Genomic DNA, 57115 nt, shown 5'->3' with positions numbered 1-57115 from the left:
CCGGAACACCCCCACCTCGGACGTGCTGCGCCGGCTCACCACCGCGTAGGCGGCCCCGGTCGGGTCGACGTACGTGCCCAGCCCGTACGCGGTGCGCTGCTCGTTGACCTCGGCCTGGTCCTGGCTGAACGTGAACGGCACGTCGGGCGCGGTGACGTCGGTGAGCAGCCGGGTGTCGGGGTCGATCCGGTAGAACCGGAGCTGGTCGCGCCCCCGGTCGGTGACCACCGCCAGGTCGGCCGGCCGACCGCGCAGCCGGAACCCGGTCACCAGGTCCACGTTGTTGAACCGGCCGGCCTCGTCGTCGGGGCCGGGGGCCGGCGGGGTGGCGATCGCCTGCCGCTCGCGGGCCGTCAGGTCGTACACCCGCAGGCCGCCGTGCTTGGCGGTGGCGACCACCAGGCTGCCGGCCGGGTTCTTCGGGTGCACCCAGATCGCCGGGTCGTCCGCGTCCGCGTCGCCGCCGGCCCGGTCGTCGAAGAGGGAGGGGGTCTCGGCCACCGCCCGGACCGGGCGCGGCGCGTCAGTGGCGGCCGGGGCGGCGGTGGCCGGGGCGGCCAACAGCAGCGGTACGACCGCCAGGGCGGGGACTGCCATTCGTCTCATGCCTCGCAACCGTAGGGTCGGCACGATGACGGACGCTGAACGTGGAATGAACTGATGCAGGTGCGTTGGCGAGCTGCGATGGACCGGGCGCTCTACGGGCCGGGCGGCTTCTTCGTCTCCGGGCCGGGCCCGGCGGAGCACTTCCGCACCAGCGCGCACGCGTCGCCCGCGTTCGCGTCGGCGCTGTCCAGCCTCGTCTCGCGGCTCGATGCCGCCCTCGGGCATCCGTGCCCGTTCGACGTGGTCGACGTGGGGGCCGGCCGGGGCGAGTTGCTGCTCGCCCTCGCGGCGCTCGCCCGGGACGCCGCCGGCCTGCCCGCCGCCGCGCCGCTGGCCTCCCGGCTGCGCCTCACCGCCGTCGAGAAGGCCCCCCGCCCCGACGACCTGCCGGCCCGGATCGGCTGGACGGACGAGATCCCGGACGCAGTCACCGGCCTGCTGTTGGCCACGGAGTGGCTCGACAACGTCCCGCTGGACGTCGCCGCGCCCGGTCCGGACGGCTGGCGCTACCTCCTGGTGAACCCCGCGACGGGCGAGGAGGCGACCGGCGGCCCGCTAGGCGCCGGGGACGTCGACTGGCTCGCCCGCTGGTGGCCCAGCCCTGCCCCGACCGACGCGGCGGGGGAGCGGGTGGAGATCGGGCGGAGCCGGGACGAGGCGTGGGCCGACGCCGTGCGGCGGCTCGACCGGGGGGTGGCGGTGGCCGTCGACTACGGGCACCTGCGGGAGTCGCGCCCGATGGGCGGGACGCTGACCGGGTACCGGGGCGGTCGGCAGGTGCCGCCGGTGCCCGACGGGTCGTGCGACGTCACCGCGCACGTCGCCATGGACTCGGTGGCCGCCGCCGGTGAGCGGGTCGCGGGGCGCGCGTACACCCTGGTCTCGCAGCGGGAGGCGCTGCGGGCGCTCGGGGCCGACGGCGGGCGACCGCCGCTGAGCCTTGCCGCCACCGACCCGGCCGGGTACGTGCGGGCGCTCGCCGCCGCGTCGACGGTCGCCGAGCTGACCGACCCGGCCGGGCTCGGCGGGCACCGCTGGCTGCTCCAGCCGGTCGGCGTCGCCGTCGATCCGCTCATGGCACGATGACTGGTCTACAGCCACCCCAACAGCGGCAGCCGGCGCAAGGTCAGCCGGCCGCCTGGTTGTAGATGTCGAACACGACCTTCGTCACCTGAGCCAGGGTGCGCAGGTTCGCCGGGGCACCCTCCAGCAGGCCCTTCGCCCGGTCGATCAGAGACTTCACCCAGCCCTTGTTCGGCTCGGCCTTGGCTGCCTCCCGCTCCAGCGCGGTCGCGACCTCCTCGTACTCCGGCTGAGGCGGCTGCCGCGCTCACCCCCGTGGCAGGGCAAGACCGGCTGAGCAGCCCGGACCCCAGCAACACCCCGACAGAGAGGCCCTGCGGGTGGTCGCGGCAGGGCCTCTGACTTGGGCAGCGAGTGTGATCGCCACCCGCCGCTCGTGGCACGATGACGGGCATGACCACGGACACCGGTGACCTGCGCGAGCTGACCGTCGGCACCGGGGCCGGCGGGGAGCAGCTCGGCACCGACATGGTGCTCAACATCGGCCCGCAGCACCCGTCCACGCACGGGGTGCTGCGGCTGAAGCTGGTCCTCGACGGGGAACGGGTGATCGCCGCCGAGCCGATCGTCGGGTACATGCACCGGGGCGCGGAGAAGCTGTTCGAGGTGCGCGACTACCGCCAGATCATCGTGTTGGCCAACCGGCACGACTGGCTGTCGGCGTTCTCCAACGAGCTGGGCGTGGTGCTGGCCGTCGAACGGCTGATGGGCATGGAGGTGCCCGAGCGGGCCACCTGGCTGCGGATGGCGCTGGCCGAGCTGAACCGGGTGCTCAACCACCTGATGTTCCTCGGCTCGTACCCGCTGGAGATCGGCGCGATCACGCCGATGTTCTACGCGTTCCGGGAGCGGGAGACCATCCAGGCGGTGATGGAGGAGGTCTCCGGCGGCCGGATCCACTACATGTTCAACCGGGTCGGCGGGCTGAAGGAGGAGGTCCCGGCCGGCTGGACGGGTCGGGCCCGGGCGGCGATCGGCGAGGTGCGCCGCCGGATGCCGGACCTGGACAACCTGATCCGACGCAACGAGATCTTCCTGGCCCGCACGGTCGGGGTGGGGGTGCTGTCGGCCGCCGACGCCGCCGCGTTCGGCGCGTCCGGCCCGGTCGCCCGGGCCTCCGGGCTGGACCTGGACCTGCGCCGCGACGAGCCCTACCTGGCGTACGACCAGCTCGACGTGCCGGTGGTCACCAAGACCGCCGGGGACTGCCACGCCCGGTTCGAGGTGCTGCTCGACCAGGTGTACGCCTCACTCGACCTCGCCGAGCAGTGCCTGGACCGGGTGGACCTGCTCACCGGGCCGGTGAACACCCGGCTCCCGAAGGTGGTGAAGGCCCCGGAGGGGCACACCTACGCGTGGACGGAGAACCCGCTCGGCATCAACGGCTACTACCTCGTGTCGAGGGGCGAGAAGACGCCGTGGCGGTTGAAGCTGCGCACCGCGTCGTACGCGAACGTGCAGGCGCTGGCCACGCTGCTGCCCGGCTGCCTGGTGCCGGATTTGATCGCCATCCTCGGTTCGATGTTCTTCGTGGTGGGCGACATCGACAAGTAGCCGGGTGCCGTGCGCCACGCTCCGTCGGCGGCCGGTCAGCCGACGGTCAGGACCGACGGTCCGCCGAGCGGGCGCCACCGGCGCGGGGTGTGTCGTCGCGGGGCGGATGGCCGGACCACTCCCCGTCGGCGTGCTGATGCCGGCCGGTCCGGTCCGGGTCCGCTCGTCGCCCGCCCGGATCCTCGTCCCACCGCCGCTCGCCCTCCCGCCCGGGGCTGGGCTCGCTCCGCCGCACCGACGCCCAGCGGTCCTCGACCCGGTACCCGCTGCCGTCGGCGTCGGCGTGCGCCGTGGCTCGCCGCTCACCGACCCGGACCTCCCGGCCCCGCTCGTCGTCGTGCACCTCCGCCCAGCGGTCCCCGGCCCGCAGCTCCGACCACTGGCCGGGTCCGGCGGGTGCCGGCTCGGGCTGGTACGGGCGGGCACGCCCGGCAGCGGCGGACCAACCCGGCGCGTCCCACGAGCCCCGGTCGGCGGGCCGGGGCCCGTCGGGCACACCCGCCCGCATTCCCCCGGACTCGTCGACCCTGCCACCCCGACCGGACTCGTCGGCGTGGCCTGCCCAGCCCGGCTCGTCGACGTCGCCTCCCCAGCTCGGCTCGTCGGCGGGGCCGCGTCCGTCGCGGTGACCGGACCGGTCGGCGTGGTCGTACCGGCCCACCCCGCCGGCATCGCCGTACTGACCCACCCCGCCGGCGTCGTCGGGCCGGCCGGCCCACGCGGCCCCGTCGCGCGGGGCCTCCCCGCGCGGGGCCGCCCGGCCCGGTTCGTCCCGTGACACGGGCCAGGCAGGTTCCTCGCCCGGGACGGGCCAGGCGGGTACCGCACGGGCGGCGGAGCGGCCGGGCGCGTGCCGTTCGGTCGGCTGTGGCGGCCGGGAACGGTCGTCTGGCGGTTCGGGACGGGCACGGGCGGACGAGTCGGCGTGCCCGGCCCAGTGATCCTCCGGCTCGGGAACGACCGCGCTGGCCCACGGCCGCGCCTGCGGCGTGGACGGCCACCGGCCGGCGGGACCGGCGTCGTACCGGCCCATCCCCGGTTCCGGCCCGTCGACGACGGTGTGCCGGGTGGTGACGTGCACGGTCTCGGTGTGCCGAACCATGCCGACCGACCGGGCGGCCGGCTCGGGGGCGACCGGGCGGGGAGCGGGCTCAGGGGCGCCCGGCCCGGACGATCGGGCGTCGGGCTCGGCCGGCCCGGGGCCGCCGGGCTGGGCGGGCCGGTCGGGCCCGTAACGAGCGGTCGGCCGGGGCCAGCGGACGGGCGGCTCGTCGTCGGGGGCCGTCCCGGGCACCCGGACCCGCCCGGAATGAGCTTCGTCGATGTCCTGGGGGCGGTGCGCGTCGTCGTACGCCTCGGCGAGCGGAACCCGGGCGCGGCCGGTGCCGGCCGACCTTTCGGCGGACGGCTCGGGGGCGGCGGCGGTCGCCACGGCATCGAGCCGGCGACGCAGCGCCGCAACCTGGTCCTGGGCCCGCTGGGACGCGTCGAGTGCCTGGTTGCCGCGCTGCGCGGCGGCGACGATCTCGCCACGCAGCGCGCGGCGCAGCTCCTCGATGTCGTCGTGGAGGGCCCCGATGTCGTCATGGAGGGCCCCGATGTCGGCCTGGCTGCCGCCGTCATCCGTGCGCAGGGAGATCGAGAGACCGATCAGCACCACGGCCGTGATGGCGAGCACCGCGGCGAACCGCAGCGGCCCGTTGCCGTCGGCGACCAACAGGATCAGCGCCGCGACCGGCGCGAACGCCACTCCGGTCCAGAAGAGCACGGGCAGCAGACGGGATTCACGCCTGTCGGCGACGGCAACCGGGTCGGGCATGGGTGTGCAGCCTACCGAGAGTTCCAGCGGCTGGGAACGGGGCGGACGCCCTGACGGGCACCGGTCGCCGACGGGCGGGCCGCCGACGACCGGTGGTGGGTCAGCCGACCGCGAGGGCCCCGTCGGAGGAGAGGACCAGACCGACGCTGGCGTTCCCCGTCGTCAAGGCGTTCTTGGTCTGCGGACCGGCCGCGTCCAGCGAGCTGAAGGAGCCGGCCTTGAAGTCGTAGACCTTGACCAGGCCGGCCTGGCACATCGGCCGCTGCGGGCACTCCGGCGGGCCGGCCAGCACGGTGGCGCTGCCGGAGCACTTGGCGGCCAGGTCGGAGAGGGTGGTGACCCCGTACTTGTCGGCGAAGGCCTTGGTGACGGCGAAGGCGTTCTGGTCCTGGGCGGCGGACGGCGCGCCGAAGGCGAGACCGGCCTTCTCGCCGCCGGCCTTGAGGGCGGCCACGGTCTTCTCCAGCTCGGGCGAGGAGACCGCCGGGGCGTCCTTGCCGTTGGCCTTGGTGTTCAGGAACTCGGCCATGGTCGCCGCGTACTCCGGGACGACCTGGATCTCGCCCTTCTCCAGGGCCGGCTCGTAGAGCTCCCGGTTGCCGATCTGCTGCACCTTGACCTGGTAGCCGGCGGCGGTGAGGGTGATCCGGTACAGCTCGGCGAGGGTCTCGCTCTCGCTGAAGTTGCCGGCGCCCACCACGATCGTGCCGCCCGGCCCCTTCTCCAGCCCTTGGGTGAGGTTGTTCGCCGCGGCGAACTCCTCCGCCGCGACCTTGGAGGTCTTGCGGTCGACGACGACGGCCTTGTTGAGGCCGATCAGCTTCGGGGTGTCCAGCGCCGCGGAGACCTTGTCGAGCGCCGCGACCAGCTGCGGCTTGGCCACCTTCGCGTTGATCGCCGGAAGGATGTTGTCGCTGTTCTGCAGCTTCTTGTCGTCGGTCAGGACGACCAACTGCTCACCAGCCACCGGGGCGCATCCGGCCCCCGACGCGCCCTGCTCGGGTGCCTCGGTCCCGGAGGACCCGGCGTCGCCGCAGCCGGTGAGAAACCCGACCGCGAGGACGCCGATCGCGCCGATTGCCAGGCGTGTACGTGCGCGCATCAAGCCCGCCTTCCGTGTCCCGGCGCGGCCCGTTCGGGCCGGCCGCGTGTCCGACGGGCGACCCCTCTTGTCATCGCCCGCGATCTCTCACCCAACATCCTGACGGCCGACCCCGCCAACCCGAGGCGCGCTTTGTCACCGGATCGTCACACCGGAGGCGTACGAGGGCGGGCGGACGGCCCTCAGGTGCCGGCGACGGCGTCCGCGGCGCGGCGGTTCGCCCGACGCCGGGCCGGGCGCAGCGGGCGCGGGGTGACCACCCGCTCGACCAGCGCCAGCACCAGTTCGGCCAGCACCGCCAGCCCGGCCACCAGCAGGCCCCCGGCGATGATCTGCCCACCCCCGGCGGCGATGTCCAGGCCGAAGCCGGCCCGGATGATCTGGCCGAGCCCGCCGCCGTTGACGAACGACGCCAGCGCGGCCGTCGCCACCACCTGCACCGTCGCGGTCCGGAAGCCGGCCGCCAGGTACGGCACCGCAAGCGGCAGTTCCACCCGGCGCAGCACCTGCCCGCCGGACAGCCCCATTCCGCGCGCCGCGTCCCGGGCCTCCGGGTCGGCCTGACGCACCCCGGTGTACGCGTTGGCCAGCAACGGCGGCACCGCGAAGACTGCCAGCGCGACCACCACCGACGGTCGGCCGAAGCCGAGGAAGGTCAGCGGCAGGATGGTCAGCAGGGCCAGGGTCGGCACGGCGAGGGTGACGTTGGAGACGAGCACGACCAGCCCGCCGCCCCGCCCGGTGTGCCCGAGCCAGAGCCCGACGGGCCAGGCCACCAGGCAGCCGAGCAGCACGGCCGCCGCCGAGATGCTCAGGTGCTCGCCGAGCCGGTCCAGGACGCCGCCCGGGTTGGTCCAGTTCAGCGGGTCGTTGAGCCAGAGCACAGCCTGGCCGACCGGGTTGCTCACCGGGCCACCCTCCTGCGGTCGTTCGTGGGCCCCGCCCCCAGGTCGCCCGCCGGGGGCGTGTCATGGCAGCTCGCCGGGCCCGTCCAGTGGCCGCTCATCGCGTTCCGCGCAGCCAGGGGGTGGCCGCCCGGCCGATCCCGGCGAGGATCAGGTCCAGCACCAGCGCCAGCAGGACGCAGAGCAGCGTGCCGGTCATGATCTGGGCCTTGTAGAAGTTGTTCTGGAAGCCGGCGAAGATGAGCTGTCCCAGCCCGCCCCGGCCGACCACCACCCCGACGGTCACCAGCGCCACGGTCGACACGGTGGCCAGCCGCAGACCGGTGAGGATGCCGGGCAGGGCCAACGGCAGCTCGATCCTCAGCAGCCGGCCCCACCGGCCGTACCCCATGCCCTCGGCGGCCTCGCGGACCTCGGGCGGGACCTGGCTCAGCCCGGCGACGGTGTTGCGGACGATGACCAGCAGCGCGTACAGCACCACCACGCTGAGCACGGTCACCGCCCCGATCCCCAGATACGGCGCGAGGAAGGCGAACAGCGCCAGGGACGGGATCGTGTAGAGCACGCCGGTGAATGCGAGAATCGGGCCGGCGAGCGGGCGGAACCGGTGGGCGACCAGTGCGAGCGGCAGGGCCACCAGCGCGGCGATCAGCACCGCCCGCGCGGTCAGCGAGGCGTGGTCGCGCAGCGCGGCGAGGATCGTGTCAGAGTTGTCCCGCACGAACTGCCAGGAGAACCACGGGTTACCCGGGTCGGCCCGGTAGCTCAGGCGGAAGGACATGCGTGGACGTTACCCCGGGAACCACCGGTGACGCCGGCCAGAGTGCCGCGTCGATCGCCCTGGAGGGCATCCGTAAGCGCTACCCGGACGGCACCGAGGCGGTCCGCGAGCTGAGCCTGGAGGTCAGGGCCGGGGAGCTGGTGGTGCTGATCGGCCCGTCCGGCTGCGGCAAGTCGACCGTGCTCAGGATGATCAACCGGCTGATCGAGCCCACCGGCGGCCGGATCCTGCTCGGCGACGAGGACGTGACCCGGGTCGACCCGGTCGAGCTGCGCCGCCGGATCGGTTACGTGATCCAGAACGTCGGCCTCTTCCCGCACCAGACGGTTCTGACGAACGTCGGCACCGTCCCCCGGTTGCTCGGCTGGGCCCGGGACCGGGTGCGCCGCCGGTCCGAGGAACTGCTGGAGCTGGTCGGGCTGGACCCGGGGCAGTTCGGTCGCCGCTACCCGCACGAACTGTCGGGCGGCCAGCGGCAGCGGGTCGGGGTGGCCAGGGCGCTGGCCGCCGACCCGGTGGTGCTGCTGATGGACGAACCGTTCTCGGCCGTCGACCCGATCGTGCGGACCCGGTTGCAGGAGGAGTTCCTCCGGCTCCAGGCGGAGGTTCGTAAGACCATCGTGCTGGTCACCCACGACCTGGACGAGGCGGTCCGGCTCGGCGACCGGATCGCGGTGCTCTCCGAGGGCGGCCGGCTGGAGCAGTACGACACCCCGGCGGCCCTGCTCGGGGCACCCGCCTCCCCGTTCGTCCGGGAGTTCGTCGGCGAGGACCGGGGCATCCGGGCGCTCGCCGTGACCCCGGTCACCCGGGACGCGCTGGACCCGGCACCGGCAGACCCCGCCGGGCTGCCCGAGGTGGCGCTGGGCTCGTCGGCGTACGACGCGCTGGCCGTGATGCTCACCGCCGGGGCGGACCGGGCGCTGGTGACCGCCGACGGCCGCCCGGCCGGGGTGCTCACCCGGGAACGCGCGCTGGGGGCGGGACGCTGACCCCGCCGGGCGGCTGGCTCCCCCGCCCGCAGCCCGGCCCCGGCCGCCGGGTCAGGCCCGGCCGCCCAGACTGGCGGTGCCGATGATCCAACCGGAGAGGAAGCCGTAGGTGGCACCGGTGCCGGCGGCCTGGAGCGCGGCGAGCAGCGACGGGTCAGGCCCTAGCAGGGTGCTGACCAGCGCGGCCAGGCCGGCGGCCAGCACGTACGCCCCCCAGCCGGAGAAGAACTGGCTGAACGACCCCTGCACCCGGGCCACCTGCGAGGCCGGGAGCAGGTAGAGCAGGGCACCCGCCAGGATCACCAGCAGGATGGCCCGCAGGTCGGTGGCGAGCACGCCCTGCCCCGGGCCGTCGGAACTGAGGCGCCAGGCCGGCCAGGCGAGCAGCCGCAGGAACCAACCGCCGGCCCCGTTCGGGTCGGTGCTGTCCTCCGCCCACCCGACGTACAACGGGCTGCCGCAGACCCCGACGAGCACCAGCACCGCGAGGATGCCGGTGCCGGCCGCGGTCCCGTACCTGCTGACCGTGGCGGAGCGGTTGGTGGTAGGCATGGCGCGACCAGTTCCCGGTACGCCCCGACGGGCAAACCTGCGGGCCACCACGGTCGGGCCGGCTAACGCTTCATCAGGTAGTCGATGAACTTGGCCCGCAGCAGCGGAGCCGACTCCTCGTAGCCGTGCCCGGTCAGCTCCCGCCACAGCGCGGCCGCCTCGTCGATGGTCGGGCCGACCGAGTTCGGCGCACCGTCCAACACGGCGGCCTCGTCGGCGTTGGGCAGGTGGCGCAGCACCGACCAGTAGAACCCGACGTCACGACGTTCCCGGGCCAGCGCGAACGCCCGCTCCCGCAGTTCCTCGGTGGAGAGCGCGTCCAGCTCCTCGAACGTGTTCCCGCCGGTACCGGTGGAAGGTGTCTCGGTCATGCCGCCGAGCCTAACCGCCGAGATCACCGGGGGCGCGGCGGACGCGGCGCGGGCCGGGCGTGGGCGGCCACGCGGCGTACGCCGACGCCGTGCGCGCCGGGTGTCCGTCGGCGGTGTACGGGCGGGGCGTCAGCGGTCGCCGCCGTCCCAGCGCGGAGGGTGGGTGTCCCAACGGGACGCGTCCCAGGGGTCCGCGGGTGTGTCGTCGGACCGGGTCGGCAGGGCGGGCGGCCAGTCCTCGACCGGCGCCGGCCGGGGCACCGACCAGCCGGAGCTGATGGCGCCGTCGCCGCCCGAACGGGCCTCCACGTCGGCACCCGCCGACCGGGGTCGCCCGTACGCCTCGACGAGCCGGGTCACCACCAGGCCGACGCCGAGCGCGGCCCCGCCCACCGTCCACCGGCTCACCTGCCAGCCCCGGGCCCTGGACCAGGCGAGCAGGACGGTGACCAGGCTCACCGCGAGCAGGGTCCCGAAGATCCCGCCGCGCCGGCCGTACGCGCTGGTGCCGGCGAGCAGCGCGGTGCCCACGGCGAGCACCGTCCAGCCCAGTCCCTCGGTCGGCACGACCGTCCCGGAGCCGTTGCCGGCGATCAGGATGCCGGCCAGCATGGCGAGGACGGTGGACAGGACGAACGAGACCACGACGACGGCACCGGCCGCCCCGCCCCGGCGGCGGGCCGGGTCGGCCACCGCCCGGAACCTCCCGACCAGCCGGCGCACCGGTCGGATCGCCCCGAACAAGCCGCCGAGCACCGCCACCGCGGCGAAGCCGACGAAGAGGTAGAACGCGCTGTCGCGGGGGTCGTACCCACCCTGCACGAGGACCGGCGTGGCCCGCCGCTCGATGTAGACCACCACGCCGGCCGCGCCGGCCAGGCTCGCCGCCCAGCCCGGCACGTGCAGCACGACCACGGCCAGCCCCACCAGCAGACCGCCGACAGCGGCCACCGCCGCGGCGTGGCCCACCGCGACCTCGACCCCCCGGTCGCCCTGCTCGGCGAAGTGCAGTGCGGCGGCGACCGCGACCGGGCCCACCGCCAGGTTCACCGCCGCCGTCCGCAGGCTCAGGCCGGCGGCCAGGACGAGCAGCCCCACCGCCACCACGTCGACCAGCAGGACCCGCAGGCCGTCGTCGCGCAGCGCGGCCGGGTCGTCCCGCCACAGCAGCCAGGTCAGCACGGCCAGGCCGGCGGCGAGCACCAGCTCCCAGGTGACGTGCACGGCGACTCGATCCCGCCCCGGCTCGCCGTGCGTCGGGTCGTCGAAGACGTTCTCCAGCACCGCCGCGGGCACGCCCGACGAGGGCTGCACCGGATCGTCGTACCCCATGACGCGTGCCCTCCCCAGGTCACGGCCGCAGGGTCCGACGCGGGCGGACCGGGGCGGCCGTTGCTCACCGGTCGCCAGGCACGGTACCTGCGCGCCGGGCCGGGCGTAACCCCCGCGCTCAGCGTCGACCCGGGCGGCTCTCCCGATCGCCGGTGTCACGCTCGTCCTCCGGCTGGTCCGGCACCCGGCAGGCCCGCTCCAGCCAGAGCGCGGCGGCCACCAGCGCGAGCGAGGCGAGCAGCCCCGCCCCGGCGGCCGGGCGGTCCTCGGTGGCCGCCTGGGTACGCTCAACGAAGAGCCACCCGGTCAGCCCGGCGCACCAGCCGGCAAAGATCGCCCCGGCCAGCGCGGACGCCTTGGCCAGCACCACGAACCGGGCCACCAGCAGCGGGTTGACCGGGTCACGGCCCGGCTTGCGATTGAGCCGGCCCCGGGTGTTGACCGCCGCGTACGCCTCCAGCACCGCCAGCGCGGCCAGCGTGACGACGGGCAGCCACGGCAGGCGGGGGAAGCCCTCGTAGTAGAAGCCGCTGATCGCCAGCCAGGCCACCGCTGCGGCGGCCAGGCCGGCGACGACCAGGGTGGAGATCCGGGTGGGGCCCATCCTGGACCGTTCGGGGTCCGTCCCGCGCGGCGGTGGGGGCTGTGCCTGGGTCATGCCGGCCGGCTCCACTGGCTCATGTCGACGACTCTAACGCCAGATCCGGCCGGGGACTCAGTTCCAGGGCGTCACCGGCCACCGGTTCGGCGTTCAGCAGATCGGTCAGCCAACCGTGCCCGGGCAGCCGCCCGTACGGCTGGATGTCGATCCACGGCCGCAGCACGAACGCCCGCAGGTGGGCCCTGGGGTGCGGCAGCGTCAGCTCGGGGTCGTCGCTGCGCACCGGCTCACCCGCGTCGTCCCACACCGCGACCACGTCGACGTCGAGCGTGCGCGGGCCGAACCGGCGCTGCGGGTCGCGCTCGCGGCCGGCCCGCCGCTCGGCGGCCCGGGCCCGTGTCAGCCAGTCCCGTGGGGCCGCCGCCGGGTCCTCGGCCAGCACCACCGCGTTGAGGTACGCCGGCTGGTCCGCGTCGCCCCACGGCGGGGTCTCGTAGACGCCGGAGACCAGCAGGACCGACTCTCCGAGGGTGTCCACGGCCGAGCGGAGGTGGGCCAGCCGGTCGCCGAGGTTGCTGCCGAGGGAGAGCAGGGCGCGGGTCACGCCGCACCCCCGTTCCCCGCGGACGGGGGTGGCGGCTCCGGTTGCGGCTGCGTCGGCGCCGGGCCTCCGGTGGTCGACGCCGGGCCGCCGCCGGGCGGGTGGGCCGGCGGGCCGGAACGGGTCCGGGTCATGGTCACCGCGACATCGGTGAAGGCGTGCGGGACCGGGGCCTCGGGCTTGTGCACGGTCACCGTCGCCCGGACCACCCGGGGGTCGGCCAGACAGATCGCGAGGAGCCGGTCGGCGAGCGTCTCGATCAGGTTGACCGGCTCCCCCGTGAGAACCTCGACCAGTCGGTCGGCAAGCTCGCCGTAGTGCACCGTGTCGGTCACGTCGTCGGAGCGGGCGGCCGGCGCGAGGTCCAGTTCGAGGACGGCGTCGACGACGAAGTCCTGCCCCCGCTCGCGCTCGAAGTCGTAGACGCCGTGCCGCCCGTGCGCCCGCAGGCCGGTCAGCGTGATCCGGTCGGTCACCGGTCCCCCTCCGTCTGGATTCCGTCGATCCGCTTACCGCCGGCCCGGTCGGACACGAGGCGGGGACGGCCGCCGGCCCGCCAGACGGCCAGCGCGTCGACCGTGCCGAGCACGTCGTGCACGCGTACCCCCCAGGCGCCCGCCGCCACCGCGAGCAGGCTGGTGGCGACGGTGGCCGCCTCCCGCCCGGCGGTCGGCCGGGGGACGCCGTCGGCGTCGGCGAGCAGCCGGCCCAGGTACGACTTGCGGCTGGCCCCGAACAGCAGCGGGAAACCGAGCTCCAGCAGCTCGGGCAGGCGGGCGGTGAGCTGCCAGTTGTGCTCGGCGGTCTTGGCGAAGCCGAGGCCCGGGTCGACGACGATCCGGTCGGCCGGCACACCGGCGGCCAGCGCGGCGTCGATCCGCTGGGCCAGCTCGGCCCGGACATCGATCACCACGTCGGTGTAGTGGGCCAGCTCGCGCATCCCCCGGGAGTGCCCCCGCCAGTGCATCAGCACCCAGGGGCAGCCGGCGTCGCGGACCACCCGGGCCATGTCCGGGTCCGCCTGACCTCCAGACACGTCGTTGACCACGGCGGCCCCGGCCGCGAGGGCGGCCTCGGCGACCCGGGCACGGCTGGTGTCGATGCTGACCGCGACGCCGGCGGCGGCGAGCTCCCGGATCACCGGCAGCACCCTGGCCTCCTCCGTCTCCGCGTCCACCCGGTCCGCACCGGGGCGGGTCGACTCGCCCCCGACGTCCACCAGGTGCGCGCCGTCCACCGCGAGTCGCACCCCGTGTGCGACGGCGGCGGTGAAGTCGGCGTACCGGCCGCCGTCGGAGAACGAGTCGGGCGTGACGTTGAGGACACCCATCACCACCGGGGCCTGCGCCCGCACCAGATCGGTCACGACTGCACGGTACCGGTCGTTCCGGCGGCTCCCGGCGGCCCGGTCCGTCGCAGCACGAACGGCCCTGACATGCGCATTGGAACAGGTGTACGATCGGACGTCCGGGTCGTTCCGGGCCGAGTCTTCGCGGCTTGTCGCAAAGGGGGGCGGCCCGTACCCTTTGGAATTGCCCAGCAGTGAGACGGCGAAGCCTGGAGGGAGGGTAAAAGCGGGAAAAATCCCCCCAAAGCTCACCACCCTCCGTGGTGGGCAACGGACGCAGGGTCGCCGACGCTGCGCCTAGTGAGCACCATCCCGCCAGGCTTGCCTACTGCACCGCCGCGGCTTCGCCGGCCGCGACATGGGGAGGTTCCAGTGATCGCCATCGAGCTCATGGAGACGACGACGTCCGCCGTCAGCCACGCGCTTCACACCCTGGCGTCGACTCCACTCGCCGAGCCGGCGCCCAAGGGCATCGACACCAACAACATCGTCACCTTCTTCGCCAGCAAGATCGCTCCGATCCTGCTGGCCGTGCTCGGCGTCATCTTCATCGGCCGGGCCAGCCGCGGTGAGATCTCCAAGGTGCTGACCAGCTCCGCCATCGCGATCGTCGGGCTGGCCTTCATCGCCGGGGCGGCGACACTCTTCTTCATCGGTGACTACCTGATCGACCTGATCTTCGAATAGGCGCGGGCAAATGCGGCTGCGCACCGACGACGACATCTACCGGGCCCGCCTGGTCTACCTCGGGCCGCCCGGCTACACCCTGCCCGTGCACCTGCCGTACGCCCAGTACGGCCTGTTCATGCTGCTCGTACCCCTCTACATGTTCATCCACTGGCTGTTCACACTGCGGGTCGAACTCTTCCCGGCCTGGGAGATCGCCCTCGCCATCGTGAGCACCTCGTTCATCTTCCGGTACGTCGACCCGGACCGGCCCGCGCGCATGGTGATCCGTACCGCGCTGACCGACTGGCGACGCACCCGGGAGTCGGCCGTCGAGCAGCGCGACCCGCGCATGGTGGCGAGCCGGATCAGGATCCGGGAGGAACTGGCATGACCGGGCGTACACCGATCGGGCGGTCGCGGCACTCGGGCGAGGCGGTGGCATGAGCCGCTCTTCCACGCCGGGTTCCCCGGCAGGACGCCACACCGCACCGCATGGTAACCGTGCGCGCTCATTCGACTACCCTGCGGGCGAGGAGCTGGACGAGGTCGCCCTCGACCCGGCGCTCGCCACCACGCCCGGTCACGGCCGGGTCGGGGTCTTCCAGGCGCCACGCCCCGCACCGGGACGCCCGGCCGCATCGGAGCCGCCCGCGCCGATGGTCGCCGAGAACGCGGACATCGACTCCCCGTTCCTCGACCTGTTCGGCGGCGCACACCCTGGGGCGTCCCGGCCCGCGCTGCCGGCCCCGGCGCGGCCGGCCGGCCGGGACCTTCCCGCGATCCCCCACCAGCAGACGGCCGCCGTGCCCCCGCCCACCCGCGCGGAGGTGCCGCCGACCCCCGTCGAGCGGTCCCCCTCGCCGGTCGAGCGCACCCCGGCACCCACCCCGCAGAGCCGGGCCCGGGTCCCCCAACAGCCGGCGGACCGGCTCCCGGCGGTCCGTCCCGCCGCGGGGCCCGAACTGCCCCCGCCCCCGGTCACCCAGATCACCGACCCCGACGACGAGACGTACGGCTGGCGCGACGTCGCGCCGCCCGCCGTCCGGGAGCCGGAGCGGCCCCCGCACCGGGTCCCCGAACCGCACCGGGCCGAACCGCACCGGGAACCGGAGCGGGCGACCGGCCACGCGCCCGAACCGGCACCGGCGCCGGTCAGCCGGGAGGCCCCGACGCCGGCCAGCCGGGAGACCACGCCGCCCCGCCAGCGCACGGTCGACCGGCCAGGCAAGCCGGCCCGGCCCGCCAAGGCCGGGAAGGCCGCGAAACCGGCCAGGCAGGCCAAGCCGGTCCGGGCACCGAAGATCAAGTTCGGGGACCGGGACCCGTCGGTCGAGCTGGCCATCACAGAGATCGCCGGCCACCTGACGTTCACCCCCAACACCGTCACCGCCTGGTACTGGCTGCCCGAGGTGCGCTGGGCGTTCCGACCGGACGCAGAACGGGAGGCGCTGCTCGCCGCCATCTCCGAGCAGTACGCCGGGCTCGCCGGATTCCGGCTGCACCTACGCCGCACCACCCGGCCCTTCCCGGCCGACGAGTGGGCCCGCACCATCGACGCGCACACCACGGCCCCGCTGCCCGACGTGCCGGGCACCGCCGGCTGGGGTGACCACCTGGTGGCGGCCCAGCGGCACCTGCTCTCTGTCAACCACGCCGAGGGGCAGACGTACCTCGGCGTCACCTTCGCCCGGCGCTCCCTCGGCGACTCGTTCACCGAGCGACTGCTGCGCACCTTCGGCCGGGGCGTCGCCGAAGGCGAGCGCCGCAAGCTCGGCCGAACCGTCGAACAGTTCGACGAGGTGCTGGGCGCGTTCGGCATGCGCGGGCGGCGGGTGACCGCGCAGGAACTCGAGTGGCTGCTCTACCGCTCGGTCGCGCTGTGCATGGCCCCACCCGGTACCCTCTCCCCGATCACCAACGGCCGGTGGGAGCGCGGAGACCTGCTCGCCCTCACCGAACAGGTCGAGCGTTACCGCACCCCGTACGGGTCGACGGTGAAGCTGGTCAACCGGATGACCGGCGAGGAGCGGCACGTGGTCGTACTCGCGGTCGGCCGGATGGAGCCGCTGGAGATCCCCGAGCGGCACGAGCCCTGGCTGCACTTCCACGAGCGGCTGCCCTGGCCGATGGAGATCTCCACCCGGGTCGACATCCTCGGCTCCGGTGACTCGTTCCGCAACCTTGAGCACCGGCTGCGGATGATCCGCTCCCAGCAGCTCGACTACGCCGAACACGGCATCGACGCCCCGCCCGAGCTGGAGCGACTGGCCAAGCGGGCGCTGGTGATCGGCGACGAGATGACCACCGGCCTGCCGGTGGACTCCGCCCGGGCGCACGGCTGGCACCGGATCGCGGTCGGCGGCCGGACCCGGGAGGAGTGCCTGGAACGCGCCCGCCGGCTGATCCAGCTCTACTCCCGGGAACTGCGCGTCTCGCTGCAACACCCGAAGAACCAGGACTGGCTGGCCCGGGAGTTCATCCCCGGCGAGCCGATCGCCAACACCGGGTACGTCCGCCGGATGCCGGTCAACCTGCTCGCCGCCGCGCTACCACAGGCCGCGTCGACGGTGGGCGACCGGCGCGGCGACCTCATCGGGCGGACCGCCGGCACCTGCCGCCGGCCGGTCTTCCTCGACATGCACTTCCCGATGGAGGTGCGGGAACGCTCCGGGCTCGCGGTCTTCGTCGCCGAGCCTGGCGGCGGCAAGTCGACGCTGCTCGGCGCGCTGGGCTACCTCGCCGCCCGGCGCGGGGTGCAGGTGACCCTGCTCGACCCGTCCGGGCCGCTGGCCCGGCTGTGCAACATGCCGGAGCTGCGGCCGTACTCGCGGGTGCTCAACCTGACCGGCTCGGAACAGGGGACGCTGGCACCGTACGCGCTCATCCCGACGCCGCTGCGCAGCGAGTTCAGCGCCGGCGCGACCGGCGACCGGGAGTTCGAGATCGCGATCTCCAACGCCCGCGCCGAGCGCCGCATGCTGGTACAGGACATCTGCATGATGCTGGTGCCGCCGCAGGTGGCCCGGGAGGCGTCCACCGCCACCCTGTTCAGGCACGCCGTGCGGCAGGTGCCCGCAGAGGAGACGTCCACCCTGGACGACGTGGTCGCCTGTCTGGGGCAGCTCGACGCCGACGCCGGCAAGGAACTGGCCAACCTGCTGCTGGACACGGCCGAGATGCCGCTGGCCATGCTCTTCTTCGGTCGCCCGCCGGAGGGGCTACTCGGCGCCGACGCGGCGCTCACCGTGATCACCATGGCCGGGCTGCGGCTGCCCGACCTCAAGATCGAACGGGAGTACTGGTCGGCCGAGGAGGCCCTCGCGCTGCCCATGCTGCACACCGCCCACCGGCTGGCGGTACGCCGCTGCTACGGCGGTTCGATGTCATCCCGGAAACTGGTAGGCCTGGACGAGGCGCACTTCATGGAGGGTTGGCGCTCCGGCCGATCCTTCCTGGTCCGACTCGCCCGAGACTCCCGCAAGTGGAACCTCGCCGCCCTGGTCGCTTCGCAGAACCCGCGGGACATCCTCGGCCTCGACGTCCAGAACCTCGTCTCCACAGTCTTCGTCGGCCGGATCGCCGAGGACGCCGAGATCGCCTCCGAGGCGCTGCGGCTGCTCCGCGTCCCGGTCAACGACGGGTACGAGGCCACCCTGGCCTCGCTGTCGACCGCGGACGCCACCTCGGCCGTCCGGCTCGGCTTCCGCGAGTTCGTCATGCGCGACGTCGACGGGCGGGTGCAGAAGGTCCGGGTGGACGTGTCGTACGTCGACGGGCTGCTGGATCACCTGGACACCACCCCCGCCGCGGTCGCCGCGACGGCTGGGCCACTGCCGACCAATCTCCCGGACCTGGAGGCGTGACATGGCGAGGGTGCGGGCCCGGTTAGCGGCGTTCCTGCTCGCGCTCGGCGTACTCGCCGGGGCCACCGTCGCCTGGCCGGTGGTGGGCGGCGACCCGGCGCACGCCGCCCCGCCGACGGCCCAGGCCCGCGCAGATCTGTGCACCACCCAGGAGTGGCAGGCCGACTTCCGCACCTGCGTCGGCAAGCTGAACGATGTCGCGGCCGACCGCGCGCAGTGTCTGGAAGCGCCGACGCCCAGCGCACCAGACTCCGGTCTGGCTGGCTGGTTTGCCAGCGCCCCCCCCAAGGAGTCGCCGGGTGGGGTCACCGGCCAATACAGCCTCTATGGATACGGCGGCTACAGCTATACCACCTACGACATACCAGGCGGTTGTGTCTCCACCGTTCTTCACCCGGACTACAAATTCACCACTACCGTCGCCAACGGCGAGTTCATGATCGCTACTGCGATCATCGGCGCATCGAACGCCTTGCGAGAGAGGGCTTGGGACCCTCGGTCTATGTGGGGGTGGGCTGATCCGCTCGTAGATCAAGCCACGAAAGCCGTTTACCAGAAGGTGTTCAGCGTATTCGGCATCATCACACTCTGCGTGGTGGGTCTCTACCTTCTCTGGAGATCCCGCCAATCAGACATGAGTAACGCGATGACGACAGCGGGCTGGGCTCTGCTGGTGATGGTTGCGGTCACCGCATTGGCCGCCTGGCCAGTTAAGTCCGCCAACTTGGCGGACGGAACGCTGATTACCACTCTTGGCGTGGTGCATGATGCTGTCGGCCCTCAGGCAAAGGAACCGACGCCAGGGCGTTGCATCGATTCACCTGAGCGGTGCAAAGACCTTCGGTCCCCCGCCATTCGTGCCAGCGACACGGCCAATGAAACGATGCTGTACCGCAATTGGCTCCGCGGCGTCCTGGGATCTGCTGACAGCGAGACGGCCAAGAAGTACGGACCAGCACTTTACGATGCAAGATCGCTGACATGGGGGGAATCCCAGTCCATCCGCGCCAACCCTGCCACCAGACCCGCCGTGATCGAGGCCAAAAAGCAACAGTGGATGAAGGTTGCCGAGCAGATCAGGAACGAAGATCCTGAAGCGTACGAGTATCTTCAGGGCATCCGGGACATGGACCGGGTCGGCTCCGGTTTCATCGCGGTGCTCGCCGCACTGCTCTTCGCGATGTTCGACCTCACCGCCTCGCTGCTAGTCCTGCTGGGCTTCCTCATCTTCCGGTGGGCGGTGATCGCGGCCCCGATCCTGGGCACCGTGGGCCTGATGCGTCCGGCGAGCGCCGGACTTCGGCGGCTAGCCAACGCCGTCGTCGCCGCGGTGTTCAACATCGCCATCTTCGGCACCGGGGCCGCCATCTACCTCTTCGCCGTGGATCTGATCATGAGCACGGCGACCCTGCCTGGCTGGCTCCAAGTAGTGCTGGTGTGGCTCTGCGGGGTGGTCGGCTGGCTGCTGCTGCGGCCCTACCGGCGGATCACCCAACTGGGCGGCAAGGACAGCAGCGAGGCGGTCGGCTCGGCCGGCTCGTGGCATCGTCGGTTCTTCCGGGACATGCGCACCGCCGCACGGCTGGACGTGGCCGAGCCGGGCGGCACCGCCGAGCCGGCCCTGGCCCGGCGACGAGGCGTAGGGCTAGAGCAGCGCAGCCTCCGACCGGAGGCCCGACACGAGGATCCGAGCCAGGCCAAGGTCCCCACCACCGTCAGCAGCACCCCGAACGAGCGGGCACGGCCCGACGGCCGTACGCATCCGGACGAGGCCACAGTGCCGGAGCAGCGGAGCGAAGTACGCCCCGCTGCGGCCCGGCCTGGGCGTCGCCAGCCCGCGACTTGGACCGAGCCGGACGTGCCCGAGGACAACCCGTCCTTCGTAATCTACCGCCCCGGATCTGCCGAGCCTTCCACGCCGCGGCCCGCAGTGCCGCGGATCCGCACCGAGGCGCGGTGAGCATGATGCGACGGGCGGCCGAGTTTTTGTTCACGCGGGTGCTGCGGTCCCGGCTGGGCATCGCGTTAGTCATCGGCATCCTCGTGGTCGGCGTGCTCGGAGCAGCCAGGCTGGTCTCTGGTTTAGGGGATCCACAGACGGGTCTGAGTCAACCGAGTGAGCCGATCACCACTGTCGACCCGACTGCCGGTGACGACGGCGTGGTCGGGAGCACCACGCCCCCGTCACCGGTGAGCCTGCCGGGCTCACCGCCACCCGAGCAGATCGCGGACAGGTTCACCGCCGCCTGGCTCGGCGGTCGCGACGGCGGGACCGACGAATGGCATGCCGCCCTGCGCCCGCTTTCCACGCCGGAACTGACCGAGGAACTCGCCGGTGCCGATCCGGCTGGGGTGCCGGCGGAGCGGACGACCGGAGAACCGAGCCTCCGACCCCGGACGGAGCGCTTCGTGGAGGTGTTGGTGCCGCTCGACTCGGGGCGTCTACGGCTGGAGCTCGTGGCCCCGGACGGGCAGTGGCTGGTCGACGCTGTGGACTGGGAGCGGACATGAGCGATCACCTCGAAGGCGGAACCCCACGCCGTCGACAACTGCGCGTCGGTGCCCTGGCCGCCGCGCTGACCGCGGCCCTCACGCTGCTCTGCTGCACCGGCGGCACGGCGGCGTTCTTCCTCACCGAACTGAGCGGCGGTGGGGACGACCTCTCCCCCGAGGCCCGGTCCGGCTGCGGACGGACGCATCAGGTCAACGTTTCAGGAAAGATGCCGCGCTTTGCCCAGTACGGCGACAGCCAGATCCGCAACGCCGCGGTCATCATCAAGGTCGGCTCCGACATGAAGGTTCCGCCCCGGGGATGGGTCGTCGCGATCGCCACCGCCATGCAGGAGTCCGGTCTGCGCAACCTCCCCCACCTCGGCAGCCGCAACGACCACGACTCGGTGGGCCTCTTCCAACAACGCCCAAGCCAGGGCTGGGGCTCACCGGAACAGTTGCAGGACCCGGCCTACACGTCCCGGAAGTTCTACGAGAAGCTGGTGAAGATCCCCAACTGGGAGCAGATGCCGCTGACCCGGGCCGCCCAGCGGGTGCAGGTCAGTGCCTTCCCGGATGCCTACGCCAAGCACGAGGAACTGGCCAGCAAGATCGTGGACGCGCTCGCCGGGGGCGCAGCCCGCACGGTACAGGTGGCGAAGCAGAACATCTGCAACGCGGCCACCCGGGGTCAGATCGCCGCCTCGGGCTGGACCGCGCCGATCCCGGGTGGCGTCGGGTCCGGGTTCCGGACCGCGAGTCGGCCCAGCCACAACGGCGTGGACATCGGCGCGCCGAAGCACACCCTGATCCGCGCCGCCGCCACCGGCCGGGTGCTGGTAGCCCGCTGCGACCCCGACCACCGCGGCGGCCGAAGCTGCGACGTGGACGGTTGGCCGGGCAAGGGCGGGTGCGGCTGGTTCGTCGATATGCTGCACGCCGGCGGATACGTCACCCGGTACTGCCACATGATCGTCAAGCCCCGGGTCGTTCCCGGTCAACTCGTGAAGGCCGGCGAGGTAATCGGGGAGGTCGGCACCAGCGGCAACTCCTCCGGGCCACACCTGCACTTCGAGGTACACCTCGACGGGGATCGGTCCAGCCGGGGTGCCGTCAACCCGGTGTCGTTCATGCGGGACCGGGGCGCGCCGCTGAACGGCAAGGCGTGAGGCCCCGGGGCGCATGACCGGGCCGTTCCCCGACCCCTTCGCCGGCCAACCCGACTGGGCCCCTCTGCCACCCCGGCCGATCGAGATCGTGCCCGCGACCGTCCGGGTCGACCTGCGCGGCCAGCGGGTCCTGATCGGGCTACCGGGTCTCGGTTGGCGCGGTGACCTGCGTGCTGACGAGCGGGTGGTTCAGAACAGCCGCACCTACGTACCGGTCATTCCGGAGCAGGAGTGGTATCGCGCCGAGTCCGAGCAGGTCGAGGTGTTCGCCCCACTCGTGCCGGTCGAGCGGGTCTGGGTGGAGGCCGTCGGAACCCGGCCGGGCGGCAGAGCACCCCAGGAATCCAGTGTCCACCTGGTGTCCCTGGACGCGCCGACCCACCGCGCGCCGACCCCGGTGTTCGATGCCGGCGTCGTCACCGGGCGGCGAGTCGTGCACGTCACGGACACCGGCGAGCAACGGGACCTGCGTGCGGTGACCGAGACCTACTCGGGCACGGACGGAGACATCTGCGTGCGGGTCACTCCGGAGTTGGAGTGGTACCGCTGGGCCTGGCGAGGACAGCCCCCGATGACCCTAGAGGTCCCGGTCCACCTGCTGTGGATCGAATAGCCATCAGCTGGGTTGCGCGGCACAGATGCGCCATCCTTCATGCTCGGACAATTCGAAACGCCAGTTGTCGGTGAGGCTTTGCTGCACCCCGTCCACCTGGGCGCTTCTCCTAATCACCGCGTCCACGATCGCGTCCGACGGGCCACTTTCGGAGACTACAAGATTCTCGATATTAACGGATATCGAGACGCCTAGCTCCTTCTCCTTAACGAGGATCTGATTTTGAAATGCCTCGATCGCAGGCATTTGGTCACCGCAGGTGAAGAACATCGCTCGATTTTGGTCACGCTTGACCAGCAGAGCCTGGAGGTAACTGACGACCACCACATCGGGGGCGCTGCGGTCCGGGGTGGTGGCGCGTTCGTACAGGACGAAGGCGGTCGCCACGCCTCCGAGCATAAGCAGGCCGACCACCCCGGCGACCACGGTGAGGACGGTGCGCAACCGACGCGGCGGACGGACCGGTGCCGGGGCTGGGGCCCCGGACGGGGGCACCAGTTGCTCCGGCGGGGTCCGTTGCGCCGGTACGCGGGAGACCTGGGAACCGGCGGAGGGCTGCACTGATTCCACCCCTTGAGGCTATCGGCTGGACGCCTCGTACCCAATGCCCCAGACGCCACCGATCGTGACCGAGGCACGACTGGCCCGGCCCGCCGCGCGCCCGACCTCCGAGGGCAGGGGCGTGGCCGCGCCGTGATCAGGGGACCGGCGCCCACGACGCGAGGAACCGTCCCGCGCTACCACCACCGGGAGGCCCGCGTGCCGGTAATCACCCGGCACATGGGCGCAGCGCCGTGGCGAATCCCGGAGGGGGCGCGGACCTGGGATACGGTCACTGCGCGGGGAGGGGTTGCCAACCTCGGGAAGAGGGGTGGACGCGGTGGCCGGTCCAAGGACACGCACAAACCGCGCCGCTGCCCTGCACCGGAGGGCGGAGGCGACGGCCACCGCTGCGGCCGGCATCCTGGACGAGACCCGGCCCGCGCCGGCCGACCAGCGCCGGCAGTACGAGCTTGCGGACCGGCTCCGTAGCGCGGCGGCCCTGCTGGCGCCCGGCTGGGCCGGGGAACCACTGGAGACGGTCGCCGCGGAGGCTCCCTCGGGCGAGGGCCCACCGGCCTTCGTCCGGGTCGGCACCGCCGCCCCGCTGGAGGACGCGCGTTTCCCCGCGCTGGTGCCGCTGCTCGGAACCGGGCACTTGGCGATCGACACCGACGTTCGTGACCCGCGGGTGACTGGGCTGCTCCGGGCGATCCTGCTTCGACTGCTCGCGGCGACGCCCGCCGGCTGCCTGCTGGTCCGCGCCATCGACGCGGCCCGCAGCAGCGACACGGTCCGTGCCGTCGACACAATTCGCACCAGCGACCCCGTCCGTACCAGCGACGCGATGCGCACCAATGCGGGTGCCGGGCCGGCCGCAGCGCTGCCCGACACCTTCGCGCCGTTCGCGGCGCTCGCGGACGCCGGGCTCCTGCCCCCGCCTGCGGTGGACGTCGCCGGGCTGCGGGCGGTACTCACCGAGGCGGAACAGTGGGTGGCCCCGGGCACCGGCCGGCCGCGCCGCCACGACCGCACCCTGCTGCTGGTCGTCGCCGCGCTGCCCGAGCTGACCGGTCCGACCGACCTGGGGCGGATCGAGGCGCTGGCCGAACAGGGACGCGCCGCCGGGCTGCACCTCGTCGTGGCGGGTTGGCCCCCGGCCGGTCCGTACGCGACCCGCGCCCCCCTGCCGCAGGCCACCCCGTTGTCCGTACGCAACGCGTACTCGCTGTTGGGCGACCCTCCCGGCACCTCGTTCGCCGGCCCGGGCGCGGAGCCGCCCGGAGGGCTCAACTCGCCCGTCTTCCTCGACGAGGATCCGCCCCCGGCACTGGTCGGCGAGGTCTGCCGGCGGCTCGCCGAGGAGGTGGAGGCCGGCTCCCGGCTCAGCCTGGCCGATCTGCTCCCCGACCCGGACGAGCCACTGTGCACGGCCAGTTCGGCGGAGGGAATCGCCACCACTGTCGGGGACGCCGGCGGCCGACCGGTGACCGTCGGCTTCACCGAGCTGACCCCGCACTGGCTGGTCAGCGGCCGGTCCGCCGCAGGCCGCGCCGCCTTCCTCACCAACGTGCTGCTCGGTCTCTCCGCCCGGTACGGCCCGGACGAGCTGGTCCTGCACCTGGCCGACCTCGGCGAGGGTGAGTCGTTCGCGGAGTTTCTCCAGACCGAACGGGACCGGTCCTGGGTGCCCCAGGTCCGTACGGCGGGGATGGCCGCCGACCGGGAGTACGTGCTGGACCTCCTCGGTGAGTTGGCCGCAGAGGTCCAGCGTCGGGAGGAGGCCGGGCAGCGCGCTGGCGGGCAGCGGTTCACCGCCCTGCGGGAGCACCAGTCCCTGCCCCGGGTGGTGTGCGTGATCGACAACCTCCCGCTACTCCTCGCGGACCGGGACCGGCTGGCCGCCGAGGCGACAGTCCGGTTGGACACCCTGGCGCGCTCGGGCCGGGCGTACGGGGTCCATCTGGTCCTGGCCGGGGAGGGGGACCTCGGGATCGCCGGTGGGCAGACGACCCGAGACTCGATGCTCGGGCAGTTTCCGGTGCGGGTTGCGCTGGCCGGCGGCGGCCCGGTGCTGGAGCCGAGCAACGACGCCGCCGCCGGCCTGCCGGTGGGCAGCGCGGTGGTGAACACGGCGGGCGGGCTCGGCGGGCCCCGGGGCGCGACCCGGGGGCACGAGCGGATGGTCCGGTTCCCCGACCCGCACGAGGTCCCGGAGAGCATCGCGGAGCTGCGGCACCGGCTCTGGGAGGCCCGGGCGGAGCGGTCCGCGCCCCCGGTCGTCTTCGCGGGCTGGGCACGTCCGCTCTTGCGCAACGACCCCCGCTACCGGGCAGCCTTCGCGGGCCGGGCCCGTGGGCCGGCCGCCCTGCTCGGCCGTGCGGTGGACCTGTCCCGGTCGACGGTGGCGGTGCCGATCGGCCCGGCCGCCGGCCGCAACATCGCTGTCCTGGGCCCAGGGGCGGAGGCCGCCGCGCTGCTCGCGACCGCAGCCCGCAGCGTCGCCGCGCACCATCGGCCCGGCACGGGACGTTTCGTCGTGGCCGCGCTCGGCGCCGATGCGGTGCCGGTGGCCGACGCGCTCGCCGCCGACCTCGCCGGCCAGCACCGGGTGGACCGGGTCGGCCTGCCGGGCCTGCTCGCCGCGCTGGACGCCGACGAGCCGGGCTACCTGGTCGTCTTCGGTCTCGACGGACCCGCCCCGCAGGAGCTGCCGCCGGACCGGCTGCGGGCCCTGCTGCGGGAGGGCCCTCCGGCCGGCCGGCACCTGCTCGGCTGGTGGCGCGCGGTGCCGCCGTTCACGGCGGTCGTCCAGGCCGAGGACGAGGTCGACAAACTCGCTGCCGTCGTGGCGGTGGGCGTGCCAGGGACGCAGCTCACGGCGGTGTTCGGCCACCCGGTGCAGTGGCGTCCCCGTAAGAACCGGGCCGTGCTCTGGGACGGCCCGGACGAGCGGGGCATCCTCCTGGTGCCGTTCGCCGAATCCCCGGTGGCGTCCGTCAGCGGCGACGGAACCGACGCCGTGGTTGGAACCGAATCCGTGAACAACGCCGCGAACGACGCCGGGGCCGACGCCGCGAACAACGCCGGGGCCGACGCCGCGAACGACACCGGGGCCGACGCCGCGACCAACGCCGGAGACGGAGACGGGGGCGCGGCCGAGGCCGCAGGCAGGGCCGACGCCGCAGGAACTGGGGAGAGCGCATGAGCCGGGAGCCGACCAGCATCGCCGATGCGGCGACGGCTGTCGCCCCGGTCAGGCAGCGTTCCGGTGCCGATCCCGCACCGCCCCGTCCCGCCGACGGCGCGACCGCCTGGACGGAGTACGTCGCCGCGGCCCGGCAGCTCGACGGGGTGCGCCGGGGCGCGGCGACCGCAGCGACGGAGCAGGCCCACGCGGTCCGGGCCGCCCGGGAGGAACTGACCGCGGTACGCGAGCGACTCGCCCCGCAGCGGTCCCGGCTGCGAGAGCTTGGCGTACCCCCGATGGTGCTGGTGCCGTCGCCGCCCGAGCTGACGGAGACTGCCCGGAGCATGGTGGGTGGGCCGACGGCGGTGCTGGGCGCGCTGCGGGCGGCCCGGGGCTGGGCGGACGCGGCGGACGGCGTGCTGGCCGCGCGCAGCCCGCTGCGCCCGGCGGCCTGGCCGCCGAAGGTCCGCAACCTGCTGGTGTACGGGCCGTTGGCGCTGGTCGTGCCGCTGCTCCAGGTGGTGCTCTACCTGGCCACCGGCACCGGCCCAGCGAGCGTGGTCGCGCTGATCTGTGGGGTGCCGATGCCGGTGGCTGCCTTCGTCGCCGGCTGGCTCGCCGTCGGCCGGCTGTTCGACGGGCCGGCCGGTCCTGCGACGGCCCGGGAAGCCACCCGCCGGACGTCGAGCCCGGGTACGGCCGACGGCCCGACGGAGCCCGCCCCGGGTGTCCCGGTGGTTGCCGGCTCCCGTGGCCGGGTGGACCCGACGGGCGGGTCGCTGGCGGCGGTCCGCGGGTCAGGCCGTCGGACCGGTGGGGCCGGTGCCGTGGGCGATCCGGCGGCGATGGCCGTCGGGGCGGTGCCGAACCTGGAGACCGGTGGTCGAGTGGACCGGACCCCCCGGTGGGGTGCCCTGGTCTGCCTCGTCCCGGCGGTGTCGGCCACGGCGGGGCTCGTTCTGGCGATGCTGGCCGGCTGACCCGCCCACGGGCCGGGCGCGGCGCGCCCATCCCGACCTGGCCGGACTCCGTGAGGTCCAGCGACCCGGCGTCATCCGCTGGGGAATCCCGCGGTCAGCGGTGGATGATCAGCGCCATCGCCTCGGCCCGGGACTTCGCGTCGTGCTGAAGCGTGCCGCGCACCGCCGAGGTGATCGTCTTCGCCCCGGACTTCTGGATGCCGCGCATCGCCATGCACATGTGCTCGCACTCGAGCACCACCACAACGCCGCGCGGGGCCAGCTTGCTCATCAGCAGGTCGGCGATCTGCGAGGTGAGCCGCTCCTGCACCTGGGGACGGCGGGCGAAGACCTCGACCAGCCGGGCCAGCTTGGACAGGCCGGTGATCCGGCCGTCCGTTCCGGGGATGTAGCCGATGTGGGCGCTGCCCCGGAACGGGAGCAGGTGGTGCTCGCACAGGCTCATCACGTCGATGTCCCGGACGAGCACCAACTCCTCGTGGCTGGCCTCGAAGGTGGTGCTGAGCACCTGCGCCGGGTCGACCCGCAGGCCGGCGAAGAGCTCGGCGTACGCGCGGGCGACCCGGGCCGGGGTCTTGACGAGCCCGTCGCGGTCGGGGTCCTCCCCGACCGCGATCAGGATCTCGCGTACCGCCTTCTCGATCCGGGGCAGGTCGACGGCCTCCTCGACCGGGCGCCCGGTCAACCTTCCGTTGACCAGGCGCGCGGCGAGGTAGTCCAGCCCGTCGGTGTCGGGCTCGGTCGACGAGGCTCCCTGGGTGGGGACCTCGGGACCGACCTCCGGGTCGGTACTCAGTGCGTACCGTCCGAGTTGTTCGAGCTGGGCGTGCCGCCGCCGACGGACGCGCCGTCTGCCTGGGCCTGCGCCTTGAGCGCGTCCTTCTCGGTCGGGGTGAGCACCGGGGGCTCGGTGGAGGGCTGACGCTTGCCGAAGCCGTTGTACGGGGCCATCGGCGGGCGCTTCACCACCCGGCCGGCGATCCGGGCCATGTCGGCCGTGGAGAGGGTCTCCTTCTCGATCAGCTCGAGCACGATGCTGTCCAGGACGTCCCGGTACTCCACCAGGATCTCCCAGGCCTCGTCGTGGGCCAGTTCGATCAGCGCCCGCATCTCGTTGTCGATCTCGGCGGCCACCGTGTCGGAGTAGTCCCGCTCGTGGCCCATGTTGCGGCCGAGGAACGGCTCATCCCCGCTGGTGCCGTACTTGATCGCGCCGAGCTTGGAGCTCATGCCGTACTGGGTGATCATCGCGCGGGCCAGCCCGGTGGCCTTCTCGATGTCGTTGCCGGCGCCGGTGGTCGGCTCGTGGAACACCAGTTCCTCTGCGGCCCGGCCGCCCAGCGCGTACGCCAGGGTGTCGATCATCTCGGCGCGGGTCTGGGTGTACTTGTCCTCGGTCGGCAGCACCAGGGTGTGGCCCAGCGAGCGGCCACGGGAAAGGATCGTCACCTTGTGCACCGGCGCGGCGTGCGGCAGCGCCCAGGCGACCAGCGCGTGCCCGGCCTCGTGGTACGCGGTGATCTTCTTCTCCTGGTCGCCCATCACCCGGGTCCGACGCTGCGGACCGGCGATCACCCGGTCGATCGACTCCTCCAGGGAGTCGTTGCTGATCGCCCGCTCGTCCTTGCGGGCGGTGAGCAGCGCGGACTCGTTGATCACGTTGGCCAGGTCGGCGCCGCTGAAGCCGGGGGTCCGCCGGGCCACCGCGTCGAGGTCGACGTCGGGGGCGAACGGCTTGCCCTTGGCGTGCACCCGCAGGATCGCCTTGCGGCCCTCCATGTCGGGAGCGTCCACCGGGATCTGCCGGTCGAAGCGGCCCGGGCGCAGCAGCGCCGGGTCGAGGATGTCCGGCCGGTTGGTGGCGGCGATCAGGATGACCCCGCCCTTGGTGTCGAAGCCGTCCATCTCGACGAGCAGCTGGTTGAGCGTCTGCTCGCGCTCGTCGTGGCCGCCGCCCATGCCGGCGCCGCGGTGGCGACCGACGGCGTCGATCTCGTCGACGAAGACGATCGCCGGGGCGTTCGTCTTGGCCTGTTCGAACAGGTCGCGGACCCGGCTGGCGCCGACACCGACGAACATCTCGACGAAGTCGGAGCCGGAGATCGAGTAGAACGGCACCCCGGCCTCGCCGGCGACGGCGCGGGCGAGAAGCGTCTTACCCGTGCCGGGCGGGCCGAAGAGCAGCACACCCTTCGGGATCTTGGCGCCCAGGGCCTGATACTTCGCCGGGTTCTGCAGGAAGTCCTTGATCTCGTGCAGCTCCTCGACGGCCTCCTCGGCGCCCGCGACGTCCGCGAAGGTCGTCTTCGGGGTGTCCTTGGTGATCATCTTCGCCTTGGACTTGCCGAAGTTGAGCACCCGGGAGCCGCCGCCCTGCATCTGCGACATGAAGAACAGCAGCAGGAGCACGAGCAGCGCGATGGGGAGCAGGTTGACCAGCAGGCTCACCCAGATGCTGTCGGACGACACCTTGGTGTCGGCCGGTCCGGTGACCCGGTTGGCCGCCTTGGCGTCGAGGACCTCGTTCCAGACCTGGCCGCCCACCTCGTACGGGAACTGGGCCTCGATCCGGTCGGTGTCGGTGTCACCGAACTTGGTCTTGCTCTCCAGGTCGAGTTGGAGCGTCTGTTCCTTGTCCTGGAAGACCGCCTTCTTGATCTTCGCGGTATGCAGCTGATCGAGCGCAACGGAAGTGTCCACGCGGTGGTAGCTGGGACCAGCGGTGAACAGCTGACTGAGCACAACGGCGCCGAGGATGACCAGGATGATCCAGACCACAGGTCGGCGGAAGAAACGCGTACGTTCCATGCTGTCGTCGAGCGCCGAGACGCCCGCATCCTCCTGATCGACGTCCTGACCGTCTGAATGACTTGTCGCCGCCGAGGCGGCAGCCGGAGCCGCCGTGCGGGCCGGCCTCGACCCCGGGGTGCGTAACTGCCGCACCGCGGTCACTCGACGGTACACCGTGCGCGCGACATGTGAGCTTGCGAGCCCAGCAGTTACGCGTAAGGCGAACCGGGTTTCAGCCGGCGTGGCGGGAAGTTCCGCGCCCGGCCACCCGACCGCCCGGTCACGCGGGTCGAAGGGCCGGGCGTGGAGAAGCTACTCCACGCCACCGGCCCCTACCGTAGACCGATCAGCTGAGAACGCGCTGAACGTCGGCTTGACGGGTACCGATACGAACGGGCCTCACGCCCGTGCGTAGACCTCGGGCTTGAGCACTCCGACGTAGGGCAGTTCGCGGTACCGCTCGCCGAAGTCGAGGCCGTAGCCGACGACGAATTCGGTCGGAATGTCGAACCCGACGTACTTCACCGGCACCGGGACCTTGACCGCGTCCGGCTTGCGGAACAGGGCGACGACCTCGACGCTGGCCGCCGAGCGCGACTCCAGGTAGCGCAGCAGCCAGGAGAGGGTGAGCCCGGAGTCGACGATGTCCTCGATGACCACCACGTGCCGTCCGGCGATGTCGCGGTCCAGGTCCTTGAGGATCCGGACCACGCCGGAGGAGGTGGTGCCCTGGCCGTACGACGAGATGGCCATGAAGTCCAGCTCGGCGGGGGGACCGTGCCGGCCCAGCGCCCGGGCGAAGTCGGCCATGAACATGACCGCGCCCTTGAGCACGCAGACGAGCAGGAGCCCGTCGACGCCCGCGTAGTCAGCCGAGACCTGCTTGGCCAGCTCCGCCGTCTTCTCGCGGATCTGCGCCTCGGAAATGATCACGTGGTCGATGTCGGCGTCGTACCAGGAGCCGTCAGCCATGACTCCTAGCCTGCCGTATGCCGGATGCCCTCCGTCGGCGGGGCCGCCCCTTTCGACGCGGTCCCGCCGGGATTTTCTCCACATCCGGCGCGAACCGGGTCAGCAGGTACTGGATCGCCACCGGCGGCCCTCGTCGGTGGGCTTCCAGTCGGCCGAGTCCCGGGTGTCGGCGACGAGGCCGGCGACCGACGCGACGACGAGGATGAGCAGGAAGAACAGGAACGGCAGGAATGCCATGGCGGCGCTCGCTTTCGCGGGGTTTTTCGGATGTTTTCGCCGCCGGTGCGCACCGGACTGGAACCAGTCTGCGCGCCTGCCCACCCCCCGGACAGTGGCAGTTATGCCACCCGACCTCGATTTCCTGCCACCCGTACGGTTACCCTCGTCACATGCTCCGATCCGTCGCCATCCTCGCGCTCGACGGGGTGGCCCCGTTCGAACTGGGGGTGCTCGCCGAGGTCTTCGGCACCGACCGGACCGCCGACGGCTTCCCCGGCTACCGGTTCACCGTCTGCACGTCCGACGGCGCCCAGGTGCGTACCTCCGCCGGCTTCCACCTCACCCCGCACGCCGACCTCGGGCCCATCGAGGACGCCGACATGGTCGCGGTGCCCGCGCACAACGGCGGCACGGCCGTGTCCCCCGCCGTACTGGACGCGCTGCGCCGGGCCGACTCGCGCGGCGCGTACATGTTGAGCGTCTGCTCCGGGGCGTTCGTGCTCGGTGCGGCCGGGCTGCTCGACGACCGGGAGTGCACCACCCACTGGCGGTACGTCGACGAGTTGCAGCGCCGCCACCCCCGGGCCCGGGTCCGGTGCAACTCGCTCTACGTGGCCGACGGCCGACTGCTCACCAGCGCCGGCACGGCCGCCGGCATCGACGCCTGCCTCCACCTGGTACGCCAGGAGCACGGCTCGGCCACCGCCACCCGGCTGGCCCGCCGGATGGTCGTCCCGCCGCACCGCGACGGCGGCCAGTCCCAGTACATCGAGGCACCCATCCCGAAGGCCCCCGAGGCACCCACCCTGGAACCTGTGCTGGAGTGGCTGATGGGTCACCTGGACCGCCCGGTCACCGTCGACGGGCTGGCCACCCGGGCCGGGATGACCCCGCGCACCTTCGCCCGCCGGTTCCGCGCCGAGACCGGCACCACGCCCCACGACTGGCTAACCAACCAGCGGGTGCTGCTGGCCCGGCGGCTGCTGGAGGAGACCGGCCTGAGCGTGGAGGGCGTGGCCGGCCGGGCCGGCTTCGGCGACGCGGCTGCCCTGCGCCACCACTTCACCCGTCGGCTGGGCACCACCCCGCACGCCTACCGGGCCACCTTCCGCGACCGCGCCACAACCAGCTGATGCCCGCCGCAGGCCGGGCCCGACCGGCGGCGGTGAGCCGTCAGGCGAGCGGGTCGGCGGCGGTGAGCCGGCCGGCACGGCGGACCACCCGGATGCCGCCGGGCAGATGGGTCGCGCCCTGCCCCCGCCAGTCGGTGACCAGTGCGTCCAGCGCGGCGACGTGCCGGTGGGACAGCGCGGCGGGTGCCGCGCCGAGTTCCCGGGCCCAGGCGTGCAGCACCCGGGTCCGGACTGCCGGGGCGAGCCCGGCCAGCGCCTCGACCGACAACCCGCCGTCGGGCACCCGCACACCCGCCGGCGTCTGCCCCCTCGCCCCGCCGACGGCGGCCGGACCGGCCGGTACCGCAGGTGCAGGCGCGGTCAGGGCGTCGGCGGCCAGGGCGTCGAGGGCGGCGGTGTCGGCGGCCACCAGGCGGGCAGTCCGGGCGAGGTTGTCCAGCACGGCGGGGCCGAGCGCCCGGACCAGCGCGGGCAGCACGTCGGACCGGACCCGGGCCCGGGCGTACGACGGGTCGGTGTTGTGCGGGTCCTCCCACGGGGTCAACCCGAGGGCGGCGCACGCCTTGCGGGTCTGCTCGCGGGTCACGTCGAGCAGGGGACGCAGCAGCGGCACGCCGGACAGGTCCCGTCGGGGCGGCATCCCGGCCAGCCCACGCGGGCCGGCGCCCCGGGCCAACGCGAGCAGCACCGTCTCCGCCTGGTCGTCGCGGGTGTGCCCGGTGAGCAGTGCCGCCGCCCCGTGCCGCCGGGCCGCCTCGACCAGCGCCTGGTAGCGGGCCTGGCGGGCGGCCGCCTCCGGCCCTCCGGGGCGGCCGTCGACGTCGACCCGTACCGCCTCGGCCGGCGCGAACCCGGCCGTGGCGGCCCAGGCCGCCACGGCGGCGGCCCGCTGCTCGGAGCCGGCCTGGAGGGCGTGGTCGACGGTGACGAGCCCGGCCCGCCGGCCGAGCCGGGGCGCGACGAACGCCGTGGCGGCGGCCAGGGCGAGCGAATCGGCCCCGCCCGAGCAGGCGACCAGCACCGGCCCGTCCCCGGCCAGCCCGGTCAGCGCGCGGCGGACCGCGAGCCGGACCGCGGCGACCGACGGGGCGAGCGCGGCCATCGGCGTACGGTCAGCCGACGGTCGGGGTGGCGCCGGCCGGCCCGTGCACCCGGGCGACCCAGGCATCCGGGTCGCCCAGCTCATCCAGCCGGGGCAGGGTCAGCGGGGAGTTGAAGATCTTGTTGAAGCCGTCCATGCCGACCCGCTCGACGACGCCGTGGACGAACTTGCGGCCCTCGGCGTACTGGCGCATCTTGACGTCGACGCCGAGCAGCCGGCGGATCGCCTTCTCCAGCGGGTTGCCCGTCTCCCGGCGCCGGTTGAACGCGGCCCGGATCCGCTCGACGCTGGGGATGACCTGCGGGCCGACGCCGTCCATCACGAACTCGGCGTGCCCCTCCAGCAGGGTCATCAGCGCGGTGAGCCGGTCGAGCACCGCCCGCTGGGCGGGGGTCTGCACGATGTCCAGCACGCTGGCCCGGCTCTCCGGGTCCTTGACCGCGTCGGAGAGGGTGGCCACCCCCCGGCGCAGCCGCTCGACCAGGTGCTCGCCGCCCTGCGAGGCGTCCACGAACGCCTGCACCTCGCCGAGGAAGTACGCCCGCATCCAGGGCACCGACGTGAACTGGGTGCGGTGGGTCACCTCGTGCAGGCACACCCAGAGCCGGAAGTCACGCGGATCGGCCCCCAGCTTCCGCTCCACCTCGACGATGTTCGGCGCGACCAGCAGCAGTTGGCCGGGGTCGCCGGAGAAGACCTCGTACTGGCCGAGAACCCGGCCCGACAGGTACGCCAGCACGGTGCCGGCCTGGATTGCGGTGACCCGGGAGCCGATCGCCTCGGTGAGCGGGCCGGGTTGCTTGTCGCCGGCGAGCCGGCCGACCAGCGGGGTGATCACCTCGCGTAGGCCGGCGATGTTGGCCGCCGCCCAGTCCCGTCGGTCCACCACGCGCACCGGCGGGTGCGCCACCTGCGAGCGGAGCCCGGTGTAGTCGGCCACGTGCCCGGCCGCCTCGTCGGTCAGTCGCCGCAGCTCGGAAACCACCTCGGTGGCCTCGGCGTACGACACCCGGGGCCCCGACTTGCTCAACGCCCCCGCGGTCGCGGCGGCCAGATCCCAGTCCACGAACTGCGCCATGCACCCCACCGTACCCGCGCCGGAACACCCCCACCTTTCGCCGATGACAGGACATCCCTCCACACAAGGGTGCCGGGCCGGTTCAGCGGCAGCCGCAGCGGGCCAGCGCGGAGGTGATCCGGTCGAGGGCCCGCCGGGTGTCGTCGAGCGAGTCGGACGGGGCCTGGTCGGTGAGCACGGCGAACGTGAGCAGGCGGCCGTCGACGGTGGTGACCAGCCCGGCGATGGCGTGCACCCGGGTCAGCGTCCCGGTCTTGGCCCGGACCACGCCGGCCCCGGCCACCGTGGCCGGCACCTGGTACCGCCCGCCGAGGGTGCCCGACCAGGCGGCGACCGGCAGTCCGCCGAAGACGGCGGCCAGCTCCGGATGGGTGCCGTTGCCGGCGAGCGAGATCAGGTCGGTCAGCAGGGACGGGCTGATCCGGTTGCTCCGGGACAGCCCGCTGCCGTCGGCGAGGGTGATCTCGTTGGCCGACAGGCCCAGCTCGCCGATCACGATGTCCATCGCCGCCGCCCCGCCGACGAAGGACGCCGGCTGGTCGCGGGACAACGCGACCTGCCGGGCCATCGCCTCGGCGATCACGTTGTCGCTGTCGGTGATCATCAGATCGACCAGCCGGATCACCGGCAGCGACTCGACCTTGCCCAACTCGGTGCCGGGCGCGGGGGCAGCGGCGGACGGGGCCGCGCCGGCGGCCGGGGCGGTGCCCCGCTTCACCTCGGCGGCGGCGCCGGTGAGCCCGAGCAGCCTGGCGAATGCGCGGCCGGCCACCAGGTCCGGCTGCGGAACCCGCTCCGCCCCGCCGTGGCCGGCGTCGAAGTTCTTCTTCGCGGCCTGCGGGTCCCGGCGCGCGCCGTCGGTCATCAGCGCGCTGATCGCCGCGCCGAACCCGCCGGTGGGGATGTCCGAGTCCCAGCCGGGGCCGTACACCGGGCCGGGAAAGAGCGAGGAGTCGACGGTTACCCCGGTCGGCGCGGTACCGCCGAGCGCCTGCTTGACCTGCTTGACCAGGTCGTCGAGGCGGGCCGCGTCGGGGTAGAAGCCGTCGCCGTCCACCGCGAGGGTCGGGTCGCCGCCGCCGACGAGGACCACCTCGCCCGGGTTCGCGCCGGCCACCGCCCGGGTGGGGATGCGGTGGCCGGGCCCGCGGGCCTCCAGCACGGCGACGGCGGTGGCCAGCTTGGTCACCGAGGCGGGGACGGTGCCGGCGTCGCCGCCCTGCGAGTAGAGCGACCGGCCGGTCGTCACGTCGGCCACCGACACGTTGACCCGGCCGCCCAGCTCAGGGGCCCGCAGAAGTGGTTCGAGGGCGGCGCGCACCCCGTCCGGGGTGGGCTCGGGGGCGTTGGCGTCCGGGCCGGAGAGCACCGGGACGGGTTCCGGCTCGGCGGCCTCGCCGGTCGCCTGCGGGGTGGCCCGGTCCGCGCCGAGCCAGCCGGCGACCGGACCGGGCCGGACCACCGCCAGCCCGGCCCCGACCAGGGCGAGCAGCACCACGGTGGCCAGCACGGCCAGCGGGAGGCGCCGGCGGCGGGCCGGCGGCCGGTCGCGCCCCGGGGGCGGCCCGGCCGCAGCCGGTTCCCGCATGGGTGCGTCGAACGGTTCCCGCATGGGTGCGTCGAAGCCGGCAGCGGGGAAGGCCGGGGCCGGCGCCCGGTCGGCCCCGGGCGCCCGATCCGAGGGCCGCCACACGGGCGGCGGAGGCCGCTCCCCGCCCCTGATGATCGGGGCCGTGGCCTCGGGGTCGAAGTCGTCGGCGGGGGGCGGCACGGGGGTACGGGGCAGGTGCGCCTCGGGCACCGGGACCCGCCCGGTCGCGCCTCCGGAACCCGGATGCCCGCCCTTCCGCCCGTCAACCCCCTCCGGGCGGTAGTGTGAATCTTCCCTCCCCACAGCCCCCTCCTCCCGCTTGGAAAACAGCTTGGGTGACACTACTTCGGTCCGAAGACTATGCGGCGGCCGGAGCAGGCGGGTGGGCATTCACCTGCCTGGAGAGCGGCGCCACTGGTTTCCGTTAGCCAGCGTGGGCAGACGAGGGAGCGTGGAAGATGGATTTCGACGTCACGGTTGAGATCCCCAAGGGTCACCGCAACAAGTACGAGGTGGACCACGCGACCGGCCGGATCAGGCTGGACCGCACCCTCTTCACGTCCACCCAGTACCCGGCGGACTACGGGTTCATCGAGGGCACCCTGGGCGAGGACGGCGACCCGCTGGACGCGCTCGTGCTGGTCCCCGAGCCGACCTTCCCCGGCTGCCTGATCCGCTGCCGCACCATCGGCATGTTCCGGATGACCGACGAGAAGGGCGGGGACGACAAGGTCCTCTGCGTGCCCTACGAGGATCCGCGTCAGGAGCACCTGCGCGACATCCACCACCTGGGCGAGTTCGACCGGCTGGAGATCCAGCACTTCTTCGAGGTGTACAAGGATCTGGAACCCGGCAAGTCGGTCGAGGGCGCGACCTGGGTCGGCCGGGTCGAGGCCGAGGCCGAGATTCACAACTCGTACCGGCGCGCCAAGGAGGCCGAGGAGCGGGGCGAGTCCCTGCACTGACCACCGGCAGACGTCGACGGGCCCGGGAGCCGCTCAGCCGAGCAGCCCCCGGGCCCGTTCGTACAGGTCGAGCACCGCACAGGCCACCGGCACCACGGAGACCACCAGCGCGGTGTCGGTCAGGTCGGCCAGCCGACCGACGTACGGCGACACGGGCCGCCGGGCGGACGTGGTGCCGGCGGCCACGGCGACCAGGGCCACGACCGGCCCCCCGACGGCCAGCAGCAGCCCTCCGGCCGGGCCGGAGCCCACGGCGAGCACCCCGCCGAGCAGGGCGGCCCCGGCCAGCCCGGCGGCCACCGGGGGCACCCGGTGGCGCAGCGCCACGAATAGCCGGGAACGCAGAAGCAGCACGACGGACACGACCGCCACCAGCAGCCGGCCGGCCGTCCCGCCCGTCGCGGCGAGCACCGCCGCCGCCCCGGCCGCCAGTACGGCGTGTCCGATCAGCATCCCGGTCAGCATCTCCTCGGTCCGGGCTACTGCGGCGTACACCCGGGCCCGGTCCGGCAGGTCCCGGGCGGTCTCGGCACCGGGGCTCCCGTCGCCGGGCAGGGTGATCGGCGGCAGCGGCATCCTGCCCAGCCGGATGGCCAGCAGCGGCAGCCCGCCCAGCGCGAAGACCAGGACGCAGACCAGCACCGCCGCGGCACCCTCGGCCGGCAGCGCCAGCCCGCCCAGCGCGACGGTCGCGCCCGCCGCCCCGACGGTCGCGCCCGCCACGAAGACCCGGACCCGGCTGGCCACCCCGAGCAGGCCGAGCAGCGCCACCAGCAGCAGCGCCACCGTGCCGGCCAGCAGCTCGGGGGCACCCAGCCAGCGCAGCGGCGCAAACGCGCCGACCTGGTCGCCGGAGCTGACCGCGAGGGCCCCGGCCGTGGCGGCGTACGGCAGGGCGTAGCCGCCCAACGTGGCGCCGGTGGCACCGTCGCCGTACGCCCGGGAGGCGACCGCGCCGGCGACGGTGAGCAGCAGCGCAACCACGAGCGCGACCTGCCAACCGGCCGGGTGCCCAGGCCCGGCAGCGAGCACGGCGAGCAGCCCGACGGCGAGCGGGACGGCCGCCCCGGCCAGGGCCGCGGCCCTGGTGGCGGCCGGCGACCAGGCCGCGCCCCGGCGGCGGGCCCCGTCGACGATCGCCTCGACCACGTCGTCGTACTCCAGCTCGGGCCACTCGGCGCGGGCCGGCACCAGATGCAGCACCTCGCCGTCGCGGACCCCCTGGGGCAGCAGCGCCTGGGCGGTGAGCAGCACCGCGCCGTCGGTGCGGCGCAGCACCCAGCCGCCGTGCCGCTCCCCGGCGTCGGCCAGCCCCTCGCCGGCGTGCCGGAGCACCTCGGGCAGCAGCTCGGCGAGGGGGACCTGCTCCGGCAGTGCGACGTCGACCCGGCGCTGGGGGGCGCTGATCGTGACACGGGCCAGCCCGGTAGTCATCGACGCTTCTCCGTATCGAGGGGGATGGCGGCTGCGCGGACGACAGGACTTTACCTACGATGAGCCAGGCTCGGGTTACCGAGCGCTCTGGGAGGGCGTGTGTCCACTGTCGTCATCAAGCGACCGCCCCGGCGACCCGCGCCGGAGATCCCGGTCGGCGAGCTGCCCGTCGAGGCGCCGCCGGAGATCCCCGCCGTCACCGGCAGCCGCTGGCAGCAGGCGCTGATGGTGCTGCCCATGCTGGGCGGGACGGTCGCGATGGCGATGATGTTCGGCCGGGGCGGCGGGGCCTACTCGTACGTGGTCGGGGGCATGTTCGGGCTGTCCTCCGTGGCGATGCTGGTGACCTCGTGGGGCAGCGCCTCCGGCACCCCGAAGAAGTCGGAGATGATGGCCGCCCGGCGGGAGTACCTGCGGCACCTCACCGCGCTGCGCCGCCGGGTGAGGCGGACCGCCGGGCAGCAACGGGCCGGGCTGCACTACCGGCACCCCGACCCGGGCCGACTCTGGTCGACCGTGGACAGCCACCGGATCTGGGAGCGCCGGCCGGCCGACCCGGACTTCGCCGTGGTCCGGGTGGGCCTCGGCCCGCAGACCCTGGCCACCCCGCTGGTCCCGCCGGTCACCCGGCCGTTGGAGGAGCTGGAGCCGATGACCGCCGGCGCGCTGCGCCGGTTCCTGGACGCGTACTCGGTGGTGCCGGACCTGCCGGTGGCGCTGTCGCTGCGCAGCTTCGCCCGGGTCTACGTCCGGGGCGAGCCGGCCGTCCGGGGCGCCGACGGGCGCGTGCGGCCCGACACCGGTTCGTCCGACGCCCAGGCCCTGGCCCGGGCCGTGCTCACCCAGCTCGCGGTCTTCCACGCGCCGGACGAGCTGCTGGTCGCGGTCTGCGCCGGCCCGGAGCGGCGGGCCCTCTGGGAGTGGGTGAAGTGGCTGCCGCACGCCCATCACCCCACCCGCGTCGACGCCGTCGGCCCGGTCCGCCTGGTCACCAGCTCCGCCCCCGAGCTGGAACGGCTCCTCGACGACGTGCTGGCCAGCCGGTCCCGGTTCAGCCCGGCCGGCCCGGCCACCGACGGCCCGCACGTCGTGGTGGTGCTCGACGGCGGCGACCTCACCGGCGCCACCGACCTCATCGGCGACGGCGGCATCGACGCGGTCACCATCGTCGACCTGGACACCCCGCCGCCGCGCCTGCTCGACCGGTACGCCCTCCTGCTCGACCTGCGCGGCGGCCGGCTGGACTCGCACTCCGTCGAGGGGCACGCCGAGGTGGGCGCCGCCGACCGGCTGGCGCCCGCCGACGCGGAGGCGGTCGCCCGCCGGCTGGCCCCGCTGCGGCTGGCCACCGCCGTACGCGGGCCGGACGCCCCGGTCAACGCCGAGCTGGGCCTGCCCGAGCTGCTCGGCATCGGTGACCCGGCCGGCTTCAGCGCCGAGCAGGGCTGGGGGCCCCGGTCGGCCCGGGACCGGCTACGGGTGCCGATCGGGGTGGGCACCGACGGCGGGGCGATCGAGCTGGACCTCAAGGAGTCCGCCCAGGACGGGATGGGCCCGCACGGGCTGCTGATCGGGGCGACCGGCTCCGGCAAGTCGGAGCTGCTGCGCACCCTGGTCCTCGGGCTGGCCGCCACGCACAGCTCCGAGCAGCTGAACTTCGTCCTGGTCGACTTCAAGGGCGGGGCCACCTTCGCCTCGTTCGACCGGCTGCCGCACACCGCCGCGGTGATCACCAACCTGGCCGACGCGCTGCCGCTGGTCGACCGGATGGTCGACGCCATCAACGGGGAGCTGGTCCGCCGCCAGGAGCTGCTGCGCCGGGCCGGGAACTTCGCCAGCCTGCGCGACTACGAGCGGGCCCGGGCCGCCGGCAACCCACTGGCCCCGCTGCCGTCGCTGCTGCTGATCTGCGACGAATTCTCCGAGCTGCTCTCGGCCAAGCCGGACTTCATCGACCTGTTCGTGCAGATCGGCCGCCTGGGCCGGTCGCTGGGGGTGCATCTGCTGCTGGCCAGTCAGCGGCTGGAGGAGGGGCGGCTGCGCGGCCTGGACACCCATCTGTCGTACCGGATCGGGTTGCGCACCTTCTCGGCGCTGGAGTCGCGGACGGTCCTCGGGGTGCCCGACGCGCACGAGCTGCCCCGCTCGCCGGGGCACGGCTACCTGCGCTTCGGCACCGAGCCGCTGGTGCGTTTCAAGGCCGCGTACGTTTCCGGGGCGCTGCGTCGCCCCGACGGCGCGGCGGGGCGCGGCGGGGCCGGCGTGCCCCGCCTGCTCGCCTTCTCCACCCATGCGGTGCCGGTGTCGGAGCCGGCCGCGCCCGCCCCGACGACCGCCGCCGAGGCGGACACCGGCGCCGCGAGCCTGCTCGACGTGCTGGTGGGGCGGCTGGCCGGTCAGGGCCCGCCGGCCCATCAGGTGTGGCTGGCGCCGCTGAGCGACGCGCCCACCCTCGACGAGCTGCTCGGGCCGGTCGGCGCCGACCCGGCGCGCGGGCTGGGCTCCGCCAACCCGGAGCTGCACGGCGCGCTCCAGGTGCCGGTGGCCGTCGTCGACAAGCCGTTCGAGCAGCGTCGGGACCTGCTCTGGCTGGCTCTCGGCGGCTCGGCCGGGCACGTCGGCGTGGTCGGCGGTCCGCAGAGCGGCAAGTCGGGCCTGCTACGCACGCTGGTCCTCGCGCTGGCGCTGACACACACGCCCGTCGAGGCGCAGGTGTACTGCCTTGACTTCGGCGGCGGAGGGCTGGCCGCGCTGCGCGACCTGCCGCACGTCGGCGGGGTGTCCGGCCGGACCGATCCGACCGCCGTGCGGCGCACCGTCGGTGAGATGGCCACCCTGCTGGCCGACCGGGAGCGCCACTTCGCCGCGCTGGGGGTGGAGTCCATGGCGGCGTACCGGCAGCGGCGGGCCGCCCTCGCCGTCGCCGGCCAGCCGGCCACCGACCCGTTCGGCGACGTGTTCCTGGTGGTGGACGGCTGGGGCGCCCTGCGCGCCGAGTACGACGACCTGGAGCCCCTGGTCACCGAGCTGGCCACCCGGGGCCTGTCGTACGGGTTGCACGTGGTGGCCGGCTCGCTGCGCTGGACGGATTTCCGCCCCGCCGTCCGGGACCTTTTCGGCTCCCGACTGGAGTTGCGGCTCGGCGACCCGTCGGACTCGCTGCTGGTCCGGCGGGCGGCTGCGGCGGGCGTACCCGAAAAGACGCCAGGCCGGGGCATCACCGGTGAGGGCCTGCACTTCCTCGCCGCGCTGCCCCGGCTGGCCGGGCCGGACGGGGAGACCGCCACGCTGGTGAAGGCGGTCGCCGGGGCGTGGACCGGGCCGGTCGCACCCCGGGTCCGGCTGCTCCCGCCGGTGCTGCCGTACGCGGAGCTGGACCTGGCCGGCACGTCCGGGCTGGCGCTGCCGGTCGGGATCGCCGAGGCGGACCTGCGTCCGGTGGTGCTCGACTTCGCCACCGAACCGCACCTGTTGGTCTTCGGGGACGCCGAGTGCGGCAAGTCGTCGTTCCTGCGGGCGCTGGCCGCCACCATCGTGGGCCGGTTCACCCCCGACCAGGCCCGGGTGATCCTGGTGGACTACCGGCGCAGCCTGCTCGGCGCCATCGATACGGAGCACGAGATCGGCTACGGCACCGACGCCGCCCGCACCGTCGACCTGGTCGAGGCCGCCGCCGGGTACATGCAGCGCCGGCTGCCCGGCTCGGACATCACCCCGGCACAGCTGCGGGAGCGGTCGTGGTGGTCGGGGCCGGAACTGTTCGTGCTGGTCGACGACTACGACCTGGTGGCCAGCGGGCCGGTCAACCCGCTGCGTGCGCTGGAGGAGTACCTGTCGCAGGCCCGGGACATCGGTCTGCACCTGGTGCTGGCCCGCCGCGCCGGCGGCGCGACCCGCGGCTACGACCAGTTCCTCCAACGGCTGCGCGAGCTGTCCGCCCCCGGCCTGGTGATGGCCGGCAGCTCGGACGAGGGGCCGCTGGTCGGCCAGGTCCGGCCCGGCCCGCTCCCGCCCGGACGGGCCCGGCTGGTGACCCGGCGGGAGGGCGTACGCCTGGTCCAGCTCGCCCATCTCCCTCCGCAGTGAACGCCAGCACCGCCCCGGGCCGGCGGCGTTCCGGTGACCTGTTGCGGGATCGGCGTGTGGCGGAGGGGAAAACCGGTAATCTCCGAGCAGCATGTGTCCGCCGCGATGAATGGCTGGGAATGTGACTGGGGATCGGCAGGGCTGTTCGACGACGGCGCGACGGCTCACCCGCCACGCGCTGCTCGGCGCGACGGCGCTCGCGGTGTCACTCATCGATCCGGTTCCGCCGTCGGCGCTCGCCGCGCCGGCCCACCACGCCGCACCCGCCCGTTACGCCCCGCTCGCCGCGCCGCCGGTCGGGGCGACGCCCTGGCGGGTGTCGCCGGTGGACACGCCGGCCCGGGTCGACCAGGTCCGCGACGAGCAGTGGCAGCTCGACGAGCTGCGGGCCTCGACCGCCTGGCGCACCTCGACCGGGCGCGGCGTCACCGTGGCGGTGATCGACTCCGGGGTGGACGGTTCGCACCCGGACCTGGCCGGTCAGGTGCTGCCCGGCATCGACCTGGTCGACGACGGTGACACCGACGATGGCCCGGACCCGGTCGGGCACGGCACGACGGTGGCCGGCCTGATCGCCGGGCGCGACGACGACAAACGCGGCGCGGTCGGGCTGGCCCCCGACGCGAAGATCCTCCCGGTGCGGGTCCTCGACGAGGAGAACCGGTACGACGACGCGATGATCGTCGCCAAGGGGGTCCGTTGGGCCGTGGACAACGGCGCCCGGGTGATCAACCTGTCCCTCGGCGGTGGCGGCGACAGCCCCGCCCTGGCGGCGGCGCTGGACTACGCGTTCGCCCGGGACGTGGTGGTGGTCGCCTGCACCGGAAACCTGGCCGCGTCCTCCGACACCAAGGTCTGGTACCCGGCGAGGGAGCCGGGCGTGATCGCCGTCGCCGGCCTGGAACGCGCCAGCGACAATCTCTGGTCCGGCTCGATCACCGGCCACGCCACGATCCTCACCGCGCCGGCCACCGGCCTGGTCGGGGCCCGGCCGGGCGGGTACTGGCGGGTGCAGGGCACCAGCTTCGCGACCCCGCTCGTCGCCGCCACCGCCGCCCTGGTCCGGGCCCGCTGGCCGCAGATGTCCGCCGGCGAGGTGGTGAACCGCCTGATCAGCACCGCGCGGGACATCGGGCCCGCCGGCCGCGACGACCGCTTCGGGTACGGCATGGTCGACCCGGTCGCCGCGCTCACCGCAGACGTGCCGTCGGTGCGGCGCAACCCGCTCGACGACCACTCCTCCCCGGGCGTGGTGGGCTTCGGCCCGGCACCCGGCACCGCGGAGGAGGAGCCGGTCGCCGGAGCCGGCGCGGACCCGCTCGGCTTCACCGCGCCCCGCCAGCAGACCCGTTGGACGGCCCGGCCGGCCGGCGGGTCGGACGACTCCGACCCGGAACGGCTCTGGACGAGCGTCGCCGTCGCCGCCGCCCTGGCCGCCGGGGCCGTGCTGGTGGGCCGTCGCATCCGCCGGTCGGTCCGCTGACCGATGGCCGCCGCCGGGTTCCATCGGTGATGGCCGGTCTGATCCGGCACCCGGCCGGGTAGGGATGTGGCATGAGCACGTCCGGTCAGCACACCCCCGGGTCGACGTCCCCGTCGTGGCGGGCCCGCCGCCTCGACCAGGACCGGTCGCTGGGGCTGCGGCTCACCCTCGCAGCCGGCGCGGCCTTCCTGGTCCTGGTGCCGTTCGCCCTGCTCGCCCTGCTGGTGCTGGGTTCCTGGGCACCGCTGCACCGGCTGGACGCCTCGGTGACCCACGCCCTGCACGGGTATGCCGTCGACCATCCCGGCTGGGTGGGATTCATGACCGTGTGGACCCACGCCTTCGGCCCCGGCCCGCTGCGGGTCGCCGTGCTCGCCGTGGTGGTGTGGCTGTTCACCCGGCACGCCCCGCGGCTGGCCTGGTGGGCGGTCACCACGATGGCCGTGGGCGGGCTGCTCAACGCGCTGCTCAAGCTGTTGGTCGGCCGGGACCGGCCGGATCTGCTCGACCCGGTGGCCCGGGCCGCCGGCTACTCGTTCCCCTCCGGGCACGCGCTGAACGCCACCCTGGCCGCCGGGGTGCTAATGCTGATCTTCCTCCCGTACGCCAGGGAGCGCCCCGCCGCGCGGTGGGCGCTGTGGGCCGCCGCCTTCGTGGTCGCCGGCCTGACCGGGGTGAGCCGGGTGGCGCTGGGCGTGCACTGGACCAGCGACGTGGTCGGCGGCTGGCTGCTGGGCGCTGCGACGGTGGCCGCCACGACGGCCGCCTTCCGCACCTGGCGGGCCCGTACGGGCCACCGCCCGTCGCACCCGGCGACGGAGGGCGTCGAGCCCGAACTGGCCGACGGGGCGTGCCGGCCGGGCCCGGGCGGCGGGCAGGCGTAGCGGCCGACCCGGTCGGGTACTGGCGGGGCCATGTCCGATGTGCTGGTCCAGGGTCTCAAGCGGGTGGTGCTCCCCGTGGGCCTGCTGCTCTCCGTCATGGTGCTGCTCGGGGTGCTCGTCACCCTGGTGTTCGAGCGCACCTGGCCGTTCACCGCCGAGGACGCGGTCAACCGTGAGCTGGCCGCCGACCGCACGGAGGTCTGGAACAACGTCTCGCTGGTGTTCAGCACGCTGGCCAGCACCCAGGTCATCGTGCTGGTCACCGTGATCGTGGCGGTGGTCCTGCGGCTGGTGCTGCACCGCTGGCGGGAACCGGTCTTCCTGTGCGCGGCGGTCAGCGCGCAGGCCCTGGTCTTCCTGCTGACCACGATGGCCATCGACCGCCGCCGCCCGGCGGTCGAGCACATGGACACCTCCCCGCCCACCTCCAGCTTCCCGTCCGGGCACACCTCGGCCGCGGTGGCGCTCTACGTCGGCATCGCGGTGCTGCTGGCCCTGCGGGCGCGCAGCACCCCGGCGAAGGTCGCCTGGTGGACGCTGCTGGTGCTGGTGCCCGTCGGCGTCGCGCTGACCCGGATGTACCGGGGCATGCACCACCCGAGCGACGTGGTCGCGTCGTTCCTCAACGGCGGCACCTGTGTGCTGATCATGGCGCGGGCGGTGCTGGACCGCGGGGTGCGGTGGGGCCGGGAGAGGCTGCCCGCCGCCGGACGGACGGCCAAGGTCCCGGCCGCCTGACCGGGGCCGGGGCCGGGTCAGGTACAGCCGGGGCCGGGTCAGGTGCCGTCGGGGCCGGGTCAGGTGCAGTCGGGGCCGGGTCAGGTGCAGTCGGGGCCGCGTCAGGTGCAGTCGCCGGTGCCGACGGCGCGGGTGCGCTCGGCGCCGGCCAGCGCCACCGGGCGGGCCTCGGCCGCGGTCACCGCGAAGCCGGTGTTCGGGTCGTCGGCCGCCGCCGCGAAGATCACCCCGAGCACCAGGCCGTTCGAGGAGAGCAGCGGGCCGCCGGAGTTGCCGCTGCGGACCAGCGCCCGGATCGTGTAGATCTCCCGGGTGACATCGCCCGAGGAGTAGATGTCCGGACCGGTGATCCGGTCGACGTCCCGCACCCGGGCCGACTGGGCGTTGTACGGCCCGTCCAGCGGGAAGCCCAGCACGACCGCGTCCGCTCCGCTGCCCGCGTTGCCGGCGGCGAAGCGCAGGGACGGGCCGGGCAGGCCCGGCACCCGCAGCACGGCCAGATCCCGGTCGGGGTCGTAGACGACGACCTCCCCGTCGTACCGGTTGCCGTCCAGCTCCACGGACACCGACCGGGTGCCGGCCACCACGTGCGCGTTGGTCATCACCCGGTCGTCGGCGTACACGAAGCCGGAGCCCTCGATGCGGCGGGCGCAGCTCGGCGCGGAGCCGAGCACCTTGACCACCGAGCGCCGGCCGTTGGCGACCACCTGGGAACCGGCGAGCGCCGGGTCGGGCGGATCGACCTGCCGGGCCCGGGTGGGCGCGAGGTCACCGAAGACGTCCGGGAAGCCGTTCGTGTCGACCGTGTCCCGCAGCGCGTTGGACAACTCCTGCGCCTTGTCCGGCAACACCCGGTCGACCACGGTGAGCAACGCGCTGTTGCGCACCGAGGAGGCGAGCCAGGGCAGGGACGACGAGCCCAACGGCACGGCCACCAGCCAGGCCACCAGCATGACCGCGACGAGCGAGACGAGCGCCCCGCCGATGTCGTCGGCCCGCTTGCCGACGTCGCTGGTGATCGTCTGGCGCAGGTGGGAGCCGACCCAACCGGCCAGCGCCTGGCCCACCACGGCCAGCCCGAAGACCGCGACGAGGGAGATCAGTACGCGGGCGCCGCTGTCCGCGAACTGACGGGCCAGCAGTGGGCCGGCCTGGAGTCCGACCAGGGCGCCCACGAAAAAGCCGGAGAACGACAGCACACCGATGACGAAGCCCTGACGGTATCCGCTGATCGCGAACACGAGCATGAGCAGCAGCAGGACGAGATCCACGGCGGACACGCCCCAAGGGTACGGGCACCGGGCTCGGCGGCGGACCGCCGCTCGCGGAACGTGACGTCAGGTGAGCGGGCCGGCCATCTCGTCGACGGAGTCGGTGCCGGCCGACGGCGCCGGGGCGGCACCGGTGGGCGGCAGGTCCATAACCCGGTCGCGCGGCCAGGGTCGGGCCCAGCCGCCCATCTCCAGCAGGGTGGCGAGCACCCCGGCGGTGAAGCCCCAGACCAGCATGCCGCGCACCGAGAAGGCCGGGCCGATCCAGCCGCTCGGGTGGCGTACCCGCATGCGGTTGGCCGGGTCGACGAGTTCGGCGACCGGCAGCCGGGCGACGTGCGCGACCTCGGCCGGTTCCCGGGGGTGCACCGGGTGCGGCCGGTGCCACCAGCCGAGCACCGGGGTCACCACGAAGTCACTGACCGGGATCCACAGCTTCGGCAGCTCGGCCAGCACGGTCACGCTGGCCGGGTCGAGGTCGACCTCCTCGTTGGCCTCGCGCAGCGCGGTGGCGGCGGAGTCGGCGTCGGTCGGGTCGGCCGCCCCGCCGGGAAAGGCCGGCTGCCCGGCGTGGTTGCGCAGGGTCGCGGCGCGCTGGAGGACCAGCACGTCCGGGCCGGCCCCCGGCTCCTCGGCCAGCAGCACCAGCACGGCGCTCTCCCGCCCGCCGCTGCTCGGGGTGGCGATCCGGGTGAAGTCCTCGACCCGCGCGCTGCCGAGCCGGGCCAGCAGCGGGTCGATCCAGGGCGGGGGCGGTCGGGTCACGCGGACACCACCAGCCCGAGGTGTCGGCGGACCAGCTCGGCGAGGCGGGTGTCGTCCAGCGCCCCGGACACGTCGACGTGCCGGACCCGGCCGTCGGCGTCGACGAACACGGTCAGCGGGATGGCGTTGCGGTTGAGCCCCCGGCTCAGGCTGTCGCCCTGGTCGAACAGGACCGGGAAGCGGATGCCGAAGTCCTCGCCGATCGACTGGGCGGCGTCCCGGCTGTCCCGGGCGTTCACCCCGACCACCTGGAGCCGGCCGGCCGCGCGTTCGCTGAGCCGCTGGAAGGCGGGCAGCTCCTTGCGGCAGGGCGGGCACCAGGACGCCCACAGGTTGATCACCGCCGGCCCCCGGACGTCCCGCAGCGCGACCGGGTCGCCACCGGTAAAGCAGGGCAGCGTCAGCTCGGGCAGCACCGACCCGCCGGCCGGCGCGGCCCCGGAGCCGGGCGGCACGGCCCCGGAAGCAGACAGCGTCGGGGTGGCCGGGGTCGGCGCGGCACCGGAGGCGGTCGGCGTCGGGGCTGCCGTGGCCGGCGGCGCGGTCAGGGCCACGCAGGCGGCGAACGGCGACGGCCTGGTGTTCTTCCGGGGCGCGGGCGGCGCGGGCTCCCCGGAGGAGGCCGTGCAGCCGGCGGCGAGCAGGGCCAGCGGCAGGAGCAATGCGGCGAGGCGACGCTTCACGGTGCCTCCGCCACGACCGCCTGCTGCGGCACCAGCTCCGGGTCGACGCCCGCGGCGGCGGCCAGGTCCCGCGCCCGGGGGCCCTTGAGCAGCTTCGCGGCGAGGGCCGGCTCGGTCGGCCCCGTCCCGTACGACGGGCAGAGCTTCGCCAGGGTGCAGGCCCCGCAGGCCGGCTTGCGGGCGTGGCAGACCCGCCGGCCGTGGAAGATGATCCGGTGCGACAGCATCGTCCAGTCGCGCTTCGGGTACATCGCGCCGATCGCGTGCTCGATCTTGACGGGGTCGGTCTCGTCGGTCAGCCGCCAGCGGTGCACCAGCCGCTGGAAGTGGGTGTCGACGGTGATGCCGGGGACGTCGAAGGCGTTGCCGAGGATGACGTTGGCGGTCTTGCGGCCGATCCCGGGCAGCGTGACCAGGTCGGCGAGCTTCCCCGGCACCCGGCCGTCGTACCGCTCGACGAGGCCCCGGCCCAGCTTGATCAGCGAGTCGGTCTTGTTCCGGTAGAAGCCGGTGGGCCGGATCAGCTCCTCCAGCTCGGACCGGTCGGCGCCGGCGTAGTCGGCGGCAGTCGGGTACCGGCCGAACAGCTTCGGGGTGACCTCGTTGACCTTCTTGTCCGTGCACTGCGCGGACAGGATCGTGGCGACGGCCAGCTCCAGCGGGTTGGCGTGGTCCAGCTCGCAGTGTGCGTCGGGGTGGGTCTCGGTCAGCACCCGGCCGATCTTCCGGGCGCGGCGCGTGCGGCCGAGTTCGGTCTCGGTGGCTCCGGGGGTACTGGTGGTCACGACGGAAAGCCTACGTCGACCCGGTGACGACTCGTCGTGTGCACACGGGCGGCGCGTCCACCCCCTGCGGCGGGTGCCGCCCGTCGCCCGGCCGGCTGATGCCGGCCGGTCACCCCTCGGTGATGCGGCCCTTGTCGTCGAACCGCGCGCCGGTCTGCGGGAAGTCCGTCCGGGTGAGCTGCTTGACCAGGCCGAGGCCCCGGTCGTCCGGGTCCATCGTCGGCTTGCCGATCGAGTTCATGTACGTCGAGGCGAACGATCCGCCGGCGAAGCTTCCGTCCGGCTTGAGCGACACCTTGAGCACGCCGCCCCAGCCCAGCCGGCCGTTGTTGCTCAGCGAGTTGCCGCCGCCGGCGAAGTTGCCGAGGCTGTAGGCAATCAGCCGGCCCTGGTAGAACTCCATGCCGCGCAGCACGTGCGGGCCGTGGCCGACGATCAGGTCCGCCCCGGCGTCGATCATGGCGCGCGAGAACTTCACCGGGTCGCCCCGGTTCTCGCCGAGGAACATCTCGGTGCCCGGCCGGACCCGGGTCTTGTCGGCCCCCTCGCCGCCCATGTGCACCTGCACCACGACCAGGTCGGCCATGGTGGCGGCCTTCTCGACCACCGCGCGGGCGGCGTCGATGTCGACCAGGCTGTTGGACCAGACGTACGACGAGAAGCCGGCCACGGCGATCTTGACGCCCTCGGCCTCGACCACGGTGATCTGGTCGGGCGCGCCGGTGTGCGCCAGGTCGTGCTTCTCCAACGCCCGCTGGGTGTTCTGGTAGCCCTTGGGGCCGTAGTCGTACCCGTGGTTGTTGGCCTGGTTGAGCAGATCGAACCCGGCGTCGCGCAGGTGGGCGGCGTACTCCGGCGGGGCGCGGAACTGGAAGCACCGGGTCGAGTTGGCCCCGCACTTGCCGGTGCCGGTGTCCACCGTCAGCGGCTCCTCCAGGTTGCCCATCACCAGGTCGGCGGCGAGGGCGTCCTTGACCGAGTCGAAGAACCCCTTCCCGCCGCCCGGCGGGAGCCGGTTCGGCGCGTTGCCCATGATGATGTCGCCGGTGGCGGAGAGCGAGACGCTCTTCGCCTCGCCCTTCGGCGTACCGGCCGGGGTCGGGGTCGGTGCACCGGTCGTGCCGGTTTTGCCGCCCTCGCTCCCGGGTTGCCAGACCGGCTCGTCGCCGGGTTGCGCGCAGCCGGCGGCGAGCAGCGCGGTGAGCAGCAGGCCGAGGGCGGGTGCGGCCCGTCGGCGCGAGCGGATTCCGGAGGGGGCGGCAGCATACATCGCCCGCGACCCTACCGGCCGGACAACGCGCTGACGATGGCTGATCGGTCGGACTTCAGGCCGTACGTCGTTGTGACCACGGGACCACGAGACCCGCCCCGCCGGCCAGCACGGCGGCGTGCACGGCCCGGGCCAGCGGCGCCCCCCAGGTGGAGCGGGGCCCGCCGTACGCGGCCGGGGCCCCGTCGACCGGGCAGAGCACGGTGACCGCGTCCGTGGGGGTGCCGGTGGCCGCCAGCCCCAGTTCCCGGATCGCCTGCACCTTCGCCTCGGTCACGGTGGCCACCGCGTTGACCAGCGCGGCGTCGCCGAGCCGGGCGGGCACCTGGACCACGATGTTGACGGTGCCGACCCGCGCCCCGGCCCCGGTGGGCTCGGCCGGAGCGGGCTCGGCTGCCTGGAGCGGGGTGCCCAGCCCGACCGTGGCCCAGACCCGCACCCCGGTGTCGGTCCGGGCGATCACCTCGGCGACGTCGACCCCGGTCAGCAGCCCGACGCCGGGCCCGTCCAGGCCGAGCTGGCCGGCCAGTTCGGCCAGGTGCTCGGCCGGGTCGTCCCGGTGGTACGACATCGGCACGGTCGCATTGACCACCCAGTCCCGTACGCCCATCCCGCCGCCGAGCGGCGCGGAGCTGACCGCGAGCAGCGGCCGTTCGGCGCGCCAGACGAGCAGCGGCACGTCCCACCCGTCCTCGTGGCGGCTGGTCAGGGTCGGCTCGGTCAGCACGCCGCAGACCCTACGTCCCGGGCGCGTCAAGGATGGCTGGGGCCCTTCGGACCGGCGATCATAGTGGTTGATCAGGCCGGGCAGGTTACGTCCAACGATCAAGATTCCAGGGGTGCACCTCTGATTGCTGCTCACGTGCGCCTAGACTGGCCTCGCGCGAGGGATCAGCGGACGGCGGACCCGGCCGACGGACGGCACGCGTAGGCGGAGGTGCGCGATGGATGAGGTACTGGCCCGCAGCGGAATCTTTCAGGGGGTCGACCCGGAGGCTGCCGAGGCGCTCGCCAAGGAGATGGAGACGATCGAGGTCCGCAAGGGCGAGGTCGTGTTCAACGAGGGCGAGCCCGGCGACAGTCTCTACATCCTCCTGTCCGGCAAGATCAAGGTCGGCCGTCGGGCGGCCGACGGTCGGCAGAACCTGATCGCCGTGATGGGCCCGTCGGACATGGTCGGCGAGCTGTCACTCTTCGACCCGGGCCCCCGGACGGCAACGGCCACCGCGGTGACCGACACCCGGCTGGTGCGGCTGCGCAAGCAGGCCCTGCGGCCGTGGCTGAACAACCGGCCCGAGATCGCCGAACAACTGCTGCGGGTGCTGGCCCGCCGGCTGCGCCGGACGAACGACTCGCTGGCCGACCTGATCTTCACCGACGTGCCGGGGCGGGTCGCAAAGAACCTGCTCCAGATGGCCGGCCGGTTCGGCACCCGCGACGGTGGCGTGCTGCGGGTGACCCACGACCTGACCCAGGAGGAGATCGCCCAGCTCGTCGGCGCCTCCCGGGAGACCGTCAACAAGGCGCTCGCCGACTTCGCCTCGCGCGGCTGGCTGCGGCTGGACGGCAAGAGCATCATCATCCTGGACCCGGAGCGCCTGGCCCGCCGCGCCCGCGTCTGACCGCGCCCACGTCTGACCAGCGCCCGCTCGGCCCTGCCCCGTCCTGTCCCGGTCCTGTCTGCCCGGGGCAGAATCGCTGGACGGCACGGCCGGCGGGCGAGACGGTGGGCCGATGTTGGAACATGTCGCAGTCCTGTCCGACATCCACGGCGCGCTGCCCCCGCTGGAGGCGGTGCTGGCCGAGCCGGACGTCGCCGCCGCCGACCTGATCGTGCTCACCGGCGACATCGCCGCCGGCCCCCAGCCCGTCGAAGTGCTGGACCTGCTGGCCGGGCTCGGTGACCGGGTCCGCTGGGTGGGCGGCAACGCCGACCGGGAACTGGTCGAGGCGCGGGCCGGCAAACCATCCAGGATCGACGTGTCGAACTGGGCCGCCGGGCAACTCCGGGATGACCAGGTCGCCCGGCTGGCCGCACTCCCGCTGACGGTCACCCTGCCGGTAGCCGGGCTGGGTGAGGTGCTCTTCTGCCACGCCACGCCCCGCGACGACGAGGAGGTCGTCCTCGTCGACTCCCGGCTGGCCCGCTGGGCGGAGGTCCTCGCCGGGGTCCCGGCCGAGGTCCGCACGGTGGTCTGCGGGCACACCCACATGCCGTTCGCCCGGCTGGTCGACCGCCGCCTGGTGGTCAACCCGGGCAGCATCGGCATGCCGTACGGCGGCCCCGGCGCGGACTGGGCGCTGCTCGGACCCGGGGTGCAGCTACGGCGGACGGCGTTCGACGTCGACGCCGCGTGCGCCCGGGTGACGGCGGAATCGGGCTTCCCGGACGCCGCCGCATGGGCCGACGAGTACCTACGCTCCCGACACAGCGACGCCGACGCGCTCGCCGTTTTCGGCCCCCGTGACGGCCGCTGACCCGACACCCGACACCCGACCCAGCACCCGCCGCCCGCGCGACCCAGGCCGGGATGCCCGGCCCAAGCCGCCTGCCTCGCTCGAGCCGTCTTTCCGCACCGAACCGTCTGCCCCGCACCGAGCCGCCCGGGGAGGGGTGGCGACCACCGGCTGCGGCCAACGGGTGTCCGTCCCGCCCTGCCCCGCGCGCTTCTCACTACTCACTACTCACTACTCGCTCCGCCCTCGCAACCGCGCGGAGGAGACACCACCTCGCGGGCACTATGGAGCTGCCCCGCCCACGCGCCCAGCCGGCAGCGCGACCCGGAGCAGACGCCCCCGCCCCTGCCACCCCGCCACCACCCGGCCCTGGGCTGCCCCGCTAATGCGGACAGCCCCCCACCCGCCACCACCCCGCCCTTGAGTGCCCCGTTCATGCGGGCAGCTCCATAGGGAGCGGAGCACGGGTCACGGTTGGGCCACATGTGCATGTCGGTCCCCCTGCCGTACCCCAACTCGGCCAACGACCGCCGGCCTACCGGATGCGCGGGCGAGCACACGGGCGGATGTGCGGGCGGACAGTCCGGGTGCGCGGGCGAGCGGGTGTGGGTGCGCGGCGAATACGCGGCGACGCTCCGGGGGCGAAAAAGTCAGGCTTGACTGTTTGTTTCGGCGGCGGCACGCTGTCCCCGTGACCGTCGCATCGACCCGCGTCCCTCAGCAGGAGCGCAGCCGCGCCACCCAGGCCCGGCTGCTGGAGGCGACCGTCGAGTGCCTCGTCGAGCATGGCTGGTCCGGCACGACCACCACCGTGGTGGCGGCCCGGGCCGGCGTCTCCCGGGGCGCCCAGCTGCACCACTACCCCACGAAGGCCGCCCTCGTCACCGCCGCGGTCGCGCACCTCGCTGAGCGTCGGGCCGAGGAGTTGCGCATCGAGGCCGAGGCGCTGCCCGCCGGGCCGCAGCGGCTCGACCGGGTGATCGACCTGCTCGGCGTGGCGTTCACCGGGCCGCTCTTCGTCGCCGCCCTCGAACTGTGGGTCGCCGCCCGCACCGACGCCGAGTTGCGGGGCGCCCTGGTGCCGCTGGAGGCCCGGGTGGGCCGGGAGATGCACCGGCTGACCGTCGCGCTGCTCGGCGTCGACGAGCGCCGGCCCGGCGTCCGGGAGGCCGTGCAGGCCACCCTCGACCTGCTGCGCGGGCTCGGGGTGGCCAACCTGCTCACCGACGACTCGGCCCGCCGGGCCGCCCTGCTCAGCACCTGGAAACGCCAGCTCGCCGTCCTGCTCACGCCCTGACCGGGCCGCCGAGGCCCGGCCCGACCAGCCCTGGAGGTCCCATGGTCGACCGCACGGACCTGCTCACGGAGTTGCTCGCCGACCTGACCGGCGAGTCCGGGGAGCTGGACGCCCTGGTCGCCCCCCTGCCGGCGGGCGGCTGGGCGCGACCCACCCCGGCGGCCGGCTGGACCGTCGCCCACCAGCTCGCCCACCTGGCCTGGACCGACCACGTCGCCCTGCTCGCCGCCACCGACCCCGGGGCGTTCTTCGCCTCGGTCACCTCGGCCCCCGACCCGACCCGGCTGGTCGATGACGGCGCGGAGCAGTTCCTCGCCCCGCCGGCCGAGCTGCTGGCCCGCTGGCGGGCGGGCCGCGCCGCGCTGGTCGAGGCCCTCACCGCCGTCCCGGCCGGGGAGAAGCTGCCCTGGTACGGCACCCGGATGTCGGCCACCTCGATGGCCACCGCCCGGATCATGGAGACCTGGGCGCACGGCGAGGACGTGGCCGACGCGCTCGGTGTCACCCGGGCCCCGACCGCCCGGCTCCGGCACGTCGCGCACCTCGGCTTCCGTACCCTCGGGCACGGCTTCGCGGCCCACGGCCGGGCGGCGCCGACGGCGCCGGTGCGGCTGGAACTCGCCGCGCCGGGCGGTGGCACCTGGGCCCACGGCCCGGCGGAGGCCGCCGACCGGGTCACCGGGCCGGCGCGCGACTTCTGCCTGCTGGTCACCCAGCGCCGGCACCGCGCCGACCTGGCCCTGGTCGCCGTCGGGCCGGTCGCCGACGAGTGGCTCGACGTGGCGCAGGCGTTCGCCGGGCCGCCGGGCGCCGGCCGCGAGCCACTGGCCGAGCGGACCAACCAGGCCGAGCGGACCGACCAAGCCGCGCAGGGCGAGCGGGGCCGGCCGGCCGGGGCGACGGCGTGACCGCGCCGCTACGGGTCGGCAACGCGTCCGGCTTCTACGGCGACCGGTTTACCGCCTGGCAGGAAATGCTCGACGGCGGCGAGTTGGACGTGCTGACCGGCGACTACCTGGCCGAGCTGACCATGCTGATCCTCGGCCGGGACCAGCTGCGCGACCCCGGCCTCGGGTACGCGAAGACGTTCCTGCGCCAGCTGGAGGGCTGCCTCGGCACCGCGTTGGAGCGCGGGGTGCGGATCGTGACCAACGCCGGCGGGTTGAACCCCGCCGGGTTGGCCGCCGCGATCGGCACGCTCGCCGACCGGCTCGGCCTCACCGCCCGGATCGGGTACGTCGAGGGCGACGCCCTCGCCCGGCCCGACGCGCTCACCGCGAACGCGTACCTGGGCGCGTTCGGGATCGCCGCCTGCCTCGACGCCGAGGCGGACGTGGTGGTCACCGGCCGGGTCACCGACGCGTCCCTGGCGGTCGGGCCGGCCATCGCCCGGTACGGGTGGGGGAGCGACGACCTCGACGCGCTGGCCGGGGCGACCGTGGCCGGGCACCTGATCGAGTGCGGGGCGCAGGTCACCGGCGGCAACTTCAGCTTCTTCACCGAGCTGCCGGACGGCGGCCACCGCCCCGGCTTCCCGATCGCCGAGATCCACCCGGACGGCTCCTCGGTCGTCACCAAGCACCCGCGCACCGGCGGCGCGGTCACCGTGGAGACGGTCACCGCACAGCTCCTGTACGAGGTGGGCGGCCCGGACTACCTGGGCCCGGACGTGGTGACCCGGCTGGACACCGTCGAGCTGGGCGCGGACGGACCGGACCGGGTCCGGGTCACCGGGGTCCGGGGCATCCCTCCGCCGGACACCCTCAAGGTCGGGGTGAACAACCTCGGCGGGTTCCGCAACTCGATGACGTTCGTCCTGTGCGGGCTGGACATCCCGGCCAAGGCTGCCCTGGTGCGGGGGCAGGTCGGGGCGGCCGTCGGCACGGACGGGCTGGAGTTCGTCCTGGCCCGCACCGACCACCCGGACGTGGGTGACACGGAGGCGGCGAGCGCGCTGCTGCACGTACACCTGCGCGACGGCGACAAGGCGCGGGCCGGGCGGGCGTTCTCGGCCGCCGCGGTGGAGCTGGCGCTGGCCTCCTATCCGGGCTGCACGCTGACCACGCTGCCCGGCGACGCCACCCCGTACGGGGTGTTCACCGCCGACGCGGTGCCGCAGGGCGGGGTCGAGCACGTGGCCGTCCTCCCGTCCGGCGAGCGGGTCCCGATCGCGCCTCCGCCGACCACCCGTGCGCCGGCCCCGTCCGCGTCGCAGCCTCCGCCAGCACACGGGCCTGCCCCCCGCGCCACCCGCCGGGGGTCGCTGGGCGAGCTGGTGGGGGCCCGCTCGGGCGACAAGGGCGGCGACGCGAACCTCGGCGTCTGGGCCCGCACCGACGGGACCTGGGCGTGGCTGCGCGGCTGGCTGACCGTCGAGCGGCTGGCCGAGCTGTTGCCGGAGACGGCCCCGCTGACCGTCGAGCGGTACGAGCTGCCGAACCTGCGGGCGGTCAACTTCGTGATTCGAGGGCTGCTGGGGCAGGGGGTGGCCGCCTCCACCCGGTTCGACCCGCAGGCGAAGGCGCTCGGCGAGCTGCTCCGTTCCCGCGTGGTCGACCTGCCGGCCGACCTGCCCACCGGGCCGCCGCCCGGGAGCGCCGAGCCGCCAACTGGCAACGCCGAGCCGCCAGCCGGCAACGCCGGGGAGGTGACCCGGTGAGCATCGTGGACACCCCGGAGCGGCGGCAGTTGCGCGAGCTGACCAGGGCGTTCGTCACGAAGGAGGTGCTGCCGCACCTGGGCGGCTGGGAGCGGGCCGGCGAGGTGCCCCGGGAGCTGCACGCCACCGCCGCGAGGCTGGGCCTGCTCGGCATCGGGTTCCCCGAGCGGGTGGGCGGCAGCGGCGGTGACCTGCTCGACTCGATCGTCGTGACCGAGGAGATCATCCGGTCGGGCGGCTCGTCCGGGCTGGTCGCGGCGCTGTTCACGCACGGCATCGCGCTGCCCCACAT

49 protein-coding genes and 3 pseudogenes (2 of these 52 only partly in view) are annotated in these 57115 nt (G+C 74.1%); 25 read left to right on the top strand and 27 right to left on the bottom strand.

The genetic code is table 11. The features are described 5' to 3' along the window. Positions 1-606 carry the beginning of a phytase gene (locus ACFYZF_RS00765; RefSeq protein ID WP_387014286.1) on the bottom strand. Its footprint begins 663 nt before the window's first position, so the window shows 606 of its 1269 coding nt (coding positions 1-606); it begins with the start codon at positions 604-606; its stop codon lies off the left edge, out of view. Between the two features lie 54 nt (positions 607-660). Here ACFYZF_RS00765 and ACFYZF_RS00760 point away from each other — a divergent pair, with 54 nt between their 5' ends. Further along, entirely contained in the window at positions 661-1692 is a 1032-nt protein-coding gene (locus ACFYZF_RS00760; RefSeq protein ID WP_387014283.1) for an SAM-dependent methyltransferase, read from the top strand. Between the two features lie 381 nt (positions 1693-2073). After that, on the top strand, positions 2074-3243 hold the full coding sequence (locus ACFYZF_RS00755; RefSeq protein WP_387014280.1) for an NADH-quinone oxidoreductase subunit D: 1170 nt from the start codon (positions 2074-2076) through the stop codon (positions 3241-3243). Positions 3244-3289: 46 nt separating this feature from the next. Here ACFYZF_RS00755 and ACFYZF_RS00750 read toward each other — a convergent pair whose 3' ends face one another. The 4 genes from ACFYZF_RS00750 to ACFYZF_RS00735 form a co-directional block, all read right to left on the bottom strand. After that, positions 3290-5062, bottom strand: coding sequence for a hypothetical protein (locus ACFYZF_RS00750; RefSeq protein WP_387014278.1), 1773 nt, complete (start codon positions 5060-5062; stop codon positions 3290-3292). A 100-nt stretch (positions 5063-5162) separates the two neighbouring features. Beyond that, positions 5163-6164 (bottom strand): glycine betaine ABC transporter substrate-binding protein, encoded by a 1002-nt coding sequence (locus tag ACFYZF_RS00745; protein ID WP_387014275.1) that lies wholly within the window; start codon positions 6162-6164, stop codon positions 5163-5165. Between the two features lie 182 nt (positions 6165-6346). Further along, entirely contained in the window at positions 6347-7072 is a 726-nt protein-coding gene (locus ACFYZF_RS00740) for an ABC transporter permease (protein WP_350881398.1), read from the bottom strand. Between the two features lie 94 nt (positions 7073-7166). After that, positions 7167-7850, bottom strand: coding sequence for an ABC transporter permease (locus ACFYZF_RS00735; RefSeq protein WP_387014271.1), 684 nt, complete (start codon positions 7848-7850; stop codon positions 7167-7169). A gap of 2 nt (positions 7851-7852) precedes the next feature. On the opposite strand from ACFYZF_RS00735, the gene ACFYZF_RS00730 reads away from it, so the two are divergent. After that, positions 7853-8842 (top strand): ABC transporter ATP-binding protein, encoded by a 990-nt coding sequence (locus tag ACFYZF_RS00730; protein WP_387014268.1) that lies wholly within the window; start codon positions 7853-7855, stop codon positions 8840-8842. A gap of 51 nt (positions 8843-8893) precedes the next feature. On the opposite strand, the gene ACFYZF_RS00725 is transcribed toward ACFYZF_RS00730, so the two are convergent. The 7 genes and pseudogenes from ACFYZF_RS00725 to folP all read right to left on the bottom strand — a co-directional run bounded on the left by ACFYZF_RS00725 (position 8894) and on the right by folP (position 13665). Next, entirely contained in the window at positions 8894-9394 is a 501-nt protein-coding gene (locus ACFYZF_RS00725) for a hypothetical protein (RefSeq protein ID WP_387014265.1), read from the bottom strand. Between the two features lie 62 nt (positions 9395-9456). Beyond that, positions 9457-9765 (bottom strand): hypothetical protein, encoded by a 309-nt coding sequence (locus tag ACFYZF_RS00720; RefSeq protein ID WP_387014262.1) that lies wholly within the window; start codon positions 9763-9765, stop codon positions 9457-9459. 129 nt (positions 9766-9894) lie between these two features. After that, the gene (locus ACFYZF_RS00715) at positions 9895-11097 is read right to left on the bottom strand and encodes an ABC transporter permease (RefSeq protein WP_387014259.1); all 1203 of its coding nucleotides are present in this window, start codon (positions 11095-11097) and stop codon (positions 9895-9897) included. A gap of 118 nt (positions 11098-11215) precedes the next feature. After that, positions 11216-11755 (bottom strand): DUF3180 domain-containing protein, encoded by a 540-nt coding sequence (locus tag ACFYZF_RS00710; protein WP_387014257.1) that lies wholly within the window; start codon positions 11753-11755, stop codon positions 11216-11218. Between the two features lie 19 nt (positions 11756-11774). Beyond that, the gene (gene folK / locus ACFYZF_RS00705) at positions 11775-12302 is read right to left on the bottom strand and encodes a 2-amino-4-hydroxy-6-hydroxymethyldihydropteridine diphosphokinase (RefSeq protein WP_387014254.1); all 528 of its coding nucleotides are present in this window, start codon (positions 12300-12302) and stop codon (positions 11775-11777) included. A 119-nt stretch (positions 12303-12421) separates the two neighbouring features. Beyond that, positions 12422-12775 (bottom strand): annotated as a pseudogene (gene folB / locus ACFYZF_RS00700) (dihydroneopterin aldolase); the annotation flags it as partial. Beyond that, a complete protein-coding gene (gene folP, locus ACFYZF_RS00695) occupies positions 12772-13665 on the bottom strand; it encodes a dihydropteroate synthase (RefSeq protein WP_387014251.1) in 894 nt (297 codons plus the stop codon). The gene folP and the pseudogene folB, both read right to left, overlap by 4 nt. A gap of 354 nt (positions 13666-14019) precedes the next feature. Here folP and ACFYZF_RS00690 point away from each other — a divergent pair, with 354 nt between their 5' ends. The 7 genes and pseudogenes from ACFYZF_RS00690 (at position 14020) to ACFYZF_RS00660 (ending at position 22451) form a co-directional block, all read left to right on the top strand. Then, complete coding sequence (locus ACFYZF_RS00690; RefSeq protein ID WP_350881380.1) at positions 14020-14334, top strand: hypothetical protein; 315 nt, start codon at positions 14020-14022, stop codon at positions 14332-14334. Positions 14335-14344: 10 nt separating this feature from the next. Next, positions 14345-14707 (top strand): hypothetical protein, encoded by a 363-nt coding sequence (locus tag ACFYZF_RS00685; protein WP_350881378.1) that lies wholly within the window; start codon positions 14345-14347, stop codon positions 14705-14707. A 49-nt stretch (positions 14708-14756) separates the two neighbouring features. Beyond that, positions 14757-18179, top strand: a pseudogene (locus ACFYZF_RS00680) (ATP-binding protein). A 1-nt stretch (position 18180) separates the two neighbouring features. After that, complete coding sequence (locus ACFYZF_RS00675) at positions 18181-20139, top strand: MFS transporter (protein WP_387014248.1); 1959 nt, start codon at positions 18181-18183, stop codon at positions 20137-20139. Continuing rightward, complete coding sequence (locus ACFYZF_RS00670; RefSeq protein WP_387014245.1) at positions 20136-20690, top strand: hypothetical protein; 555 nt, start codon at positions 20136-20138, stop codon at positions 20688-20690. Before ACFYZF_RS00675 ends, ACFYZF_RS00670 begins: the two co-directional genes overlap by 4 nt. Further along, positions 20687-21838 (top strand): M23 family metallopeptidase, encoded by a 1152-nt coding sequence (locus ACFYZF_RS00665; RefSeq protein WP_387014243.1) that lies wholly within the window; start codon positions 20687-20689, stop codon positions 21836-21838. The genes ACFYZF_RS00670 and ACFYZF_RS00665 overlap by 4 nt, the downstream gene beginning before the upstream one ends. Positions 21839-21851: 13 nt before the next feature. After that, entirely contained in the window at positions 21852-22451 is a 600-nt protein-coding gene (locus tag ACFYZF_RS00660) for a hypothetical protein (protein ID WP_387014241.1), read from the top strand. A gap of 3 nt (positions 22452-22454) precedes the next feature. Here ACFYZF_RS00660 and ACFYZF_RS00655 read toward each other — a convergent pair whose 3' ends face one another. Continuing rightward, positions 22455-22838: a hypothetical protein gene (locus ACFYZF_RS00655; RefSeq protein WP_387014238.1), complete on the bottom strand. Its 384-nt coding sequence runs from the start codon at positions 22836-22838 to the stop codon at positions 22455-22457. A 484-nt stretch (positions 22839-23322) separates the two neighbouring features. On the opposite strand from ACFYZF_RS00655, the gene ACFYZF_RS00650 reads away from it, so the two are divergent. Continuing rightward, positions 23323-26199 (top strand): FtsK/SpoIIIE domain-containing protein, encoded by a 2877-nt coding sequence (locus ACFYZF_RS00650; RefSeq protein WP_387014236.1) that lies wholly within the window; start codon positions 23323-23325, stop codon positions 26197-26199. Beyond that, the gene (locus tag ACFYZF_RS00645) at positions 26196-27161 is read left to right on the top strand and encodes a hypothetical protein (RefSeq protein ID WP_387014233.1); all 966 of its coding nucleotides are present in this window, start codon (positions 26196-26198) and stop codon (positions 27159-27161) included. The genes ACFYZF_RS00650 and ACFYZF_RS00645 overlap by 4 nt, the downstream gene beginning before the upstream one ends. A gap of 94 nt (positions 27162-27255) precedes the next feature. Here ACFYZF_RS00645 and folE read toward each other — a convergent pair whose 3' ends face one another. Further along, positions 27256-27882, bottom strand: a complete 627-nt coding sequence (folE, locus tag ACFYZF_RS00640; RefSeq protein ID WP_387015986.1) for a GTP cyclohydrolase I FolE — start codon at positions 27880-27882, stop codon at positions 27256-27258. Positions 27883-27953: 71 nt separating this feature from the next. After that, positions 27954-29918, bottom strand: coding sequence for an ATP-dependent zinc metalloprotease FtsH (ftsH, locus tag ACFYZF_RS00635; protein ID WP_387015985.1), 1965 nt, complete (start codon positions 29916-29918; stop codon positions 27954-27956). On the opposite strand from ftsH, the gene ACFYZF_RS00630 reads away from it, so the two are divergent. Beyond that, positions 29829-30026 carry a hypothetical protein gene (locus ACFYZF_RS00630; RefSeq protein ID WP_387016076.1) on the top strand — a complete coding sequence of 66 codons (198 nt, stop codon included), beginning with the start codon at positions 29829-29831 and terminating at the stop codon, positions 30024-30026. The genes ftsH and ACFYZF_RS00630 overlap by 90 nt on opposite strands. Before the next feature lie 324 nt (positions 30027-30350). Here the strand turns inward: ACFYZF_RS00630 and hpt are convergent, their stop codons facing one another. Together hpt and ACFYZF_RS00620 are read right to left on the bottom strand one after the other, a co-directional pair. Then, positions 30351-30923 (bottom strand): hypoxanthine phosphoribosyltransferase, encoded by a 573-nt coding sequence (gene hpt / locus ACFYZF_RS00625; RefSeq protein ID WP_350881361.1) that lies wholly within the window; start codon positions 30921-30923, stop codon positions 30351-30353. A gap of 99 nt (positions 30924-31022) precedes the next feature. Next, entirely contained in the window at positions 31023-31160 is a 138-nt protein-coding gene (locus ACFYZF_RS00620) for a hypothetical protein (RefSeq protein WP_387014230.1), read from the bottom strand. A 152-nt stretch (positions 31161-31312) separates the two neighbouring features. Between ACFYZF_RS00620 and ACFYZF_RS00615 the strand changes: the two genes are divergently transcribed. Then, the gene (locus tag ACFYZF_RS00615; RefSeq protein ID WP_387014228.1) at positions 31313-32275 is read left to right on the top strand and encodes a GlxA family transcriptional regulator; all 963 of its coding nucleotides are present in this window, start codon (positions 31313-31315) and stop codon (positions 32273-32275) included. Positions 32276-32315: 40 nt separating this feature from the next. On the opposite strand, the gene tilS is transcribed toward ACFYZF_RS00615, so the two are convergent. The 3 genes from tilS to dacB all read right to left on the bottom strand — a co-directional run bounded on the left by tilS (position 32316) and on the right by dacB (position 36043). Further along, on the bottom strand, positions 32316-33377 hold the full coding sequence (gene tilS / locus ACFYZF_RS00610) for a tRNA lysidine(34) synthetase TilS (protein WP_387014226.1): 1062 nt from the start codon (positions 33375-33377) through the stop codon (positions 32316-32318). A gap of 10 nt (positions 33378-33387) precedes the next feature. Continuing rightward, positions 33388-34455 carry a zinc-dependent metalloprotease gene (locus tag ACFYZF_RS00605; protein ID WP_387014223.1) on the bottom strand — a complete coding sequence of 356 codons (1068 nt, stop codon included), beginning with the start codon at positions 34453-34455 and terminating at the stop codon, positions 33388-33390. Between the two features lie 82 nt (positions 34456-34537). Then, positions 34538-36043 carry a D-alanyl-D-alanine carboxypeptidase/D-alanyl-D-alanine-endopeptidase gene (gene dacB, locus ACFYZF_RS00600; RefSeq protein WP_387015983.1) on the bottom strand — a complete coding sequence of 502 codons (1506 nt, stop codon included), beginning with the start codon at positions 36041-36043 and terminating at the stop codon, positions 34538-34540. Positions 36044-36504: 461 nt separating this feature from the next. On the opposite strand from dacB, the gene ACFYZF_RS00595 reads away from it, so the two are divergent. Continuing rightward, positions 36505-37011, top strand: a complete 507-nt coding sequence (locus ACFYZF_RS00595; RefSeq protein WP_387014221.1) for an inorganic diphosphatase — start codon at positions 36505-36507, stop codon at positions 37009-37011. Between the two features lie 33 nt (positions 37012-37044). Here ACFYZF_RS00595 and eccD read toward each other — a convergent pair whose 3' ends face one another. Further along, complete coding sequence (gene eccD, locus ACFYZF_RS00590; RefSeq protein ID WP_387014218.1) at positions 37045-38445, bottom strand: type VII secretion integral membrane protein EccD; 1401 nt, start codon at positions 38443-38445, stop codon at positions 37045-37047. 99 nt (positions 38446-38544) lie between these two features. Here eccD and eccCa point away from each other — a divergent pair, with 99 nt between their 5' ends. The 4 genes from eccCa (at position 38545) to ACFYZF_RS00570 (ending at position 45636) form a co-directional block, all read left to right on the top strand. After that, positions 38545-42531, top strand: coding sequence for a type VII secretion protein EccCa (gene eccCa, locus ACFYZF_RS00585; RefSeq protein ID WP_387014216.1), 3987 nt, complete (start codon positions 38545-38547; stop codon positions 42529-42531). A gap of 109 nt (positions 42532-42640) precedes the next feature. Continuing rightward, complete coding sequence (gene mycP, locus ACFYZF_RS00580) at positions 42641-44014, top strand: type VII secretion-associated serine protease mycosin (protein ID WP_387014214.1); 1374 nt, start codon at positions 42641-42643, stop codon at positions 44012-44014. A 71-nt stretch (positions 44015-44085) separates the two neighbouring features. Further along, positions 44086-44898, top strand: a complete 813-nt coding sequence (locus ACFYZF_RS00575; protein ID WP_387014211.1) for a phosphatase PAP2 family protein — start codon at positions 44086-44088, stop codon at positions 44896-44898. A 30-nt stretch (positions 44899-44928) separates the two neighbouring features. Next, positions 44929-45636: a phosphatase PAP2 family protein gene (locus tag ACFYZF_RS00570; protein WP_387014208.1), complete on the top strand. Its 708-nt coding sequence runs from the start codon at positions 44929-44931 to the stop codon at positions 45634-45636. A gap of 101 nt (positions 45637-45737) precedes the next feature. Here the strand turns inward: ACFYZF_RS00570 and ACFYZF_RS00565 are convergent, their stop codons facing one another. The 6 genes from ACFYZF_RS00565 to ACFYZF_RS00540 all read right to left on the bottom strand — a co-directional run bounded on the left by ACFYZF_RS00565 (position 45738) and on the right by ACFYZF_RS00540 (position 51137). After that, positions 45738-46916 carry a MarP family serine protease gene (locus ACFYZF_RS00565; protein WP_387014204.1) on the bottom strand — a complete coding sequence of 393 codons (1179 nt, stop codon included), beginning with the start codon at positions 46914-46916 and terminating at the stop codon, positions 45738-45740. A 57-nt stretch (positions 46917-46973) separates the two neighbouring features. Beyond that, positions 46974-47672 (bottom strand): NUDIX hydrolase, encoded by a 699-nt coding sequence (locus tag ACFYZF_RS00560; RefSeq protein ID WP_387014201.1) that lies wholly within the window; start codon positions 47670-47672, stop codon positions 46974-46976. Continuing rightward, entirely contained in the window at positions 47669-48355 is a 687-nt protein-coding gene (locus tag ACFYZF_RS00555; protein WP_387014198.1) for a TlpA family protein disulfide reductase, read from the bottom strand. Before ACFYZF_RS00555 ends, ACFYZF_RS00560 begins: the two co-directional genes overlap by 4 nt. After that, positions 48352-49140 carry an endonuclease III gene (nth, locus tag ACFYZF_RS00550; RefSeq protein ID WP_387014196.1) on the bottom strand — a complete coding sequence of 263 codons (789 nt, stop codon included), beginning with the start codon at positions 49138-49140 and terminating at the stop codon, positions 48352-48354. Before nth ends, ACFYZF_RS00555 begins: the two co-directional genes overlap by 4 nt. Positions 49141-49249: 109 nt before the next feature. Beyond that, positions 49250-50410: a CapA family protein gene (locus ACFYZF_RS00545; protein WP_387014193.1), complete on the bottom strand. Its 1161-nt coding sequence runs from the start codon at positions 50408-50410 to the stop codon at positions 49250-49252. A 55-nt stretch (positions 50411-50465) separates the two neighbouring features. Further along, positions 50466-51137: an adenosylcobinamide amidohydrolase gene (locus tag ACFYZF_RS00540; protein WP_387014191.1), complete on the bottom strand. Its 672-nt coding sequence runs from the start codon at positions 51135-51137 to the stop codon at positions 50466-50468. Between the two features lie 217 nt (positions 51138-51354). Between ACFYZF_RS00540 and ACFYZF_RS00535 the strand changes: the two genes are divergently transcribed. The 6 genes and pseudogenes from ACFYZF_RS00535 to ACFYZF_RS00510 form a co-directional block, all read left to right on the top strand. Then, positions 51355-52032 carry a Crp/Fnr family transcriptional regulator gene (locus ACFYZF_RS00535; protein WP_007073398.1) on the top strand — a complete coding sequence of 226 codons (678 nt, stop codon included), beginning with the start codon at positions 51355-51357 and terminating at the stop codon, positions 52030-52032. Positions 52033-52144: 112 nt separating this feature from the next. Further along, a complete protein-coding gene (locus tag ACFYZF_RS00530) occupies positions 52145-52888 on the top strand; it encodes a metallophosphoesterase family protein (RefSeq protein ID WP_387014188.1) in 744 nt (247 codons plus the stop codon). A gap of 670 nt (positions 52889-53558) precedes the next feature. Beyond that, positions 53559-54164, top strand: a complete 606-nt coding sequence (locus tag ACFYZF_RS00525) for a TetR/AcrR family transcriptional regulator (protein WP_387014186.1) — start codon at positions 53559-53561, stop codon at positions 54162-54164. A gap of 41 nt (positions 54165-54205) precedes the next feature. Beyond that, positions 54206-55003, top strand: a pseudogene (locus ACFYZF_RS00520) (TIGR03084 family metal-binding protein); the annotation flags it as partial. Between the two features lie 65 nt (positions 55004-55068). Beyond that, positions 55069-56823, top strand: a complete 1755-nt coding sequence (locus tag ACFYZF_RS00515) for an acyclic terpene utilization AtuA family protein (RefSeq protein ID WP_387014183.1) — start codon at positions 55069-55071, stop codon at positions 56821-56823. Beyond that, positions 56820-57115 carry the beginning of an acyl-CoA dehydrogenase family protein gene (locus ACFYZF_RS00510; RefSeq protein ID WP_387014180.1) on the top strand. The gene runs 844 nt beyond the window's last position, so only the first 296 of its 1140 coding nucleotides appear in the window; its start codon is at positions 56820-56822; the stop codon falls past the right edge of the window. Before ACFYZF_RS00515 ends, ACFYZF_RS00510 begins: the two co-directional genes overlap by 4 nt.

The organism is Micromonospora sp. NPDC001898 (assembly GCF_042891255.1).
In the GTDB taxonomy this organism is placed as follows: domain Bacteria; phylum Actinomycetota; class Actinomycetes; order Mycobacteriales; family Micromonosporaceae; genus Micromonospora.
This window is presented reverse-complemented; position numbering and strand designations above follow the sequence as displayed.

What these genes read in the sequence shown, in the direction of transcription:
- ACFYZF_RS00545 (WP_387014193.1), bottom strand. Translation starts at nt 50,410, where the DNA reads ATGTATGCTGCCGCCCCCTCCGGAATCCGCTCGCGCCGACGGGCCGCA.
- hpt (WP_350881361.1), bottom strand. Translation starts at nt 30,923, where the DNA reads ATGGCTGACGGCTCCTGGTACGACGCCGACATCGACCACGTGATCATT.
- ACFYZF_RS00685 (WP_350881378.1), top strand. Translation starts at nt 14,345, where the DNA reads ATGCGGCTGCGCACCGACGACGACATCTACCGGGCCCGCCTGGTCTAC.
- ACFYZF_RS00630 (WP_387016076.1), top strand. Translation starts at nt 29,829, where the DNA reads ATGCAGCTGATCGAGCGCAACGGAAGTGTCCACGCGGTGGTAGCTGGG.
- ACFYZF_RS00570 (WP_387014208.1), top strand. Translation starts at nt 44,929, where the DNA reads ATGTCCGATGTGCTGGTCCAGGGTCTCAAGCGGGTGGTGCTCCCCGTG.
- ACFYZF_RS00575 (WP_387014211.1), top strand. Translation starts at nt 44,086, where the DNA reads ATGAGCACGTCCGGTCAGCACACCCCCGGGTCGACGTCCCCGTCGTGG.
- ACFYZF_RS00665 (WP_387014243.1), top strand. Translation starts at nt 20,687, where the DNA reads ATGAGCGATCACCTCGAAGGCGGAACCCCACGCCGTCGACAACTGCGC.
- ACFYZF_RS00530 (WP_387014188.1), top strand. Translation starts at nt 52,145, where the DNA reads ATGTTGGAACATGTCGCAGTCCTGTCCGACATCCACGGCGCGCTGCCC.
- eccD (WP_387014218.1), bottom strand. Translation starts at nt 38,445, where the DNA reads ATGACTACCGGGCTGGCCCGTGTCACGATCAGCGCCCCCCAGCGCCGG.
- ACFYZF_RS00760 (WP_387014283.1), top strand. Translation starts at nt 661, where the DNA reads ATGCAGGTGCGTTGGCGAGCTGCGATGGACCGGGCGCTCTACGGGCCG.
- ACFYZF_RS00710 (WP_387014257.1), bottom strand. Translation starts at nt 11,755, where the DNA reads ATGACCCAGGCACAGCCCCCACCGCCGCGCGGGACGGACCCCGAACGG.
- ACFYZF_RS00675 (WP_387014248.1), top strand. Translation starts at nt 18,181, where the DNA reads ATGGCGAGGGTGCGGGCCCGGTTAGCGGCGTTCCTGCTCGCGCTCGGC.
- tilS (WP_387014226.1), bottom strand. Translation starts at nt 33,377, where the DNA reads ATGGCCGCGCTCGCCCCGTCGGTCGCCGCGGTCCGGCTCGCGGTCCGC.
- ACFYZF_RS00735 (WP_387014271.1), bottom strand. Translation starts at nt 7,850, where the DNA reads ATGTCCTTCCGCCTGAGCTACCGGGCCGACCCGGGTAACCCGTGGTTC.
- ACFYZF_RS00605 (WP_387014223.1), bottom strand. Translation starts at nt 34,455, where the DNA reads ATGGCGCAGTTCGTGGACTGGGATCTGGCCGCCGCGACCGCGGGGGCG.
- ACFYZF_RS00750 (WP_387014278.1), bottom strand. Translation starts at nt 5,062, where the DNA reads ATGCCCGACCCGGTTGCCGTCGCCGACAGGCGTGAATCCCGTCTGCTG.
- ACFYZF_RS00720 (WP_387014262.1), bottom strand. Translation starts at nt 9,765, where the DNA reads ATGACCGAGACACCTTCCACCGGTACCGGCGGGAACACGTTCGAGGAG.
- ACFYZF_RS00725 (WP_387014265.1), bottom strand. Translation starts at nt 9,394, where the DNA reads ATGCCTACCACCAACCGCTCCGCCACGGTCAGCAGGTACGGGACCGCG.
- ACFYZF_RS00620 (WP_387014230.1), bottom strand. Translation starts at nt 31,160, where the DNA reads ATGGCATTCCTGCCGTTCCTGTTCTTCCTGCTCATCCTCGTCGTCGCG.
- ACFYZF_RS00660 (WP_387014241.1), top strand. Translation starts at nt 21,852, where the DNA reads ATGACCGGGCCGTTCCCCGACCCCTTCGCCGGCCAACCCGACTGGGCC.
- ACFYZF_RS00645 (WP_387014233.1), top strand. Translation starts at nt 26,196, where the DNA reads ATGAGCCGGGAGCCGACCAGCATCGCCGATGCGGCGACGGCTGTCGCC.
- ACFYZF_RS00715 (WP_387014259.1), bottom strand. Translation starts at nt 11,097, where the DNA reads ATGGGGTACGACGATCCGGTGCAGCCCTCGTCGGGCGTGCCCGCGGCG.
- mycP (WP_387014214.1), top strand. Translation starts at nt 42,641, where the DNA reads ATGGCTGGGAATGTGACTGGGGATCGGCAGGGCTGTTCGACGACGGCG.
- ACFYZF_RS00615 (WP_387014228.1), top strand. Translation starts at nt 31,313, where the DNA reads ATGCTCCGATCCGTCGCCATCCTCGCGCTCGACGGGGTGGCCCCGTTC.
- dacB (WP_387015983.1), bottom strand. Translation starts at nt 36,043, where the DNA reads ATGCGGGAACCGGCTGCGGCCGGGCCGCCCCCGGGGCGCGACCGGCCG.
- ACFYZF_RS00595 (WP_387014221.1), top strand. Translation starts at nt 36,505, where the DNA reads ATGGATTTCGACGTCACGGTTGAGATCCCCAAGGGTCACCGCAACAAG.
- ACFYZF_RS00535 (WP_007073398.1), top strand. Translation starts at nt 51,355, where the DNA reads ATGGATGAGGTACTGGCCCGCAGCGGAATCTTTCAGGGGGTCGACCCG.
- ACFYZF_RS00745 (WP_387014275.1), bottom strand. Translation starts at nt 6,164, where the DNA reads ATGCGCGCACGTACACGCCTGGCAATCGGCGCGATCGGCGTCCTCGCG.
- ACFYZF_RS00755 (WP_387014280.1), top strand. Translation starts at nt 2,074, where the DNA reads ATGACGGGCATGACCACGGACACCGGTGACCTGCGCGAGCTGACCGTC.